General features: G+C 69.4%; 57 protein-coding genes (1 of these 57 running past the window's edge). 38 read left to right on the top strand and 19 right to left on the bottom strand.

Features of this window, described 5'->3' with window-relative positions; translation table 11 throughout:
* Positions 1-340 carry the 5' portion of a TIGR03086 family metal-binding protein gene (locus tag OO71_RS30345; protein WP_033293376.1) on the bottom strand. It extends 233 nt beyond the left edge of the window, so the window shows 340 of its 573 coding nt (coding positions 1-340); its start codon is at positions 338-340; the stop codon falls past the left edge of the window.
* An 82-nt stretch (positions 341-422) separates the two neighbouring features.
* Here OO71_RS30345 and pdxR point away from each other — a divergent pair, with 82 nt between their 5' ends.
* Positions 423-1,841, top strand: a complete 1,419-nt coding sequence (pdxR, locus tag OO71_RS30340) for a MocR-like pyridoxine biosynthesis transcription factor PdxR (RefSeq protein WP_033293375.1) — start codon at positions 423-425, stop codon at positions 1,839-1,841.
* A 107-nt stretch (positions 1,842-1,948) separates the two neighbouring features.
* Entirely contained in the window at positions 1,949-2,380 is a 432-nt protein-coding gene (locus tag OO71_RS30335; RefSeq protein ID WP_033293374.1) for a CBS domain-containing protein, read from the top strand.
* Between the two features lie 3 nt (positions 2,381-2,383).
* Here OO71_RS30335 and OO71_RS30330 read toward each other — a convergent pair whose 3' ends face one another.
* The gene (locus OO71_RS30330) at positions 2,384-3,892 is read right to left on the bottom strand and encodes a DUF4139 domain-containing protein (RefSeq protein WP_033293373.1); all 1,509 of its coding nucleotides are present in this window, start codon (positions 3,890-3,892) and stop codon (positions 2,384-2,386) included.
* A 113-nt stretch (positions 3,893-4,005) separates the two neighbouring features.
* Here OO71_RS30330 and OO71_RS30325 point away from each other — a divergent pair, with 113 nt between their 5' ends.
* Positions 4,006-5,748 carry a Xaa-Pro dipeptidyl-peptidase gene (locus OO71_RS30325; RefSeq protein ID WP_245633826.1) on the top strand — a complete coding sequence of 581 codons (1,743 nt, stop codon included), beginning with the start codon at positions 4,006-4,008 and terminating at the stop codon, positions 5,746-5,748.
* On the opposite strand, the gene OO71_RS30320 is transcribed toward OO71_RS30325, so the two are convergent.
* Positions 5,724-6,365: a response regulator gene (locus OO71_RS30320; RefSeq protein ID WP_033293372.1), complete on the bottom strand. Its 642-nt coding sequence runs from the start codon at positions 6,363-6,365 to the stop codon at positions 5,724-5,726. The genes OO71_RS30325 and OO71_RS30320 overlap by 25 nt on opposite strands.
* A complete protein-coding gene (locus OO71_RS30315) occupies positions 6,362-7,480 on the bottom strand; it encodes a sensor histidine kinase (protein WP_051792464.1) in 1,119 nt (372 codons plus the stop codon). The genes OO71_RS30320 and OO71_RS30315 overlap by 4 nt, the downstream gene beginning before the upstream one ends.
* Before the next feature lie 88 nt (positions 7,481-7,568).
* Here OO71_RS30315 and OO71_RS30310 point away from each other — a divergent pair, with 88 nt between their 5' ends.
* A complete protein-coding gene (locus OO71_RS30310) occupies positions 7,569-8,417 on the top strand; it encodes a M23 family metallopeptidase (protein ID WP_033293371.1) in 849 nt (282 codons plus the stop codon).
* Positions 8,418-9,190: 773 nt separating this feature from the next.
* Positions 9,191-10,495 (top strand): DUF4192 domain-containing protein, encoded by a 1,305-nt coding sequence (locus OO71_RS30305; RefSeq protein WP_084145393.1) that lies wholly within the window; start codon positions 9,191-9,193, stop codon positions 10,493-10,495.
* Here OO71_RS30305 and galE read toward each other — a convergent pair.
* From galE to OO71_RS30290, 3 genes are all read right to left on the bottom strand, one after another.
* The gene (gene galE / locus OO71_RS30300; protein WP_033293370.1) at positions 10,481-11,461 is read right to left on the bottom strand and encodes a UDP-glucose 4-epimerase GalE; all 981 of its coding nucleotides are present in this window, start codon (positions 11,459-11,461) and stop codon (positions 10,481-10,483) included. The two genes, OO71_RS30305 and galE, sit on opposite strands and share 15 nt — an antisense overlap.
* Positions 11,462-11,551: 90 nt before the next feature.
* Positions 11,552-12,736 (bottom strand): galactokinase, encoded by a 1,185-nt coding sequence (gene galK, locus OO71_RS30295; protein ID WP_033293369.1) that lies wholly within the window; start codon positions 12,734-12,736, stop codon positions 11,552-11,554.
* Complete coding sequence (locus OO71_RS30290) at positions 12,733-13,455, bottom strand: iron-dependent transcriptional repressor DtxR (RefSeq protein WP_084145392.1); 723 nt, start codon at positions 13,453-13,455, stop codon at positions 12,733-12,735. Before OO71_RS30290 ends, galK begins: the two co-directional genes overlap by 4 nt.
* 110 nt (positions 13,456-13,565) lie before the next feature.
* On the opposite strand from OO71_RS30290, the gene OO71_RS30285 reads away from it, so the two are divergent.
* From OO71_RS30285 to OO71_RS30265, 5 genes are all read left to right on the top strand, one after another.
* Entirely contained in the window at positions 13,566-14,405 is an 840-nt protein-coding gene (locus OO71_RS30285) for a sulfurtransferase (RefSeq protein WP_033293368.1), read from the top strand.
* A 75-nt stretch (positions 14,406-14,480) separates the two neighbouring features.
* Complete coding sequence (locus tag OO71_RS30280) at positions 14,481-15,095, top strand: DJ-1/PfpI family protein (protein WP_084145391.1); 615 nt, start codon at positions 14,481-14,483, stop codon at positions 15,093-15,095.
* A 57-nt stretch (positions 15,096-15,152) separates the two neighbouring features.
* The gene (locus OO71_RS30275; protein WP_033293454.1) at positions 15,153-16,325 is read left to right on the top strand and encodes an acetoin utilization protein AcuC; all 1,173 of its coding nucleotides are present in this window, start codon (positions 15,153-15,155) and stop codon (positions 16,323-16,325) included.
* Between the two features lie 148 nt (positions 16,326-16,473).
* Positions 16,474-16,914 (top strand): hypothetical protein, encoded by a 441-nt coding sequence (locus tag OO71_RS51750; protein ID WP_051792463.1) that lies wholly within the window; start codon positions 16,474-16,476, stop codon positions 16,912-16,914.
* 38 nt (positions 16,915-16,952) lie between these two features.
* Entirely contained in the window at positions 16,953-19,541 is a 2,589-nt protein-coding gene (locus OO71_RS30265; RefSeq protein ID WP_033293452.1) for a bifunctional acetate--CoA ligase family protein/GNAT family N-acetyltransferase, read from the top strand.
* A 388-nt stretch (positions 19,542-19,929) separates the two neighbouring features.
* Here the strand turns inward: OO71_RS30265 and OO71_RS30260 are convergent, their stop codons facing one another.
* Entirely contained in the window at positions 19,930-20,949 is a 1,020-nt protein-coding gene (locus tag OO71_RS30260; RefSeq protein ID WP_033293367.1) for an acyl-CoA dehydrogenase family protein, read from the bottom strand.
* 10 nt (positions 20,950-20,959) lie between these two features.
* Positions 20,960-22,117: an acyl-CoA dehydrogenase family protein gene (locus OO71_RS30255; RefSeq protein WP_033293366.1), complete on the bottom strand. Its 1,158-nt coding sequence runs from the start codon at positions 22,115-22,117 to the stop codon at positions 20,960-20,962.
* Positions 22,118-22,210: 93 nt separating this feature from the next.
* On the opposite strand from OO71_RS30255, the gene OO71_RS30250 reads away from it, so the two are divergent.
* The 13 genes from OO71_RS30250 to OO71_RS30190 all read left to right on the top strand — a co-directional run bounded on the left by OO71_RS30250 (position 22,211) and on the right by OO71_RS30190 (position 33,749).
* A complete protein-coding gene (locus OO71_RS30250) occupies positions 22,211-22,396 on the top strand; it encodes a ferredoxin (RefSeq protein ID WP_033293365.1) in 186 nt (61 codons plus the stop codon).
* Between the two features lie 71 nt (positions 22,397-22,467).
* The gene (locus OO71_RS30245) at positions 22,468-23,337 is read left to right on the top strand and encodes a 3-oxoacyl-ACP reductase (RefSeq protein ID WP_033293364.1); all 870 of its coding nucleotides are present in this window, start codon (positions 22,468-22,470) and stop codon (positions 23,335-23,337) included.
* Positions 23,338-23,349: 12 nt separating this feature from the next.
* Positions 23,350-24,114 (top strand): glucose 1-dehydrogenase, encoded by a 765-nt coding sequence (locus OO71_RS30240; RefSeq protein ID WP_033293363.1) that lies wholly within the window; start codon positions 23,350-23,352, stop codon positions 24,112-24,114.
* Between the two features lie 69 nt (positions 24,115-24,183).
* Positions 24,184-24,978 (top strand): MlaE family ABC transporter permease, encoded by a 795-nt coding sequence (locus OO71_RS30235; protein WP_033293362.1) that lies wholly within the window; start codon positions 24,184-24,186, stop codon positions 24,976-24,978.
* 1 nt (position 24,979) lies between these two features.
* Entirely contained in the window at positions 24,980-25,828 is an 849-nt protein-coding gene (locus OO71_RS30230) for an MlaE family ABC transporter permease (protein WP_033293361.1), read from the top strand.
* Entirely contained in the window at positions 25,825-27,144 is a 1,320-nt protein-coding gene (locus OO71_RS30225; protein WP_033293360.1) for an MCE family protein, read from the top strand. Before OO71_RS30230 ends, OO71_RS30225 begins: the two co-directional genes overlap by 4 nt.
* Complete coding sequence (locus OO71_RS30220; protein WP_033293359.1) at positions 27,141-28,178, top strand: MCE family protein; 1,038 nt, start codon at positions 27,141-27,143, stop codon at positions 28,176-28,178. The genes OO71_RS30225 and OO71_RS30220 overlap by 4 nt, the downstream gene beginning before the upstream one ends.
* Positions 28,175-29,206, top strand: a complete 1,032-nt coding sequence (locus OO71_RS30215; RefSeq protein WP_033293358.1) for an MCE family protein — start codon at positions 28,175-28,177, stop codon at positions 29,204-29,206. The genes OO71_RS30220 and OO71_RS30215 overlap by 4 nt, the downstream gene beginning before the upstream one ends.
* The gene (locus OO71_RS30210; RefSeq protein WP_033293357.1) at positions 29,203-30,399 is read left to right on the top strand and encodes an MCE family protein; all 1,197 of its coding nucleotides are present in this window, start codon (positions 29,203-29,205) and stop codon (positions 30,397-30,399) included. The genes OO71_RS30215 and OO71_RS30210 overlap by 4 nt, the downstream gene beginning before the upstream one ends.
* Positions 30,396-31,550, top strand: a complete 1,155-nt coding sequence (locus OO71_RS30205) for an MCE family protein (RefSeq protein WP_033293356.1) — start codon at positions 30,396-30,398, stop codon at positions 31,548-31,550. The genes OO71_RS30210 and OO71_RS30205 overlap by 4 nt, the downstream gene beginning before the upstream one ends.
* A complete protein-coding gene (locus OO71_RS30200; protein WP_033293355.1) occupies positions 31,547-32,788 on the top strand; it encodes an MlaD family protein in 1,242 nt (413 codons plus the stop codon). The genes OO71_RS30205 and OO71_RS30200 overlap by 4 nt, the downstream gene beginning before the upstream one ends.
* Positions 32,785-33,270: a hypothetical protein gene (locus OO71_RS30195; RefSeq protein WP_033293354.1), complete on the top strand. Its 486-nt coding sequence runs from the start codon at positions 32,785-32,787 to the stop codon at positions 33,268-33,270. Before OO71_RS30200 ends, OO71_RS30195 begins: the two co-directional genes overlap by 4 nt.
* Positions 33,267-33,749 (top strand): hypothetical protein, encoded by a 483-nt coding sequence (locus tag OO71_RS30190; RefSeq protein WP_033293353.1) that lies wholly within the window; start codon positions 33,267-33,269, stop codon positions 33,747-33,749. The genes OO71_RS30195 and OO71_RS30190 overlap by 4 nt, the downstream gene beginning before the upstream one ends.
* A 74-nt stretch (positions 33,750-33,823) precedes the next feature.
* On the opposite strand, the gene OO71_RS30185 is transcribed toward OO71_RS30190, so the two are convergent.
* Together OO71_RS30185 and OO71_RS30180 are read right to left on the bottom strand one after the other, a co-directional pair.
* Positions 33,824-34,966, bottom strand: a complete 1,143-nt coding sequence (locus tag OO71_RS30185) for a GDSL-type esterase/lipase family protein (protein ID WP_033293352.1) — start codon at positions 34,964-34,966, stop codon at positions 33,824-33,826.
* A 43-nt stretch (positions 34,967-35,009) separates the two neighbouring features.
* Positions 35,010-35,486: a hypothetical protein gene (locus tag OO71_RS30180; protein ID WP_033293351.1), complete on the bottom strand. Its 477-nt coding sequence runs from the start codon at positions 35,484-35,486 to the stop codon at positions 35,010-35,012.
* 62 nt (positions 35,487-35,548) lie between these two features.
* Here OO71_RS30180 and OO71_RS30175 point away from each other — a divergent pair, with 62 nt between their 5' ends.
* The 3 genes from OO71_RS30175 (at position 35,549) to OO71_RS30165 (ending at position 38,417) form a co-directional block, all read left to right on the top strand.
* Positions 35,549-36,787 (top strand): aspartate aminotransferase type Ic, encoded by a 1,239-nt coding sequence (locus OO71_RS30175; RefSeq protein ID WP_033293350.1) that lies wholly within the window; start codon positions 35,549-35,551, stop codon positions 36,785-36,787.
* A gap of 67 nt (positions 36,788-36,854) precedes the next feature.
* A complete protein-coding gene (locus OO71_RS30170) occupies positions 36,855-37,955 on the top strand; it encodes an FAD-dependent oxidoreductase (protein ID WP_033293349.1) in 1,101 nt (366 codons plus the stop codon).
* Between the two features lie 27 nt (positions 37,956-37,982).
* Entirely contained in the window at positions 37,983-38,417 is a 435-nt protein-coding gene (locus OO71_RS30165) for a YbjQ family protein (protein ID WP_033293348.1), read from the top strand.
* Between the two features lie 92 nt (positions 38,418-38,509).
* Here the strand turns inward: OO71_RS30165 and OO71_RS30160 are convergent, their stop codons facing one another.
* Positions 38,510-40,306: an AMP-dependent synthetase/ligase gene (locus tag OO71_RS30160; RefSeq protein ID WP_033293347.1), complete on the bottom strand. Its 1,797-nt coding sequence runs from the start codon at positions 40,304-40,306 to the stop codon at positions 38,510-38,512.
* A 67-nt stretch (positions 40,307-40,373) separates the two neighbouring features.
* Between OO71_RS30160 and OO71_RS30155 the strand changes: the two genes are divergently transcribed.
* The 7 genes from OO71_RS30155 to OO71_RS30125 are packed head-to-tail and all read left to right on the top strand — an operon-like array spanning position 40,374 to position 45,499.
* Positions 40,374-40,829 (top strand): polyketide cyclase / dehydrase and lipid transport, encoded by a 456-nt coding sequence (locus OO71_RS30155; protein WP_425388710.1) that lies wholly within the window; start codon positions 40,374-40,376, stop codon positions 40,827-40,829.
* Between the two features lie 9 nt (positions 40,830-40,838).
* Complete coding sequence (locus OO71_RS30150) at positions 40,839-41,633, top strand: metallophosphoesterase family protein (RefSeq protein WP_033293346.1); 795 nt, start codon at positions 40,839-40,841, stop codon at positions 41,631-41,633.
* A 27-nt stretch (positions 41,634-41,660) separates the two neighbouring features.
* Positions 41,661-42,098, top strand: a complete 438-nt coding sequence (locus OO71_RS30145; RefSeq protein WP_033293345.1) for an SRPBCC family protein — start codon at positions 41,661-41,663, stop codon at positions 42,096-42,098.
* The gene (locus tag OO71_RS30140) at positions 42,099-43,235 is read left to right on the top strand and encodes an ArsA family ATPase (protein ID WP_033293344.1); all 1,137 of its coding nucleotides are present in this window, start codon (positions 42,099-42,101) and stop codon (positions 43,233-43,235) included.
* Positions 43,232-43,657: a hypothetical protein gene (locus OO71_RS30135; RefSeq protein WP_033293343.1), complete on the top strand. Its 426-nt coding sequence runs from the start codon at positions 43,232-43,234 to the stop codon at positions 43,655-43,657. The genes OO71_RS30140 and OO71_RS30135 overlap by 4 nt, the downstream gene beginning before the upstream one ends.
* A gap of 15 nt (positions 43,658-43,672) precedes the next feature.
* The gene (locus OO71_RS30130; RefSeq protein WP_033293342.1) at positions 43,673-44,605 is read left to right on the top strand and encodes an ROK family glucokinase; all 933 of its coding nucleotides are present in this window, start codon (positions 43,673-43,675) and stop codon (positions 44,603-44,605) included.
* A 33-nt stretch (positions 44,606-44,638) separates the two neighbouring features.
* Positions 44,639-45,499 (top strand): NUDIX hydrolase, encoded by an 861-nt coding sequence (locus OO71_RS30125; protein ID WP_033293341.1) that lies wholly within the window; start codon positions 44,639-44,641, stop codon positions 45,497-45,499.
* Positions 45,500-45,520: 21 nt separating this feature from the next.
* Here OO71_RS30125 and OO71_RS30120 read toward each other — a convergent pair whose 3' ends face one another.
* From OO71_RS30120 to OO71_RS30105, 4 genes are read right to left on the bottom strand one after another with little or no spacing between them, the layout of a single operon-like run.
* Entirely contained in the window at positions 45,521-45,964 is a 444-nt protein-coding gene (locus OO71_RS30120) for a YdeI/OmpD-associated family protein (RefSeq protein ID WP_033293340.1), read from the bottom strand.
* A 20-nt stretch (positions 45,965-45,984) separates the two neighbouring features.
* On the bottom strand, positions 45,985-47,124 hold the full coding sequence (locus OO71_RS30115) for a glutamate--cysteine ligase (protein ID WP_033293339.1): 1,140 nt from the start codon (positions 47,122-47,124) through the stop codon (positions 45,985-45,987).
* A 10-nt stretch (positions 47,125-47,134) separates the two neighbouring features.
* The gene (locus OO71_RS30110; RefSeq protein WP_033293338.1) at positions 47,135-47,698 is read right to left on the bottom strand and encodes a hypothetical protein; all 564 of its coding nucleotides are present in this window, start codon (positions 47,696-47,698) and stop codon (positions 47,135-47,137) included.
* Positions 47,695-48,462, bottom strand: coding sequence for an alpha/beta hydrolase (locus OO71_RS30105; RefSeq protein ID WP_033293450.1), 768 nt, complete (start codon positions 48,460-48,462; stop codon positions 47,695-47,697). Before OO71_RS30105 ends, OO71_RS30110 begins: the two co-directional genes overlap by 4 nt.
* Before the next feature lie 215 nt (positions 48,463-48,677).
* On the opposite strand from OO71_RS30105, the gene OO71_RS30100 reads away from it, so the two are divergent.
* Together OO71_RS30100 and OO71_RS30095 are read left to right on the top strand one after the other, a co-directional pair.
* Positions 48,678-49,439, top strand: a complete 762-nt coding sequence (locus OO71_RS30100) for a lysophospholipid acyltransferase family protein (protein ID WP_033293337.1) — start codon at positions 48,678-48,680, stop codon at positions 49,437-49,439.
* Between the two features lie 20 nt (positions 49,440-49,459).
* Positions 49,460-49,948, top strand: coding sequence for a polyadenylate-specific 3'-exoribonuclease AS (locus tag OO71_RS30095; RefSeq protein ID WP_033293336.1), 489 nt, complete (start codon positions 49,460-49,462; stop codon positions 49,946-49,948).
* A gap of 76 nt (positions 49,949-50,024) precedes the next feature.
* Here OO71_RS30095 and OO71_RS30090 read toward each other — a convergent pair whose 3' ends face one another.
* Complete coding sequence (locus tag OO71_RS30090) at positions 50,025-51,125, bottom strand: 3-deoxy-7-phosphoheptulonate synthase (protein WP_033293335.1); 1,101 nt, start codon at positions 51,123-51,125, stop codon at positions 50,025-50,027.
* A gap of 299 nt (positions 51,126-51,424) precedes the next feature.
* Here OO71_RS30090 and OO71_RS30085 point away from each other — a divergent pair, with 299 nt between their 5' ends.
* Positions 51,425-52,450, top strand: a complete 1,026-nt coding sequence (locus OO71_RS30085) for a 6-phosphofructokinase (RefSeq protein WP_033293334.1) — start codon at positions 51,425-51,427, stop codon at positions 52,448-52,450.
* A 51-nt stretch (positions 52,451-52,501) separates the two neighbouring features.
* On the opposite strand, the gene OO71_RS30080 is transcribed toward OO71_RS30085, so the two are convergent.
* Positions 52,502-53,941, bottom strand: a complete 1,440-nt coding sequence (locus OO71_RS30080; protein ID WP_033293333.1) for an aromatic amino acid ammonia-lyase — start codon at positions 53,939-53,941, stop codon at positions 52,502-52,504.
* A gap of 28 nt (positions 53,942-53,969) precedes the next feature.
* Positions 53,970-54,272 carry an ArsR/SmtB family transcription factor gene (locus OO71_RS30075; protein WP_211260645.1) on the bottom strand — a complete coding sequence of 101 codons (303 nt, stop codon included), beginning with the start codon at positions 54,270-54,272 and terminating at the stop codon, positions 53,970-53,972.
* A gap of 171 nt (positions 54,273-54,443) precedes the next feature.
* Between OO71_RS30075 and OO71_RS30070 the strand changes: the two genes are divergently transcribed.
* Positions 54,444-55,664 (top strand): glycoside hydrolase family 18 protein, encoded by a 1,221-nt coding sequence (locus OO71_RS30070; protein WP_033293331.1) that lies wholly within the window; start codon positions 54,444-54,446, stop codon positions 55,662-55,664.
* Positions 55,665-55,714: 50 nt separating this feature from the next.
* On the top strand, positions 55,715-56,380 hold the full coding sequence (locus tag OO71_RS30065; RefSeq protein ID WP_033293449.1) for a DUF2461 domain-containing protein: 666 nt from the start codon (positions 55,715-55,717) through the stop codon (positions 56,378-56,380).
* The last annotated feature ends 340 nt before the right edge of the window (positions 56,381-56,720 follow it).

Here is a 56,720-nt window from a genome sequence, read left to right as displayed (position 1 = left end):
GCATGGCTGTCGCCACTTCGCCGGAGAAGGTGCCGAAGGTGTTGATGGCGATCGAGCGTTCCGCGACGCCTGCTTCGCCGAACGCTGCGAGGTAGTCGTCAACGGAAGCCGCGTACGCGCTGTACGCGTCGTCGCCGAGCTGGCCGCCTTCCCAGTCGCGCGCGGAGCCTTTACGCGCTGCTTCGGCGAAGGCGTGGTTCTCGCTGACTTGGTGGCGAAGCAGGTCGCGGAGGGTCCAGCCGGCACACGGCGTGGGTCGATCCAGGTCCGCCGCGGTGGTCCCGGCGACGATCCGGTCGAGGACGAGCAGCGACTGACGGTCGAGGTCGAACGTGGTCATGACGTCACGCTAACCGCCGGATCGGTCCAGGAAGAGAGCCAAAACCAGCCCATCTGAAGTGGACCAATCTACCCTGGAACCCGTGGACCTGCACCTCGACCTGTCCGGCCCGCGCGGCCATCGCGACGAGATCTACCGCCAGATCCGCGAGGCTGTCCTGGACGGCCGCCTCCGCGACGGCGACCTGCTGCCACCCACCCGGGAACTGGCGCAGCAGCTGGCTGTATCGCGCACGACGGTCACCGCGGCGTACGAACGCCTTGCTGCCGAAGGATTTCTAGCCGGTCGCGTCGGCGCCGGGACCTACGTGCAGGCTGGCCGCGTCCCGCGTCCTGCCGCACCTATGGGGCCCGCGCGAGGTGTCGAGCCGCGTCCGGAATGGACAGACGTCCCCGCGCCGCCGAAAGCATTCACCGACCCACCGGAGTTCGACTTCCGCCCCGGCGTCCCGGACGTTCGCCTCTTCCCCTTCGACACCTGGCGTCGCCTGACCACGCAAGCGCTCCGCAGCTCCCGCGCCGAGCTGCTGACGTACGGCGAACCGCAGGGTGACCCGCGGTTGCGCGGCGAACTGGCCCGGCACCTTGCGCTGTCACGGAACGTCCGCGTTCACCCCGACCACCTCGTGATCACCTCCGGCGCCCAGCAGACGATCGACCTTGTCGCGCGGGTGCTGCTGCGCCCCGGTGACCTCGCTGCGGTCGAAGATCCCGGGTACCCGCCGCCGCGGCTGCTGTTGGGAACGCTCGGCGTACGCGTCGCACCTGTACCGGTGGATGCCGAGGGCATTGTGGTGGATGCGATTCCGCCCGGCACGCGTTTGGTGCACGTGACGCCGTCGCACCAGTACCCGCTCGGCGTCGCGATGTCGCCGTCGCGTCGCAGTGCCTTGCTCGACTGGGCCGAACGGAGCGGGGGAGTGATCGTGGAGGACGACTACGACACCGAGTTCCGCTACTCCGGGCGACCGCTGGAACCGTTGCACAGCTTGGATTCCCACGGACGGGTGGTCTACGTCGGCTCGTTCTCGAAGGTGCTCTCGCCCGCGCTGCGGCTGGGTTTCCTCGCTGCCCCACCGGGTCTGGCCGAGGCGATCGTGAAGGCGAAGTACCTCGCCGACTGGCATTCGCCGGGGATCGAGCAGGCGGTCGTCGCGGCGTTCGTGGCCGAGGGCGGGTTCGCCCGGCACGTCCGGCGCATGCGCGGGATCTACCGCGCCCGGCACGACCTGCTGGTCGACGGTCTGCGTGCCGAGTTCGGCGAGGTACTGGAGCCGGTTCCCGCGGCTGCCGGGCTGCATTTGAGCGCGTCAGCCGACCGGGATTTGCGCGGCCTCGCACGGACGGCGGTCGCCGCAGGGGTACGGCTTTACTCGCTCGGCGATTTCTCCGTGGCGTCCCGGCGGCATGGCCTGCTCTTCGGCTACGGCGCGATCCCCGCCGGGCAGATCGGGCCGGGACTCGCCCGGCTCCGGCGGCTGTTCGATGACGCTCTGCGATGATCGGCGGAGCCGCAATACCACGAACGGATGCGTCCCGCCGGACTTTCGCACTCGGCGGCCGAGCCCTAACCTGGGGTGACCCGGCTCACCGAGGAGAGGGCATCGCCATGCGGATCGCTGATTTGCTCCAGCGGAAGGGCGCCACTGTCGCCACTGTGTCCCCTGGGACCACGGTCACCGAGCTGCTGGCGGGACTCGCCCGGCACAACGTCGGTGCCATGGTCGTGGTCACCGCCGACGGCACGATCGCGGGGATCGTGTCCGAACGCGACGTCGTGCGCAGGCTCAACGACCACGGGCCCACGGTGCTCGACGGCCCGGTCGCCGACATCATGACGAAGCTCGTCGCGAGCTGTGCGCCGGAGGATTCGGTGGACCAGCTCAGCGTGCTGATGACCGAACGGCGGATCCGGCACGTGCCGGTGCTGTCCGGCGGGCGGCTGGCCGGGATCGTGAGCATCGGCGACGTCGTCAAGGTCCGGATGGAGCAGCTCGAGCAGAGCCAGGAGCAGCTCGAGGCCTATATCGCCCAAGGGTGACCGTCATTCGCGCCAGCCACTGAGCTCCACGCCCTTCGCGACGTCCACGCGGTAGCCGAGTTCCGCGGTCGCGGAGGCGCCCGGTGCCGTTGTGAACCGCCAAGTGAACTCGCCGAGCTCGGTGCGCTCGGCGGGTTCCGGCGTGGCGTGTACGTCTCGTACGGTGATCGCTTCGTCGCGCGAGACTGGCGCCTGGTCGAGCACGGTCACCACGGCCTCGCGCGGGCTGTGGTTGGTCACTGTGGTGCGGTACGCCACTTCGCGGCGACGCTGTCCCGACAGCGTCGCTTTGCTCGCGCTACGCCGTACGAGCTTGCGCTCCACACGGATCCGGTCGTCGACACCGAGCGCGAGTTCGCGTTCTTCGCCCGGCGCCCACAGTTCTAGGTAAGTGCTGCCCACGAACTCGGCGTCGTGGAACACGGCGGCACGGCCGGCGCGAAGCGGGTGTTCGGCGTTGTTGACCACCTTCGCGCGTAGGTACGCCTCTTCGCCCTGCGCGGGTGCGGTGACGTAATCCAGCTCCGCGGTGAGGTCTAGCTGCGCGAGCGTGGTTCGGTGTCCCTGTGCGCCGGACGGGATCGCGACGGGGCGCGCGGGCTTGAAGGTGACTGCGGTCGTGCCTTGCTCCACTTGGGCGACAGCGGCTTCGAGCTGGTCTCCCGCGAGGCCTGCCCCTGCCGCGGGGCTTGCCGGGGCTGCTGCGGCGAAGGCCATTGCGCGCACCGGTTGTCGCCGATCCAGATACCACGGCTGGGGTTCCGGGATCACGACGGTGTTCGCTGGACGAGCAGTGGACAGCGTCAGCTCGCATTCCGGCCAGTCCTCGCCGGTGTGCTGGCTGACCAGGCCGTACGAGGTGACGGTGACGTCGGTTCCGCGTACGCGGACGTCGTACCCTGGTTCCCAGCTCGCGCCTGGGACCACGTAGGAGAGTTCGATTTCGGCGGTGGCCGCCGTGTCGAGTTTGACGGTGATCGTGGCACTGTCCTGTTGGGACTGTGCACTGTGGCCTTCGATCCGCCGATCGAGCGCGGCGAGGTCTTCGCGCAGCTGTTGCAGCCGTGTGCTGAGCGTACGACGTTCCTTGAGCGCTGCGGCCAGTTGCGTGCCGAGCGCTTCGCTCACCTCTTCGACACGCCCCGGTTCTGTGGTCGCGTCGGCCAACGCCTTCGCGAAGCTTGCTCCGCTGCGACGCGCGACTCCGGTGAGCAGGTCAACGCGTGCCGTCGCTGCGGTCTCTTCGTCGGCGACGGCGTCGACTGTCGCCTGATCTGTCCGCCGTTGCTCGACAAGCGCGCGAAGCGTGGCGTCCGCGGGCGCGGCATGCTGCGCGTACCCCACGTCAACGCCGGTGACGAGAGCATCGCCTGTGCCGCCGACACGCACTGAAGCGGCGTCGAGCGCGAAGGGGAGACTGGTGATCTCCACGCGCGCCGATGTGACACTGCAGCGGCGGGTGACGCGCGCGTGCTGTGGGTAAACCGTGATCGCGACGATCGGAGCGTCCATGACCCCGACGTTAGTCGGTTGACGCGGCCAGCGGTTGCCGGAAGTGTCGGACGTGCTCGCCTGCTACGTCCGGCTTGGGGGTTCTGGTGGGAGTTGCTGCTCGGGTTGCTGCCGTGTTCGCCGCAGTGGTCACCTTGTCGGTACCTGCGGTCGCCGAAGCTGCTTCGCCGCCTTCGCCGGTCTTCACTGACGGCCAGGCGCAACCAGCGTTCGACCCAGCCGACATTGTGCGCGAAGACGTGTGGGTCACGGCGCCGGTCGACAGTGATCACGACGGTCGCGAAGACGTCGTACACGCGCAGGTCGTCCGTCCGCGCGCGACGGAGCAAGGCATGAAGGTACCGGTCGTGTACGAGGCGAGTCCGTACTTCGCCGGGGGTAACGACGTTGCGAATCACGGCGTCGACACCGAGCTCTACGTACCTGGTCCGCATGCCGCGTCGCCGATCAGGTGGGGTTACCAGGACTACTTCACCGCGCGCGGATTTGCCGTGGTGTATGGGGAATCGCTCGGGACCGGGTTGTCAACCGGCTGTCCGACGACCGGCGATGTGAACGAGACGATCGGCGCGCGTTCCGTTGTCGACTGGCTGAACGGCCGCGCGTCCGCGCACAACGCGGCCGGAGCGCCGGTCGCCGCGAACTGGAGCACGGGCAAGACCGGCATGATGGGAGTCTCGTACAACGGGACGCTGCCCAATGCCGTCGCGAGCACCGGGGTCGAGGGGCTGGAGACGATCGTGCCGATCGCGGCCATCTCCAGTTGGTATGAGTACTACCGCAACGACGGCGCGGTCGTGGCGGCCGGCGGATTCCAGGGCGAGGACGCCGACGTGCTCGCCTCGTACGTCTACACGCGCGCGGACCGGCAGATCTGCCGTCCCGTGATCGACGGGCTCACCGCCGCGCAGGACCGCGTGACCGGGGATTACAGCCCGTTCTGGGACGTCCGGAACTATCGCAATGACGTCGGCAAGGTGCGGGCGTCGGTGCTCGCGGTCCATGGGCTGAACGACTGGAACGTGAAGACCGACCAGGTCGCCGCATGGTACGAGGCGTTGAAGGCGCACGGGGTCGAGCACAAGATCTGGCTGCACCAATCCGGTCACACCGACCCGATTTCGCTGCGCCGGGACGTCTGGCTCACCACGCTGAACAAGTGGATGTCGCACTACCTCTACGGCGTCGACAACGGCATCGAGCACGAGCCCAAGGCGACGATCCAGCGTGAGGACAAGTCGTGGACGGACGAGGCCGACTGGCCCGCGCCGGGCACCGCGGACGTCAAACTGCACCCCTGGCCGGGCGGCGGCGCGAAGGGGACCCTCGCGCGGCAGCCAGTGCCCGGGCGGCCGAACGTCGAGTCGCTGGCCGACGATGCGTCGAAGACGATCGAGCAGCTCGCGGACGCACCGTCGTCCGGAAACCGCTTGCGCTACACCACTTCGGCCGCTGCCGGGCCGGTGCGGCTTTCCGGCACTGCACGGGCCGACCTGCGGCTGTCGTTCGATCGGCCCGCCGCGAACGTGACCGCGGTGCTGCTCGACCGTGCCCCGGACGGCAGTTCGCACGTGATCAGCCGCGGCTGGACCGATCCGCAGAACCGGGTGTCGCCGTCGGTCACCACGCCGATCCGGCCGGGGATTCCGCTCCGCATCGAGGTTTCGCTGATGCCGAAGGACTACGTGCTCGCGGCCGGGCACCGGCTGGAATTCCTGCTGGCGTCCAGCGACCACGACTACACGCTGCGGCCGCGGCCGGGCGCCGGACTGTCCCTCGATCTCACCGGGACCACCGTGACGCTGCCGATCGTGGGCGGGAAGGAGGCGTTCTACTCCGCAATCCCGGCACGATAGGCGAGCGCGACTGCCTGCGCGCGATCCCGTAGCCCGGCCTTGGAAAACAAGTGATTGACGTGCGTCTTCACAGTCGCTTCGCTGACCACCAGCGTACGCGCGATTTCCGTGTTCGACAGCCCGGCCGCGATCAGCCGTAGCACGTCGACCTCGCGTGCGGTGAGGCTGTCGAGTTCCTTGGTGCGTACGGGCGCACGGCTCGTTGCGGCGGCGACCAGCCGTTGTTGCAACGAACCGTCCACTGTGGACTGGCCAGCGGCGGCGGAACGAAGCGCGCGGACGATGGCCTCGGCATCCGCGTCCTTGGTGAGAAATCCGCGGGCGCCGGCCTTGAGCGCGGCGAGCAGGGAATCGTCGTCGGCATATGTGGTGAGCACGACGACTTCGGTACCCGGATGCTGCGCACGGACGATTTTCGTGGTCTCGACGCCGTCTCGGTTCGGCATCCGCAGGTCGACGAGGAGCACGTCCGGCCGGTGCCGGGCGACGAGGTCGACCGCTTCGACGCCATCCGCAGCGGCGCCGACCACCTCGACGCCCGGGAGCAGCCCAAGCAGCGTGACCAGCCCTTCGCGGACGACGGCTTGGTCGTCGGCCAGCACCACGCGCAACGTCACGTCGGCACTGTCAGGTGAATCCGCCATCCGTCCTCCCCGGGGCCGCTTTCGAGCTTCCCGTCCAGCAGCGCGACCCGCTCGCCCATGCCCCGCAAACCGTATCCCGGCGACGGCGGTTGCGGCGGACGGCGGCCCTGCCGGTCGATGATGCCGAGGTCGACCTGGCTGTCGGCGAAAGTGAGCTCGACGTCGACTGCGGCGCCTGCGCCGTGCTTGCGTGAGTTGGCGAGCGCCTCCTGCACGGCGCGGACCAGCGTGGTGGCCACTGCTGCGTCGAGTTCACGCGGTTCGCCTTCGATCACCAGGTCGGCGCGAGAGCCGGTGTCGAGCCGGTACGCCGCGAGGAGGTCCGAAACGGCGCGCGCGAGGGGAACGGCGTCTTCGCGCAGCGCGGCGACGGCCTTGCGTGCTTCGGCGAGACCGTCTGACGCCAGCCTCTGCGCGCGTTCGATCTGGGCGACAGCGTCGGCGCTTGCCCCATCTCGGACCAGCATGAGACGCGTGCTCTGCAGATTGAGCGACAGCCCGGCGAGGGAGTGCGCGAGGACGTCGTGCAGCTCGCGGGCGATGCGCGCGCGTTCGGCGAGGGCTGCCGCGCGGGCGTGCTCCTCGTTGGCGGTCTGGGCCCGGGCGAGCGCGAGCTCGGTCTGCTCCAGCCGCTCCGCGCGGGCGCGCCGGTTGGCGGCCAGCAGGATCATCACGGCGAGGATCGCGAAGAGGCTGAGCGCGTTCAGCCAGTCGACCTCGTGGGTGAACGACCAGGTCAGGATAGCCGCCGACGCCGTCACCACGGCGATCGCGGACGGGATCAGACGGGCGAAGCGCAGGGTGTAGAACGTGGCGCCGAACATCGAGGTCGACGTCAAGGCGCCTGGCTGCAGCACCCAGAGCGCGCCCGCGGCGGCGACCACCGTGAGCAAGGTCGTGGGCATCAGCCAGCGCGGCTGCGACTCGCGGGTGAGCCACAACGCCGGTACGGAGGCCACGAGGATCAGCGCGATGAGCGGCCACGTCCAGGGGCGCGCCTGCGGAATCGTGAACAGGACCGGGACGGCAATCACGCCCCAGCGCACGACGTCGGCGCCGTCGACCCGCCGTTGTGCTGCAGTGGTCATGGCTTCCTCCCGCTTGTACGGAAAATGTACTGGCTCGGGCTTGGCTGGGTCGTGTCGTTCCCGGTTCTTCCTCCGGAGGTGCGCCCTCATGCCCAGGTTGAGACGACTCGCCGTGGCCGTTGCCACGCTGGCCCTACCTGCCCTGCCTGCCCTGCCGTTCGCCGCCCCGGCGTCCGCGGCGCCGAACTTCCAGGTCCCGTTCAAGTGCGGGGTCACGGTGACCGCGGCGACCTTCAGCGGCCACAACCCGGCCAACTCGGTCGATTTCCAGAAATCCGGCCTCACGGGCATGCCGGTGACCGCGTCCGCGCCGGGCACCGTCACGCGCGTCGCGAACGAGGGCAGCACCAGCTACGGCCGCTGGATCGAACTCGACCACGGCGGCGGCTGGCGGACGCGGTACGCGCACCTGTCCGAGCAGGAGGTGTCCGTGGGCCAGAGCGTGGGACAGGGCAAGGAAATCGGCAAGGCAGGCGCAACCGGCGGCGTGACCGGCCCGCACCTGCACTTCGAGCAGAGGCTGAACGGCACGGTGCAGAAGGCGGTGCTGAACGGCGTGGCGGTGCCGTATTATGGCAAGAAGGACTTCACGAGCAAGAACAACTGCGGCGGCAATCCCTATTCTGCCACAGAAATCTGCGGCGCGGGGTTCTCGGTGATCGACCAGCAGTCCCTTGGCACGGCGGGTACGGCGTATCTGCTGTACAACGCCTCGTCGAAGGCCAACTGCGCAGCGACACTGAAGGCGACGTCCCTTGGCACGGCCAGCGCGACGTCGGCGTTCCTGGAGGTGCAAGGCGCTTCCCGCACCACGGACCAGGGGAACTACACGTACTACGCGGGTCCGGTGACGAAAACCGCAGGCTCGACGTGCGTGAAATGGGGTGGCTCGGTGGGATCGGCGTCTTACGAAAGCCCGTTCGAACACTGCGGTTGAGGTGGTCGGCTGCCTTGGCCGGTCGTGGTCGCTCTGCCGGGCCGGTTGCTTGCCCGTGGTCTTTGGGCAGTGCCGCCGGGGTTGGCGTCCCTTGACGCCGGCGGTGCTGCTCTGCTCACGCCATCTGCTGCTGTGCTTTCGCCTCGTCTGTCCTTTGTGGATGATTGTGATTTTCGTGCTCGGGAGCTCGGTTCCTGCTCCCTTGATGCCCCGGGTCGCCCAGTCGGCCATCATCTTTCGACGCTTTGGGTTGCCTGGTTGACCTCCATGCTTTGGTGCTCTGGCTGCCTGGTTCCGTCCCTTGGCGCTTTGGGTTGCCTGGTTGGCCACCATGCTTTGGTGCCCTGGTCGCTTGGTTCCGTCCCTTGACGCTTTGGGTCGCGTGGTTGGCCACCATGCTTTGGCGCTCTGGCTGCCTGGTTCCGTCCCTTGGCGCTTTGGGTCGCGTGGTTGGCCACCATGCTTTGGCGCTCTGGCCGCCTGATTCCATCTCTTAACGCTCTAGGTCACGTAGCAGTCGCCATCTGCTGGCTCCGTCGAATCAACCGCACCCGAGCCCGGATCCGTCTGTCCTTTGTGGATAAATCTGCCTTCGCCGTCGGCATTTCCCCTTGCCTGTCATGCATAATCCTCCCCTCGGCGCCGATGCACACACCCCCGACAATTTCCGAGCCTGTCGCTCCTCGAACCCGGGACTGTCCACAACCCACCGCCCTGTCCACAAATTTGCGCCGCCCACCCCATTCCCCGGAATTCAGGCGCACAGTGGAGGCGTGACCACCTCGACCCAGCCCGGCACCCGGGCCACCCTCCGCAATCCGGCCGACCTCATCGCCTCACTCCCGTACCTGCTCGGGTTCCGGCCCGCCGAGTCCGTCGTCCTCCTCGGGCACCGCTCGCCCGGCACCACGGTGGGCATGATCCTGCGTGCCGACCTGCCGCCGCGTGAAATTTGTGCCGCGCAAGCAGATTCACTCGTCCCGCGCTTCACCGCGCCGGAGTACGTCGGCGTCACCGTGGTGGTCGTCGGCGGCGCGGCCGGTTCGGATGGCCTGCCGTATGCCGAATTCGTCGGCGAACTGGGCCGCGCACTGGCCGAGAACGGCCTCCGGCTCTTCCATCCACTGTGGACGTCCGAGGTGACGGCAGGGTCGCCCTGGGCGTGCTACCGCGAACCGGACTGCATCGGCGTCCTGCCCGATCCGAAGGAGACCGTCCTCGCGGCCGCGACCACGGAGGCCGGGTTCATCGTCTTCCCCAGCCGCGAACACCTCGCCGAGCTGCTCGAACCCCGCTCACCGGACGCGATCGTCCGCCGCGCTGCGCTGCTCACATCCTCGCCGGAACCGTTGTGGCGCAGCGCCAAAACGCAGGGCGAAGTACTCCGCGCTGCGGCAAGAGAGGTCCGCGATGCCTTCGTCCGGCAACGCAGGGGAGCGGGCCCGCCTGACGACGAGCAGGCCGTCCGGCTCGCGCATGCGTTGTCGTTCGACCCGATCCGGGATGCCTGCCTGGCCACCGCCGTTCCCGCGGACGCCCCGCTCGCCCGCGAGGCCGAGGAACTGTGGCTCACCCTTGTCCGTGAACTGCCGCCGCCGCACCGGTCCGTCGCAGCCTGCCTGCTGGGCTACGTCGCCCTCATGCGCGGCGAGGGAGCGTTCGCGGGCATGGCACTGGCCAACGCACTCGAAGCCGATCCCGACCTGATGGTGGCCCAGTTGCTCCACGCCGCCTGGAACGCCGGAATGGACCCGGCCAGGCTGACCGGCCTCGCCGACGCCGCCACGCAAGCCGACCTCGGCCTTACGCCGCCACCGCACGGCGGCACCGTCGCCAACCCGCGTCGAGTGAAAGCCGGACCGGTGCCGAACCACCCCGAAACCAACGGAGGTTCTGCAGCGGGGGAACCGACCAGCGAGGCCCGGGCTGCTGCGAAGACCGGCAACGAGGGCGCCCCGGAGCCTCCCCCGAGCCGATCGAGACCCGGCGGCACCTCGAAGAGAAACCCAGCCGCCGGTACCCACCCGAAGACGACAACCCCCGAACGGACCCCGCCTCGAACGTCAGGCGTGACGTGACCGCGTGAACTGCCAAGCATCCGAGACGATGCCGTCGAGGTCGGTCCGCTCGGGCTTCCACCCGAGGTCCTCGCCTGCCTTCTGGCTCGACGCCACGAGCACCGACGGGTCACCCGCGCGCCGTGGAGCCACCACAGCGGGAATGGGGTGCCCGGTCACCCGGCGGCACGACTCCACCACCTCCAGCACCGAGAACCCGGTGCCACTGCCGAGGTTGTAGATGCGGTGCTCGCCCGCGGTGGCGTGGCGCAGGGCGAGCAGGTGGGCGTCGGCGAGGTCGACCACGTGGATGTAGTCGCGGATCGCGGTCTTGTCGGGCGTCGGGTAGTCGTCGCCGTAGATGGAGATGTGCTCGCGGTCGCCGGTGGCGACCTGGAGAACGAGAGGAATGAGATGAGTTTCGGTGGTGTGCCGTTCGCCGTACGCGTCGTACGCACCGGCCACGTTGAAGTAGCGCAGGCTGACCGCGGCCAGGCCGTGAGCACGCGCGAAGCTGGTGATGGCGTGGTCGATGGCGAGTTTCGTGGCACCGTAGGTGTTGGTGGGCTGCGTTGGCGCGGTCTCCGGGATCGGCGACTCGTCAGGCTCGCCGTACGTCGCGGCGGTCGACGAGAAGACCAGGCGCGGGGTGCCGTTGGCCTTCATGGCCTCCAGCAGCCGCAGGGAAGTCACCACGTTGCCTTCCCAGTACTTCGCCGGATCGGCCATCGACTCGCCCACCAGCGACTTCGCCGCAAAGTGCAGCACTCCGTCGAAACCCTCGCCGAGAATACGGTCAGCCACGTCAGCGGCGTCGCCTTCGATGAAGCGCGCCTGCGGGTGCACGGCGTCCGCGTGCCCGGTGGAGAGGTCGTCCACGACCGTGACCTCGTGACCCGCTTCGATGAGCCGCGCGGCGCACACGCTGCCCACGTACCCCGCGCCGCCCGTCACGATCAGTTTCAGGGGGCTCTGCTGGTCCGTCACGTCGTGGCCTTTCTCCTGAGGGGTGGTGACTGTGCGGCACAGTCTCCCCTCAGTGCGACGCGACGGACCCTCCGGGGGTTGCTCCGGAGGTCAGACCGCGTCGCGTCCGGCGCCGCGCGACGGCACCGCGGTGAACATCCGCGGACGGCGGAACCCGGCCCGCTCGCAAGCGGTTTCGACCCCGGCCCGGACGGCGTCCAGGTCGCCGTCGCGCACCAGCGCGATCGCCGAGCCGCCGAACCCGCCGCCGGTCATCCGCGCACCCAGCGCGCCGGCCGAGCGGGCGGACTCGACCGCGAGATCGAGCTCCGGCGTGGAAATGCGGTAGTCGTCGCGCATGCTCACGTGCGACCCGTCGAGGTACGGCCCGATGTCGGCGAGTTTCCGCTCGCGCAGCAACGCGACCACGTCGAGCACCCGCTGGTTCTCGGTGACCACGTGCCGCACCAGCGGCGCCAGATCGCCGGGCAGCTGCGAGAGGGCTTCGCCGAGGCCGTCCGGCGTCACATCACGCAGCGCCTTCACGCCGAGCAATTCGGCAGCGCGCTCGGTGCCACGCCGCCGTTCGCCGTAGCCGCCGTCGGCGTGGGAATGCCTGGTGCGGGTGTCCATGATCAACACCCGGAGCCCGGCGTCGGCGAGCGGGAACGGCACCTGCTCCATCTCGCCCGAGCGCACGTCGAGGAACAGCACCCGGGAGTCTTCGCAGCACAGCGAGGCCGTCTGGTCGAGCAACCCGGTGGGGGCGCCGACGAAGTCGTTTTCCGAACGCTGCACCCAGCGTGCGATCTGCGGACGTCCCGGGGTGGTCGCGGCGCCGTCGTCGAGCTCCACCCCGGCCACTCCGAGCAAAGCCAGCGACACCGCGCATTCGAGCGCATGAGAGGAGGACAGCCCGGCCCCGGACGGCACGTCGCCGGCGATGACCACGTCGGCGCCATCCGCGAAACCCTGGTCGCGCAGCACCCACGCCACCCCGGCGGGATACGCGGCCCAGCCCTCGACCGAACCGGGCTCGAGCGCGGCGATGTCGAGGAGACCGGAGTGCTGCAGCCGTCCGTCGTCGCCGAGGGTGGCGACCCGGAGCTTGCCGTCCCTGCGCGGCGACGCGGCTGCGGCGAGCCGGTGCGGCAGTGCGAAGGGCAGCACGAAACCGTCGTTGTAGTCCGTGTGCTCGCCGATCAGATTCACCCGGCCCGGCGCGGACCACACGCCTGCCGGGGCCCGCCCGTGGACGTCCCGGAACGCGCCGGCCGCGGCGGTCGCCGGGGTCACTTGGCGAGGGCCAGCACGGCGTGCAGGGCCGCGGTGGACACCTGCGCCGAACCTTCGGTGCCCTTCACCTCGACGGTGGCGCTGCCGCCGACCGCCTTGCCGACCGTGACGATCCCGCCGGGCACGATCCCGACCGACTTGAGCTCGGTGAGCAGCGACTCGTCGAGCTGCACGTGCTCGGCGATCCGGCGGATCTCCACGTCGCCGCCGCCCGTGCGGGCGAACTCGTCGAGCCGGATCAGGTCGGCCTCGGCACGCGGCGCGGGGTCTCCGTCGCCGAGCTTGTCGAGGCCGGGGATCGGGTTGCCGTACGGCGACGTGGTGGGGTGGTCGAGCAGCTTCACGAGCTTGCGCTCGACGGCCTCGCTCATCACGTGTTCCCAGCGGCACGCCTCGTTGTGGACGTGCTCCCACTCCAGGCCGATCACGTCGACGAGGAGGCGCTCGGCCAGGCGGTGCTTGCGCATGACCGCGATGGCGAGCTCGTGGCCGTGGTCGGTCAGCTGCAGGTGCCGGTCGTCCGCGACGACGACCAGGCCGTCGCGTTCCATCCGGGCCACGGTCTGGCTCACGGTGGGCCCGCTCTGCTGCAGGCGCTCCGCGATCCGGGCCCGCAGCGGGACGACACCTTCCTCTTCGAGCTCGTAGATCGTACGCAAGTACATCTCGGTGGTGTCGATGAGATCGTTCACGCTGTCCCCTTCGTCCGCGTAGCTCATCGTAGTCGCTGGCCCCGACAGCGACGGCTCGCCTCGGCGTAACGACCCGGCCGCGGCGAAAAGTCCGGGCCGGGTGTGTGAACCGCCACCGGACCTGCAGGATGGAGGCCATGCGACCGTTGATCTCGCCTGCTGGGCTCGCCGCGTTCCCCGACCGTGAGCGTCCCGTCGTGCTGGACGTCCGCTGGCGGCTCGGCGGACCGCCCGGATGGGAGTCCTACCGGGACGGGCACCTGCCCGGCGCGGTGTTCGTCGACCTCGACACGGCGCTGGCCGCGCCACCCGGCGAGGGTGGCCGCCATCCGCTGCCCGAGCCTGCGGTTCTTCAGCGTGAGCTGCGGAAAGCCGGGGTGCGGGCGGACCGTCCGGCGGTCGTGTACGACGACGCGGACGGCTCCGTCGCGGCCCGCGCCTGGTGGCTGGTGCGCTGGGCGGGGCACGCGGAGGTGGCGGTGCTCGACGGCGGTTACGCAGCGTGGCTGGCCGAAGGCCGGGACGTGAGCACCGAGGTGCCTTCGCCGGAGCCGGGTGACATCGAGGTCCGGCCGGGCGGCATGCCGGTGCTGTCCGCGGACGACGCGGCCGCGCTCGCGCGCGAAGGGGTGCTGTTCGACGCGCGGGCGCACGTCCGCTACACCGGCGACACCGAGCCGGTCGACCCGCGGGCGGGGCACATCCCGGGAGCGGTCAGCGCGCCGTCGTCCGAGCACGCCGGTGCAGACGGACGCTGGCGGTTGCCGTCCGAGCTTGCGGAGCGGTTCACGTCGCTGGGGCTGGCCGAGGGCACCCCGGTGGGGGCGTACTGCGGGTCGGGCGTCACGGCGTCGTCGGTCGTGCTTGCGCTCGAAGTGGCGGGGCATCCGGAGCCGGCCGCGTTGTACGCGGGGTCGTGGTCGCACTGGTCGCGTGACCCGGAGCGGCCCGCGGCCACGGGTCCGGAGCGCGGCTGAGGCCGTCCCGGAACTTTCGGCCGTCGAACGCCGACTTCTCCGGTGGAAGATCTTTTGCATAGAGAAGAGGTATTCATGGGCGAGGCGCTGCGGGTGCAGGTCGTGCTGTTCGACGGTGTGGAGGAGCAGGACTTCACGGGTCCGTATGAGGTGTTCTCGGCCGCGGGCATGCACTCGGAGCGGGGCACCGAGGTGTCGTACGTCCGCGTCGACGGGCCGGGCGTCGTGCGAGCGTCGTACGGGACGAAGGTGGAGGTCGAGCACGGCTGGTCGCCGGACGAGGCCGACATCCTCGTCGTCCCGGGCGGCGGTTACGGGCGTCGGCAGGGGCCGGGGATCTGGGCGGAGATCGACCGTCGCGTGCTGCCGGATGCGCTGGCCGCGTCTGCGCGCGAAGGCCTGACCTTGGCCTCGGTCTGTACGGGCAGCATCGTGCTCGGCGCTGCCGGTTTGGTGCGCGGACGTCCTTGTACGACGCACCACCGCGCCATCGACACGCTCGTCGAGCAAGGCGGGGTGCTGAAGAACGCGCGGGTCGTCGACGACGGTTCCCTGGTCACGGCCGGGGGCATCACGAGTGGTCTCGACCTGGGCCTGTGGCTGGTGAACCGCGAACTCGGCTCCGACGCGGCCGCGGGTGTCGAAAGCATGCTCGAGTATCAGGCGCGCGGTTCGGTCTGGACCCGCTGACCGAGGCCCTCGCGCAGAACCCGGCTCGGGCCGTGGTGGGACAGTACAGTGCGGTACATGTCCTCGCCTGCAGTTGTCTGGGATGCCTCGCTGCTGAAGTACGACCTGGGCGGCGACCATCCGTTCAACCCCGTCCGCCTCGATCTCACCGTGCGGCTCGCGACGGAGCTCGGCGTGCTCGACGGGGTCGACTTGCTGGTGCCCACAGCGGCCGGGGACGAGGAGCTGCTGCGCGTGCACGCGCCCGAGTACCTGGCCGCGGTTCGGGAGGCGCCGATGGTCGGCTGGGATGTCGGGCATGGGCTCGGGACCGACGACAATCCGATTTTCTCCGGAATGCACGACGCGACCGCGCTGGTCGTCGGGTCCACCTTGCTCGCCGCGCGCAAGATCGCCGACGGCGAGGCGCAGCGCGCGGTCAACATCGCGGGCGGACTGCACCACGCGATGCGCGATCACGCGTCCGGTTTCTGCATCTACAACGACTGTGCCGTCGCCATCTCCTGGCTGCTCGACCACGGTTTCGACCGCATCGCCTACCTCGACACCGACGTCCACCACGGCGACGGCGTCCAGACCGCCTTCTACGACGACCCTCGCGTGCTCACCGTCTCGATGCACCAGCACCCGTTCACGCTTTGGCCCGGCACCGGCTACTCCGCGGAAATCGGCACGGGCGACGCCGCCGGTACCGCGATCAACGTCCCGTTGCCGCCGCACACGCGGGATCCGGGGTGGCTGCGGGCGTTTCACGCGGTGGTGCCGTCGGTGCTGGAGCAGTTCCGGCCGCAGCTGCTGGTCACTCAATGCGGGGTGGACTCGCACGAGGAAGACCCGATGGCGGACATGTCCCTGTCGGTCGACGGGCATCGCACGATCTACGCGACCCTCCGCGACCTCGCCGAGCGCTACGCCGAGGGCCGCTGGCTCGCGGTGGGCGGCGGGGGATACCAGCTGATCCGGGTGGTGCCGCGCTCGTGGACGCACCTGATCGCGACGGTCCTGGACCGCGACGTCCCGCCGGAAACGCCACTCCCGCCCGGCTGGGTCTCCACGGTCACCCGCGCCGCCCCGGCCGCCGACCTGCCGCGGGCGATGACCGACGAGAAGGACACGACGTTCAAACCCTGGGGCGACGACGCGGACGACCCGGTGGACATCGCGATCCGCGACACCCGCCGGGCGATCTTCCCCCTGCACGGCCTCGACCCGGACGATCCGAGGGACTGACCCATGCCCGACGAACCCCGCACGCCCGGCGAAGAGTCTGCACCCGGCGAAGCTGCTCGCACCGGGGAAGCTTGGCGGGCAAGGGAAACTGGCTCCGCGGGGGAAGCTGCGTCTCCGGGGGAAGCAGCTGGACCTGCTGCGGCTGGACTTGCTGGACGCGCTGGCCCCGCTGGGGAAGCTGGACCTGCTGCGGCTGGACTTGCTGGACGCGCTGGACCCGTTGGGGAAGCTGGACCCGCCGCGCCTGGACGCGCTGGCCCCGCTGGGGAAGCTGGACCCGCCGCGCCTGGACTTGCTGGACGCGCTGGCCCCGCTGGGGAAACTGCGCCCGCCGGGGAAGCTGGACCCGCTGCGGCTGGACCCGCTGGGGGAGCTGCGTCCGCTGGGGAGGCCGGGGCAGCCTCGGCTGCGAATGCGGCGTCCGCTGGGGAGGCCGGGCCCGCCGACGGGTCACCCCCCGGGGAAATCGCGGCTACCGGCGGGCCCACGCCTGGCGATCCCGCGGATGAGGGACACACAGCAGCAGGGAATTCCGCTGCAGAAGGGCGTGATCCCTACGATTACCCCCGTGATTGGGAAGCCGACGTAGTCCTTTCCGATGGCGGCACCGTCCACATCCGACCCGTGGTGCCCAGTGACGCCGACGGTCTGGTCGCCTTGCACAGCCGTCTTTCCGAGCGCACTCGGTACTTCCGGTACTTCGGCGCGTACCCCCGGATACCACCGCGGGATCTCGAGCGGTTTTCCACCGTGGATCACCACGATCGGGTCGCGTTTGTCGCTCTGCTCGGGGACGATGTCGTTGCCGTGGGGCGGTACGAGCGGCTGGAGCACGGGCCGTCGGCGGAGGTGGCGTTCGTCGTCGATGACAAGCATCAGGGGCGGGGGCTCGGGTCGATCTTGCTCGAGCATCTCGCCGCGGCGGCGTCCGAGAGCGGGTTGCGGCGGTTCGTCGCCGAGGTGCTCAGTGAGAACGCCACCATGGTGCGCGTTTTCCGCGACGCCGGTTACCAGGTCAGCCGCGCGATCGAGGAAGGCGTGCTGCACCTCGAGTTCGACATCGACCCGACCGAGGAGTCGCTGGCCGTCGCGCGGTCGCGGGAGCAGGCGGCCGAGGCGCGGAGCGTGCACAACCTGTTGCATCCGCAGGCGGTCGCCGTGATCGGGGCGTCCGTGGATCCGACCAAGGTCGGGCACGTCGCGTTCGCCAACCTGCTCGCCGCCGACTTCGCGGGGGCCGTGTATCCGGTGAATCCCGAGCATCGTTCGGTGCGCGGGGTGCGGGCTTATCCGTCCGTGCTCGACATTCCCGACCCCGTCGACCTCGCGCTGGTCGCAGTGCCCGCCGAGAAGGTCGAGTCGGTGCTGGACGCTTGTCTTGCGAAGGGCGTCAAGACGCTGGTCATCGTGTCCGGCGGGTTTGCCGAATCCGGGCCGCTGGGGCTGCACGCGGAGTTGCGGCTGGTGGGGGAAGCCCGCGCGCACGGGATGCGTGTGGTCGGGCCGAATGCGCTCGGGGTGCTCAACACCGCGCCCGGGGTGCGGCTGAACGCGACGCTCGCGCCGCGCCTGCCCAAACGCGGCCGGACCGGGTTCTTCTGTCAGTCCGGGGCGCTCGGCACCGCGATTCTCGCCGACGCCGGGTCGCGCGGGCTCGGGTTGTCCACGTTCGTCTCCGCGGGCAACCGCGCCGACGTGTCCGGCAACGACCTTCTCCAGTACTGGGAAACCGACCCCGACACCGATCTCGTGCTGCTGTATCTCGAATCGTTCGGCAACCCGCGCAAGTTCGCGCGGCTCGCGCGGCGACTGGCGCGGTCGAAGCCGATCGTCGCGGTGAAGTCCGGGCGGCATGCGGTGCGGCCGCAGCTGGCGGCGACGTCGGCGGAGGTCGACGAGGCCAGCGTGCAGGCGCTGTTCGAACAGGCCGGTGTCGTGCGGGTGGAATCGCTGGCGCAGCTCTTCGACACCGCGCTCGTGTTCGCGCATCAGCCGCTGCCTGCCGGACCGCGGATCGGTATCGTCGGCAACTCCAGTGCGATCGGGCTGCTTGCCGCGGACACTGCCCGGTCCGAGGGGTTGCGGCTCGCGTTCGACCCGGTCGACATCGGACCGCAGGCTGGGCCCGACGAGTTCGCCACCGCGGTCCGCGAAGCGCTGGATTCGCCGGAAACCGACGCGTTGATCGCCGTTTTTGCGCCGCCTGTTGCGATTCCCGGTACCGCGTACGCGCGAGCGTTGCGCGAAGCGGTGTCAGAGATGAAGCAGTCGAAGCCGATCGTCTCGACGTTCCTCGCGGCTGAAGGCGTCCCCGACGAGCTTGCTGTGCTCTCCGACGACGGCGTACCTACGCGCGGGTCGATTCCGTCGTACTCGAGCCCGGAGCGAGCCGTGAACGCGTTGGCGCGCGTCGTGCGTTACGCCGCGTGGCGGCAGCGTCCACAAGGCACGCTCGTACGGCCCAGCGGTCTGCATGTTGAACAGGCGCAGGAGATCGTGCGCGAGCTGCTGCCTGACGACGGCACTGCCACGCTGCTGTCCGACGACGACGTAGTGCGCCTTCTGAGCTGCTACGGCGTCGACGTCGTGCCGTTCCGTGTTGTGTCCAGCGAAGACGACGCTGTCGCAGCAGCGGCGGAGATGGCCTACCCGGTCACGCTCAAAGCAGTGGACGAACGGTTGCGCGGACGGCCCGACCTTGCTGGCGTACGGCTCGACCTTACGTCCGAAGACTCCGTACGCACCGCCTATCGCGACCTGTACGCAGTCTCGGGCGACGAAGACGTGTACGTGCAACAGATGGCGCCGAAGGGCCTGTCGTGCGTGATCGGGCTGCAGGACGACCCGTCGTTCGGCACGCTCGTTTCGTTCGGACTGTCGGGTTTGGTCAGCACCCTGCTCGGCGATCGGGCTTACCGCGCCGTGCCGCTGACGGACGTCGACGCAGCGACGCTCATCCGAGAGCCGCGTACGTCACCACTGCTGACCGGATACCGTGGCGACGAACCGGCGGACCTCGCAGCGTTGCAGGACATGGTGCTGCGCGTCGCGGCGCTGGCCGAGGACAACCCGGAAGTGCGATCACTCGCGCTGGACCCGATCCTCGCATCGCCGGACGGCGCATTCGTCGCCAACGCGCGCCTCGTACTCGGCGCGCCGCCGACCCGCCCCGACACCGGACCCCGGCGGCTGCGGCACATCACGCCCGCGGAGTGAACGGCAACGGCGGTTCGCAGGGAGAAGCCACGGTGGCGGACTGTTGAGCGCGCACGCGGGGTGAGCGGAACTGCTAAGCGAGACGATCAAGGGCGAGCGGTGACGAGGCGATTCAGGGCGCGGGTGAGCGCTCACGAGGTGCCATCGGAGAGGGGAAGAGCGCGCGCGGCGCACCTGGGCGAGGAGAAGCGCTCACGAGGCGGTGCGGGGCGGGAAGAATCGCTAAGCGAAGCCACTGAGGCGGCTGGAAGCCGTTAACGACGGAGGGCGAAAGGACGCCGCTAACGACGGATGCCGAGCGAAAGCCGTTACGGACGGGTGCCGAGAGAAGGCCGCTTAGGACGGAGGGCGAGAAGAATCCGCTAACGACCAACTGCAAGAAAATCCGCTAACCGCAAACAAAACCTCCCAAATTGAGCAACTGTGCCGTAGCTCCACCACCCGCGAACTCAAGCCGCTTCGCCGCCGCAAAATATCGGTGCACTGGATGCTCCACATCGATCCCCACGCCGCCGTGGAGGTGTACGGCGGTGTGCGCCACCCGGTGTCCGGCTTCGGCGGCCCAGAAGGCGGCCGTAGCGACCTCAGTAGTCGCGGGTAGGCCCTCGGACAGTTTCCACGCTGCCTGCCACAGTGTGAGGCGTACGGCTTCCACGTCGAGGTACGCGTCCGCGAGGCGGTGGCGTACGGCTTGAAAGCTGCCCAGCACCTTGTCGAACTGTTTACGCTCACGCGTGTACGCAGCCGTCAGCTCCAAAGCGCGCGACACAACCCCCAACTGCTGCGCACAGACACCGAGAGCGCCGCGAAGGCGTAGCTGCTCGCTGACATCGCCGAGAGCGACACCGGGTGTGTCCGACAGTGAGACAAGACCGGCATCAGCGTGGTCGACGGTTGCCTGCCTGGAGATAGAGACACCGGGCGCGTCCCTCTCGACGATGTACACCCCGTCGTCGGCTGAGATGAGCAATGCGTCTGCGAAGGCGCCGAAGGGGACTGTGGTCTGGGCACCGGTGAGCAGTCCGTCTGAAGCGGCGAAGGAACCGTCTAGGGCGACGGCGATTACGGCGTCCCCGCGGGACACTGGGAGTAGCCATTGTTCGGCCAAAGCAGGAGACGTGAGTACGGAACCGGCTTGGACCACCGAGGACAAGTACGGCACCGGAGCGACTGCGCGGCCGATTTCGATGAGCACGGAACACTGCTCCAGCAAGCCGAAACCACCGCCGCCGACGGAGGACGGCAAAGCGGCGTCCAGCACTCCGGCGCGGGCCAGGGAAGTCCACAGTGGAGCGTCGAAGCCGCCGGAGCCGTGCGGGCCCAGCGTTTCCGGGGTGACCTGGTCAGCAAGGATACGCCGGGTGAGGGAGGCGAGGGCCTGTTGTGCTTCGGTGAGCGAGAAATCCACCGGAGAGCTCCTAACGCGTCACGGGCTGGCCGAGGGCGGTGGCGGCGACGATGTCCCGCTGCACCTCGTTGGTACCGCCGCCGAAAGTGAGGATCAGCGCGGAGCGGTGCAGGCGTTCGAGCCGTCCCGCGAGCACTGCGCCAGGGGACCCCTCGCGCACCACCGCGCCCGCGCCGACTACCTCCATCAGCAGCCGGTATGCCTCGATCGCCATTTCGGTGCCGTACACCTTGGTCGCCGACGCCTCCGCCGGACTGAGGTCGCTGGCTGCCGAGGCAATCCGCCAGTTGCGCAGCTTCAGGTACTCCGCGTACGCATGCACGCGCGCGAGATGCAGCCGTACCCATTCGTGGTCGGTCAGCGACTCCGCGCGCGCCCATTCCACCACCGAGCGCAGGGCGTTGCGGACCGGCGCGGCCGAGGTCAGAGCGACGCGTTCGTGGTTGAGCTGGTTCGTGATCAGCGGCCAGCCTGCGTTCTCGTCGGCGATTCGCGACGAGACCGGCACGCGTACGTCGTCGTAGTACGTCGCGCTCGTGCCCGGGCCGGCGACGGTGTGTACCTTCGTCCACGAAAAACCCGGCGCGGACGTCGGCACGATGAGGATCGAGAGGCCTTTGTGCTTGCGCGCTTCCGGATCCGTACGCGCAGCCAGCCAGACGTAATCGGCGTACTCGATCAGGCTCGTCCACATCTTCTGCCCGCTGACCACGTACTCGTCACCGTCGCGCGTGGCCCGCGTGCGCAGGGACGCGAGGTCGGTACCCGCGCCCGGTTCGGAGTAGCCGATGGAGAAGTGCAGCTCGCCCGCGGCGATCTTCGGCAGGTAGAACGCCTTCTGATCCGGGGTGCCGAAACGCATGATCGTGGGCCCGATCGTGTTCACCGTCAGGAACGGCACCGGTACCCCGGCGGCGGCCGCTTCGTCGGTGAAAATCAGCTGGTCGAGCATGCCTCGGCCCTGGCCGCCGTACTCGCGTGGCCAGCCGAGCGCGAGCCAGCCGTCCTTGCCCAGCTGCCGCACGATCTCCTTGTACGCCAGGCCGTCGCCGTACTCGCCGCCGGCCGCGGCGAGGCTCTCCCGCCGCGCCGGGGTCATCAGTTCGGCGAAGTACTCCCGCAGCTCGGCGGCCAGTGCCTGCTGCGCGGGCGGGTAGTCGATGTGCACCCGTCACCTCCGTTCGCCAGGCTCGTTGTGAAGACATCGGCGGTAAGATAGAACCTGTTCTAGTTGTACCAGGAGTGGCGGACGGGAGGAAGCATGGAGGTCGGCGTCGACCGCGAGCTGTGCGAGGCGAACGCGGTCTGTGTGGGCTTCGCGCCGGAGGTCTTCGACCTCGACGACGACGAGAACCTGGTGATCGGGCCAATACCAGCAACGCAGGTAGAACGTGTTTCGCAAGCGGTGGCCAGCTGTCCGAAGAATGCCCTGTTCGCGACCCGTTGACGAGGGCTTGCTCAAAAAGAGAACAGATTCTAGTCTGTGACCGATCAACCAGGCGAGCACAGGATGGTCCGATGACTCTCGAAGGCAAGGTCGCCGTGGTCACCGGGGCGGGCGCTGGGCTCGGCCGGGCCGAGGCGCTCGCGCTGGCGGACGAGGGCGCATCGGTGGTGGTCAACGACCTCACCGAAGCCGCCGACGTCGTCGCCGAGATCGAACGCAAAGGCGGTAAAGCACTCGCGCTCGCCGGAGACATCGCCCGATCGGACACAGCGAACGCCCTGCTCACCGCCGCCGTCGACCACTTCGGCAGCCTCGACATCGTGGTCAACAACGCGGGTGTGCTGCGGGACCGGATGCTGTTCTCGATGTCCGACGACGAGTGGGACCAGGTCATCGCCGTCCACCTGCGCGGGCACTTCCTGTTGTCCCGCAACGCCGCGAAGTACTGGCGGGACCGCTCCAAAATGGAGGGACAGCCGGTTTACGGACGCTTGGTGAACACCGCGTCCGAAGCGTTCCTGATCGGTTCACCCGGTCAGCCCAATTACTCCGCCGCCAAAGCGGGTATCGCGGCGCTCACCGTGTCCGCGGCGCGCGGCCTGGCGAAGTACGGCGTGCGCGCCAACGCCATCTGCCCCCGCGCCCGCACCGCGATGACTGCCGACATCTTCGGCGACGCCCCCACGAACGCCGAAGACCCGCTGTCGGTCGACCACGTCGCCCCGTTCGTCGCCTTCCTCGCTTCACCGGCCGCGGACGCCATCAACGGCCAGGTTTTCGTCGTCCACGGCGGCATGGTCGCGCTGCTGCGCCCGCCGTCGGTCGAAGAGCGCTTCGACACCGCACACGGCTCCTGGACCACCGGCGAGCTCGCCGAGACCGTCGGCGCGCACTTCACCTGCCGTGACCCGAAGCGCATGTTCGCCGCCGAACTGCCCTGAGCGGAGGAGCCCATGACCGAACCCCGGCTGGCCGGCAAGGTCGCCCTGATCACCGGCGCTGCCCGCGGACAGGGCGCGGCCGCCGCGCGAGCGTTCGTCACCCACGGTGCCCAGGTCATGATCGCCGACATCCTCGACGCCGAGGGCAAGGCACTCGCCGCCGAACTCGGCGAGGCAGCCGCCTTCTGCCACCTCGACGTGAGCGACGAGGACGACTGGACGGCCGCGGTCGACCGCACCGTGACCGAGTTCGGGCCGCCGACGGTACTGGTCAACAACGCCGGGGTGCTGTACTTTTCGGAGCTCGCGAAGACCCCGCTCGCGGACTACGAGCGGGTCGTGCGGGTGAACCAGATCGGGGCGTTTCTCGGCATGCGGTCGGTCGTTGAACCCATGGCCGGAGCCGGTGGCGGCTCCATCGTCAACGTGTCCTCTGTGGAGGGTCTGGCCGGGATGCCGTTCCTCGTCGCCTACACCGCGACCAAGTTCGCGATCCGCGGGATGACCAAGGTCGCCGCGCTGGAACTGGGCGCGCGCGGCATCCGGGTCAATTCGGTGCATCCGGGCATGATCGACACGAAAATGGTGGCCGAGGCGGCGGGTGCGGACGTCGACGTGTCCTGGGTCGGGAAGAAGGTGGCGCTCGGGCGCGTCGGGCGGGCCGACGAGATCGCGCCGCTGCTGGTGTTCCTCGGCAGCGACGAAAGCTCGTACTGCACCGGCGGCGAGTTCGTCGCCGACGGCGGGGCGACGGCGACGCATGCGCTGAAACTGTAGGGAGTGAACACCGCTAACCGAAAGCGGCGGGCGGGGATGGGCAAGACTCGGGGGTGACTACTGGGAGGTGTGGTGGGCGAGACCGGCTCGATCACCCTCCCGGGCACCGCGGCGCTGACCCAGGTCGGCCGGCTCGCCACGCTGTCCTGGGAGGTGCTGCGGGCGATCTTCAAACGCCCGTTCCAGTTCCGTGAATGGATCCAGCAATGCTGGTTTTTCGCGAGTGTCACGATCCTGCCGACCGCGCTCGTCGCGATCCCGTTCGGCGCGGTCATCGCGTTGCAGCTCGGGTCGCTGACCACACAGATCGGCGCGCAGTCGTTCACCGGCGCGGCCAGCGCGCTCGCCATCGTGCAGCAGGCGAGCCCGCTGATCACCGCGCTGCTCGTGGCGGGCGCGGGCGGAAGCGCGGTCTGTGCAGACATCGGCGCGCGCAAGATCCGTGAGGAAATCGACGCCATGGAGGTGCTCGGCGTCAATCCGGTACAGCGCATCGTGGTACCGCGGGTGCTCGCCGCGATCGTGGTGTCGGTGCTGCTCAACGGCCTGGTCAGCGTGGTCGGTGTGCTCGGCGGCTACTTCTTCAACGTGGTCCTGCAAGGCGGTACGCCGGGCGCGTATCTGGCGAGCTTCAACGCGCTCGCGCAGGTGCCGGACCTCTGGATCAGCGAGATCAAGGCGTTCCTGTACGGGTTCGTGGCGGGCGTGGTCGCCGCGTTCCGCGGGCTGAATCCGGCGGGCGGGCCGAAGGGCGTGGGCGACGCGGTGAACCAGGCCGTGGTCATCACGTTCCTGCTGTTGTTCCTGATCAACGTGGTGCTGACGGCGATCTACCTCAAGATCGTGCCCCCGAAGGCGCTCTGACATGACGGCCGAACCGATCGAACGGGACCGGACGCTGGAGATCATCGCGCGTCCGGGCGCGAGCCTCGAAGGGCTCGGCAGGCAGCTGTCGTTCTACGGCCGCGCGCTCGCCTGGACCCCGCGCACGATCCGCCGCTACGGCCGCGAAACCACCCGCCTGCTCACCGAAGTCTGCTTCGGTACCGGCGGGCTCGCGGTGATCGGCGGGACACTGGGCGTGATGATCGGGATGACGTTGTTCACCGGTCTCATCGTGGGCCTGCAAGGGTATTCGGCGTTGAACCAGCTCGGCACCGCCGCGCTCACCGGGTTCATTTCGGCGTACTTCAACACGCGCGAGGTAGCGCCGCTTTCCGCCGGGCTCGCGTTGTCGGCCACCGTCGGCTGCGGCTTCACGGCGCAACTCGGCGCCATGCGGATCTCGGAGGAGATCGACGCGCTCGAAGTGATGGCCGTCCCGAGCATGCCGTACCTGGTCACCACGCGCGTGCTCGCCGGGGTCACGGCAGTGATCCCGCTGTACGCCGTTGGCTTGCTGTCGTCGTACCTCGCGTCGCGGCAGATCACCATCTGGCTTTACGGCCAGTCCGCCGGTACGTACGACCATTACTTCACGCTCTTCCTCCCACCCGAGGACGTGCTGTGGTCGTTCGCCAAGGTGATCGTGTTCAGCGTGCTCGTGATCCTTTCCCATTGCTACTACGGGTACACGGCGTCCGGCGGCCCGGCCGGAGTCGGCGTGGCGGTCGGGCGCGCGGTGCGGACGTCGATCGTGCTCATCTCGATTCTCGACTTCTTCCTCAGCCTGGCCATCTGGGGCGCGAACACGACAGTGCGGATTTCGGGATGAGCACCCGTCGAGAACTCCGGCAACGGCTCCGGTACCAGCTGCTGGGCCTGATCTTCCTCGTCGTGGCCGCCGTGTTCTTCACGACCACGATTGCCGTGTACCGCAAGGTGTTCACACCGGTCACGCTCGTGAAGCTGGAGACCGATCACGTCGGTAGCCAGCTGCGCGTGGGCGGCGACGTGAAGGTGCGCGGCATGCTCGTCGGCGAGATCCGTGCGGTGCGTGCCGTGGGCGATCACGCGGAGCTGGACCTGGCGTTGCAGCCGGACAAGACCGGCGTGATCCCGGCGAACGTGTCCGCGCGGTTGCTGCCCAAGACGCTGTTCGGTGAGCGGTACGTCGCGCTCCAGCTGCCCGAGCAGCCGCAGCGGCACATCGAAGCCGGGGACGTGATCCCGCAGGACCGCAGCAGCAGTGCGATCGAGCTGGAGCAGGTGCTCGACCACGTGATGCCGCTGCTGCAGGCGGTGCAGCCGGAGAAGCTCGCCAGCACGCTCAGCGCGGTGTCCACGGCGCTCGACGGACGGGGCAAACAGCTCGGCCAGACACTCGTGCAGCTGTCGGACTACCTCGGCAAGCTCAACCCGTCGCTGCCCGATCTGAAGGCCGACATCACCGGCCTGGCCAACGTTTCCGCCACTTACGACAAGGCCGCGCCGGACATCCTGCAGGCGCTGTCCGATCTCACGACCACGAGCCGCACCATCGTCGAGAAGCGGCAGGGACTGTCCGATGTGTACGCCACGGTCACCACTGCCTCGGTCGACCTCACGCGCTTCCTGGAAGTGAACAAGGACAACCTGATCCGCCTCACCACCGCCGTGCAGCCCACCCTCGACGTGCTCGCGAAGTACGCGCCGGAGTACCCGTGCCTGCTCAAGCAGCTCGCGGGTTCGGTGCCGAACGCCGAGCTGGCGTTCGGCAAGGGCACCGCGCATCCCGAGGTCAGCCGCGTGACGATCGAGTTCACCGCGAGCCGCGGCAAGTACCTGCCCGGGGTCGACGAGCCGAAGTACGACGACAAACGCGGCCCGCGCTGCTACCCGCAGGTGCCGAAACCCGGGCACTGGCCGCAATATCCGCCCGACGGCGCGGTCAAGGACGGCGCGAGCGAACCTGCCCCACCGCATCAGCCGGACGGGACGCTGCCCGGCGGGTCCGGGACCACCGGCAGCATGATCGGGTCGGCCGACGAACAGAAACTCATCGACCTGCTGGTGTCCCCGGCGATGAACACCTCGCCGGACCAGGTGCCGGACTGGGCGGGCTTGCTCGTCGGGCCGCTGTACCGCGGGGCGGAGGTGGAGCTCAAGTGAGGTCGTTCGTGCCTGCGCTGGTGAAGATCCTGATCTTCGCCGCGGTCACCGTGCTGCTCACCGGCGTGCTCGCGGCCACGATCGCGAACACGAACTTCGGCAGCACGGCGGGGTACGTCGCGAAGTTCACCGACGCGTCCGGGCTGCAGCCGGGCGACGACGTGCGGATCTCCGGGGTCAAGGTCGGCCAGGTCGAGGAGATCGGGATCGACCAGGGGGAGCGGAATTTCGCCGAGGTGCGGTTCGTCGTGGAGTCCGCGTACCGGCTGCCGTCGCTCGCCACCGCCACGATCAAGTACCGCAACCTCGTCGGCCAGCGGTACCTCGCGCTGGGCACCAATGTCACCGGCGACGGCCCTCTGAAGCCAGGCAGCACCATTCCGCCCGAGCGGACCAAGCCCGCGTTGAACCTCACCGTGCTGTTCAACGGGTTCAAGCCGCTGTTCAAAGCCTTGGACCCCAAGGAGGTCAACCAGCTTTCGGCCGAGATCGTGCAAGTGTTCCAGGGCGAGGGCGGCACGATCACGAGCCTGCTCGCGCACACGGCGTCGATCACGTCGTCGATCGCGGGCAAGGACAAGGTGATCGGGCAGGTGATCGACAACCTCAACCAGGTACTCGGCACGGTCAACGCGCGCGGGCCGCAGCTCGGCGACCTCATCGACCAGACGCAGCGGCTGGTGAGCGGGCTGGCCGAGCAGCGCAAACCGATCGGCGACGCGGTCGGTGCGCTCGGGGATCTCACGAACGCCACTGCCGGGCTGCTCGCCGACGCCCGGCCCGCGGTGCAGCAGGACGTCGTCGAGCTCGGGAAGCTGTCGAACAATCTCAACGATTCGCAGCAGCTCATCGAGCATCTGCTGCAGGTGCTGCCGGGCAACCTGGAGAAGTTCACCCGGACGTTGAGCTACGGCAGCTGGTTCAACTACTACCTGTGCGGAATCGAAGGCACCGTCGGCATTTCGTCACTCGACATCACGCTGCCGATCGTGCCGCTCCCGGGTACCCAACGCGCGCCGAGGTGTGGCCCGTGAAGACGCTCAAGGAACGGAACCAGGCGGCGGTCGGCGCGGTGACGCTCGTGCTCATCGGGCTGGTCACTGCGGTGACGTACTTCTCCGACAGCATTCCGCTGTTCGGCAATGGCACCACGTACACCGCCGCGTTCGCCGAGGCTGCCGGGCTTGCGCCGGACAACGAGGTCGAGGTCGCCGGGGTCAAGGTCGGCCAGGTGACGTCGGTGGAGCTGGGGCACAAGCAGGTGCTCGTGAAGTTCCGGGTGAAGGGCGTGCGGGTCGGGGATGCGTCGACGGCGTCGATCGAGATCAAGACGCTGCTCGGGGAGAAATACCTTGCACTGGAACCGAAAGGTGGCGGAACGCAGACGCCGGGCGACCTGATTCCGGTGCAGCGAACGCGGACGCCGTTCCAGCTTCAGGACGCGTTCAACCAGCTGTCCACCACCGTCGGGGACATCGACACGAAGCAGCTGGCCGAGAGCTTCACGGCGCTTTCGGATTCATTGAAGGACAGTCCGCAGTATTTGAAGGATACGCTGTCCGGGCTGTCGGCGTTGTCGAAAACCGTGTCCTCGCGGGACGCCGACTTGCATTCGCTGCTGGCCAACACGAGTCAGATCTCGAAGACCTTGTCGGATCGCAATGCTCAGCTGCAGCGGGTGATCAGCGACGGCAATCTGCTGCTTTCCGAGCTACAGCAACGCCGGGAGCAGATCAGTACTTTGCTGAAGGGGACACAGCAGATTTCGCAGCAGTTGTCGGGTCTGGTTGCGGATAACCGCACGCAGTTCGGGCCGACGCTCGCCGCGCTGGGCAAGGTCACCGATGTGTTGCAGCGCAACCAAGGCAACCTCGACCGGAGCCTGCAGCTGATGGCGCCGTTCGCGCGGGTCGGCGCGAACGCCACGGGCAACGGGCGCTGGTTCGAAGGGTACCTGTGCGGTCTGCTGCCGCCGACGATCACCGCGGCCGGGCTGTCGATCAACCCGGAGGGCTGCACGCCGCCGATCGCCGCGCCGAACCAGGGGGTGGGCGGCCGATGACGATCGAGACGAAAGCCGGGCGCAACCTCGTCACGTGGCTCGGGTTTGCTTGTGTGGCAGTGCTTTTGCTCACCGCTGGGGTATGGCTGGTGGTGCGCGACACGGGTGGGACGAAGCTGTCGGCGTACTTCGGGAAAACTGTGGGGTTGTACGCCGGGTCGTCGGTTCGGGTGCTCGGGGTGCCGGTCGGGGAGGTCACTGCCGTCGCGCCGCAGGGCCAGGCGGTGCGGGTGGACATGCGGGTGAACGCCGAGGTGCCGATCCCGGCTGGGGTTGGTGCCGTGGTCGTGGCGCCGAGCCTGGTCAGTGACCGGTATGTGCAGCTGACCCCGGCGTACGACAACGGTCCCACGCTCGCGAGCGGAACCGTGCTGGCGCGCGACAAAACGGCGACTCCGGTGGAGCTGGACGACCTCTACGCGAGCCTCGACAAGCTGTCCACTGCGCTCGGACCCAATGGGGCCAACAAAAACGGCGCGTTGTCGGACGTGCTGGACACGGCGGCGGCCAACCTGAAGGGAAACGGGAAGACTCTCAACTCTACCGTCGGACGGCTGGCCGAGCTGGCCGGTACGCTCGACGATTCGAAGGACGACCTGTTCTCCACCGTGCAGAACCTGAACTCCTTCACGGCCGCGCTCGCGCAGAGTGACGGCCAGCTCAACCAGTTCTACGAACGGGTCGCCGATGTGAGTGGTTTCCTCGCCGACGACTCGCACGACGTCGGGGCCGCGCTCGATTCGCTCGCGAAATCGCTCGGCGACGTGAAACAGTTCGTGGCGGACAACAAGGCCGGGCTTTCGTCCAATGTGGCCAAACTGGCGTCGCTCACGAAGGTGCTCGTGGACCAGCGGGCCGCACTCGCCGAAGTCCTCGACATCGCGCCGACCGGGGCCACGAACTTCATCAATACGTATGACGCGGCTTCGGGTACCATTGCCGTACGCGACAATCTCAATGAAATCACCAATCCACCCATCCTCACCGTCTGCCGCCTGATCAGTGCGGGTACGCCGAAGCAGGTCCCGAACACGCTCGGGGACATCTGCCAGAAGCTCGCGCCGGTGCTCGACGGCACGCTGAAGCTGCCCAGCGTGCCCCAGGCACTGAACGCGCTGCAGAACGGCCAGCTGCCTCCGTTGCCGCTGCCGCTCACCGACGTGCTCACGCAGCTTTCGGGAGGTGGCAAGTGAACCGCGCCCGGAAACGGCTGGCCGGTGTGCTCGCCGGGGTACTGGTGCTCGCCGGATGCAGTGACGGCGGGTTCAACGGGCTGTACTCCACGCCGCTGCCCGGCGGCCCGGACGTCGGCGATCACCCGTACCACGTCACGGCGTTGTTCACCGACGTGCTCGACCTGGTGCCGCAGGCGAACGTGAAGGTGAACGACGTCGCGGTCGGCCGCATCGACCGGATCACGCTCACGCCGGACACTCGCGCGGCGCTCGTCGCGATGACGGTGAACGGCGAGATCACGCTGCCCGCCAACGCTCGCGCCGAGCTGCGCCAGTCGAGCCTGCTGGGGGAGAAGTTCGTCGAGCTGAGTGCGCCGACGGCGGAGAAACCCGCGGGCACACTCGTCGACGGCGCGCAGATTCCGCTCGGGCGCACGAACCGCAATCCGGAAATCGAAGAGGTACTCGGCGCATTGTCGTTGCTGCTCAACGGCGGCGGCGTCGACCAGCTGCAGAACATCAGTCACGAACTCAACGACGCATTGTCCGGCAACGAACCGCAAATGCGCGCGCTGCTGTCCAGAGTGGACGAACTGGCCACCCAGCTCGACGGGCACAAAGGCGAGATCCTGCGGGCCATCGACGGGCTCGGCAAGCTGTCACAGACGCTGACCGGGCAGCAGCAGAACCTCACCACGGCACTGGACAATCTCGCGCCGGGGCTGAAGATCGTGGCCGACCAGCGCGACCAGCTGGTGGGGATGCTGAACGCGCTGAACAAGCTGTCCGGCGTCGCGGTGGACACGGTCAACCGCAGCCGTGACCAGCTCGTCGCGAACCTCAAGGCACTTGAGCCGACGTTGCGGCAGCTCAGCGCGGCGGGCAAGGACCTGCCGAACGCGTTGCAAATCCTGCTCACGTATCCGTTCCCGGATTACGCGGGCAATGTCATCAAGGGCGACTACGCGAACGTCGACGCGCGGATCGACCTCGACCTGGACAAGCTCGTGCAGAACTTCACGAACTCGTCGCAGCCGCCGGTCCAGTTGCCTTCACTGCCTTCTGGCCAGGGAGCGCTGCCATTGCCGCTCCCGACGACTGCGCCGCCCGCGAACAACCAGCCCGGCCTCGGCGGACTCCTGGGCGGATTGCTCGGAGGTGGCCGATGACCACGCGCAAGACGCGGATCCAGTTGCTGGCGTTCTTCGTGATCGCCGTGGTTTCGGTCGTGTACGCGGGTGGCCATTACGCCGGCCTCGACCGGCTCTTCGGCAACCGCGGCTACCACGTCACGCTGCGGCTGCCCGATTCCGGCGGGATTTTCGTGAACTCCGAGGTGGCGTACCGCGGCGTGACCGTCGGCCGAGTCGGCGAGATGACGCTCACCGGACACGGCATCGACGTCCGGCTCGACATCGATTCCGGCAGCCCCGACATCCCGGACGCGCTGCACGCACAGGTGGCGAACCGGTCGGCGGTCGGGGAGCAGTTCGTCGACCTGCTGCCCGACCGCGACACCGGCCCGTACCTGCAGGACGGCTCGGTGATCACGCAGGACCGCGCGGCGCTGCCCGCAACGCCGGACGCCGTGCTGGCGCATCTCGACGGCCTGGTGGCGAGCGTGCGCCCGGAATCGCTGAAAACTGTCGTGGACGAGACGTACGATGCGTTCGCCGGTTCCGGTCCGCAACTGCAGAAACTGCTCGACAGCACAAGTTCGCTCACCGCGGTGGCCACCCAGTACATCCCGCAGACACAAGGGCTTCTGGCGAACTCGCGCACGGTGTTCGCCACCCAGGAACGGCAGGCGCAGAACATCACGTCGTTCGCGTCCGGGCTCAAGACGATCGCCGCGCAGCTCAAGGCGTCCGATCCGGCGGTGCGCACGGTGATCGACCAGGCGCCGCAGCTGAGCAGGCAGATCAGCGACGTGCTCGCGACGTCCGGCACCGACCTCGGCGTGCTGTTCGCGAACTCGCTGACCACCGCGCAGGTCACGTCGATGCGCAAGGACGCCATCGAGGAACTGCTGGTCGCGTACCCGGTGATCTCGGCCTTCTCGCCGACCACGTCGCCGGACGGCACCGGGCACCTCGGCGTGGTGTTCAACTTCTTCGACCCGGCGTCGTGCACGAAGGGGTACGAAGGCACGAAGCAACGTCCGGCCAACGACACGAGCGAAGCGCCGGTCAACATGAACGCCTACTGCGCGGAACCGCCGGGCAGCCCCACTGAGGTACGGGGTGCACAGAACGCGCCGTACGCCGGAAAGCCGCCCGCGATCCCCGCGGCGCCCAAGGCTGCGCCGCCCGAAGGTCAGGCCTCGGACCAGCAGCTACCCGGCTTGCTGGGCCAGCTGACCGCCCCGGCCCACGGCGGGCTCGGCGCGCTGCTGGGCGGGTCATGAAAAGGGGACTGGGCGCGCTGGCCGTGGTCGCGGTGCTGGCCGCAGCGTGGTTCGGCTGGTCGTGGTGGAGCGCCGCGCACGACGACAGCCTGGACCGCGGCCGCGTCCGAGACGCCGTACTGGCTGCAGCGAGCACCGACCTGGTAGCGCTCAACACGATCGACTACCGCACCAGCGCCGCCGACCTGGACCGTTGGATCGCCGCGACGACCGGGCAGTACGGCAAAGACCTGTCCGGCGACCGGCAGCTGCAGATCGACCGGGCGAAACGCACCAAGACGGTGTCGACGGCGTCGTTGGTGCAGGCCGCGGTCACCGAGCTGAACCCGTCGGCCGGGACGGCGCGCTTGATCGCGGTACTGGACGTGCGCGTGAGCACCAATGGCAGTGCTCCGGCGGCGAAACAGGCGCGGTTGATGGTGGACTTCGCGCGGACCGGGGATGCGTGGAAGGTCGGCGGCGTACAGGCGGTGGGCTCGTGAAGCTGCTTGCGGTGGTGGCGGGGGTGGGGTTGGCGTGCGCGGTCTGGTTCGCGGTGCAGGCGTCGCTCCTGAAGCCGGAGGACGACGAAGCGTTGGTCGATCAGGCTGCCACGGCCCAGGTAGCCGAGCAGGTGAGTTCGGCGGTGAAGGCGTTGTTTTCCTACGACTACTACGCCAACCTGGACCGCACGACCCGCGCCGCAGCGGACGTGCTGACCGGCCCCGCCGTGACGCAGTACCAAACGCAGTTCGCCACGGCCCGCCAGCGCGCGACCGGCGAAAAGCTCATCCGCACGTCGACGGTGCGTGCCATCGGAGTCCGCTCCCTGCACGGTGATGACGCTCAGCTGCTGGTATTTCTGGACCAGCAGACAATCCTGCCGACCGGCAACGCGCCGCAGTCGTCGGTGGGCCAGCTGTCGGTGACGGCCCACCGCACCGACGGCCGCTGGAAGATCACCGGGCTGGATCCCCTTTGACCCGGGTCCGTGAAGGCCACCTTCACGGAATCAGATTCCCTCATGGTTCCCTTCACAGCCTGCCAAGACCGGAGCTAGGCCGCGAAGAAGCCGCCAGCGGCGAAGGCTTGCTTCGCGAAGCGTTCGCCTACGAAGCGGTGCGTAGCGGCGTCCGGGTGGAGGGCATCAGGCAGCGGATGTACGGCGAAATCCGCTTCGCCGTAGAGCGAAAGCCCGTCCACGTAGTGCAACGCCGGGTCGGCCCGCGCCGCGACAATCCGCGCGAGTTCCTCCCGGATCACCGTCAGCGTCAATTTCCCCTCTGCGACCGCGGAAGGGTCGCCGGTGGCGCGGAACCGCAGTGAGTCGCCGCTGAAGTCCGGTGCACCCGGACCTGGAGTGTCCTCGTGGATCGGGCACAGCAGCGGCGAAATCACCACCAGCGGGGTATCCGGATGTCCTTCCCGGATGGTGTCCAGGAAGCCGTGCACCGCGGGGCCGAACGCGCGCAGCCGCATCAAATCGGCGTTCACCACGTTGATCCCCAGCTTCACGCTCAGCAGATCCGCCGGGGTGTCCCGCAGCGCGCGCGCCGTGAACGGGTCCAGCAGCGCGTTCCCGCTGAGCCCCAGGTTGATCAGGTCCACCCCGCCCTGGGCAGCAGCCAGCGCGGGCCACGTCGCGGACGGGCCGGTGGCACCCGTGCCGTGGCTGATGGAGCTGCCGTGATGCACCCAAACCCGCCCAACCGGCGGCAACGGCTCCACCGGAGCTGTGGTGCGGAGCGCAAGCAGACGCGTGGTCTCGTTGTACGGCAACCAGATCTCGACGTCTTTCATGCCAACTGGCAAGTCCGCGAACCGGACCGTGCCCGGCGGACCAGGCCGCGTCGAACCGGTACCGGTCATCATGTCCAGCACCAGCTCGTCACCCCCGGACACCGTCGCGCAACCGGCCGCCCGACCGTCCAGCACCAGGTCGTAGACGCCATCCGGCAGCGCAGGCACGCCGACGTACGACACCTTCGTGCGATGCGTGTCCAGCTCCACTGCGGTCGCTTCGGTGCGAAAAGCCAGCCGTACCCCGGACGGCTGACTCTCCGCCATCGCCAGCCGTCCATCGGTGTTCTGCGCACGGGCCCGGGCGGGCAGCCGGTGCGGCAGGAGGCCCTGATCAGTGCGCTCCAGCTCCAGGGCGCCACGCACCAAAGAGCCGACCGGTGTGGTGATCCACTGCATGATCCCGAGTCTGCCGTCCCGCCGCCGATCTTGCCAACCGTTTTCAGCCGTCCCATTCGCCGAGGCGGACCACCTCGACCGGCGCCGCGTGCGACGCCGGCCACAGCTCCAGCACGTAGCGGTAATGCGGACCGAACTCGTGCTCGTGCCACTCGGCATCCGGCGGTCCGCTCTCCACATAGGACACTCGGACCCGGTACCGCCCGGGGGACACCGCGATCCGGTGTTCCTGCCCCGGGTAGTCGGCGGGACCGGCGAGCGTCACCTCGCCGCCCGGCACCGCGAGGTCGGCCTCCACGACGTGCTCGGCGCCGGTGAGCAGCGGCGACGCGGCACCGGAGACCGACACGTCGACCTCCACCAGGTCCGACCGCGCGGTGGCCACGGACAGCGACGACGGTTCCACCGCAAGGCGATGCACGGCGACCGCCTCCTCGGTCCAGCCGCCGTCGCCCGGACGCCAGGCGCCCTTGTCCCGCAAGGAGAACTGCCGCTGATCGGCATGCACAATGAATCGCACGCGCCCCACGCTAGCCGGGGGTCGCCCGAACCGGGTTGCGCAGGCGGTTTAGCGTGATAGGCATGACCACAGCTCCTGTCGACGTCGACACCGCCCGTCGCGACTACGCGGCGCTGGTCGACCGCGGCCTCTCCCTGGACATCACCCGCGGCAAGCCGTCGCCCCGGCAGCTCGACCTTTCCGCGGACCTCCTCACGCTGCCGAACGGCCGGTTCAAGGCCGAGGACGGCACCGACACCCGCAACTACGGCGGGCTCAAGGGGCTGCCCGAGCTGCGCCGGATCTTCGCCGGCGCGCTGCAGGTACCGGTGGAGCAGCTGCTCGCGGCCGGGAACTCGAGCCTGGAGCTGATGCACGACACCGTCTCGCAGGCGATGCTCAGCACCCTGCCGGGCGCGCCGCGCCGCTGGGCCGACGAGCCGCGCGTCGCGATGCTGTGCCCGGTGCCCGGGTACGACCGGCACTTCGCGCTCGCCGAGCGCTTCGGCATCGAGCTGATCCCGGTGCCGATGACCGAGACCGGCCCGGACATGGACGTGGTCGAGCGGCTCGCCGCCGAGGACGCCGCGGTCAAGGGCATCTGGTGCGTGCCGAAGTACTCGAACCCGACCGGCGTCACGTTCAGCGACGAGGTCGCCCGGCGGCTCGCCTCGATGCCCACCGCCGCGCCGGACTTCCGCATCATCTGGGACAACGCCTACGCGGTGCACCACCTCACCGACGCCGAGCCGGAGCTCGCCGACATCCTCGCGCTGTGCGCCGAGGCCGGTAACCCGGACCGGGTGTTCGTGTACGGGTCCACCTCGAAGATCACCTTTGCCGGGTCGGGGGTCGGGTTCTTCGGTGCGTCGGAGGCCAACCTGACCTGGTGGCTCGGCCTGCTCGCCAAGCGGACGATCGGCCCGGACAAGGTCAACCAGCTGCGGCACGCGATGTTCCTCAAGGACGCCGACGGGGTCCGCGCGCACATGCGCAAGCACGCCGAGCTGATCGCGCCGAAGTTCGCCGCCGTCGAGCGCATCCTCAGCGAGGAGCTCAGCGACCTGGCGAGCTGGACCAAGCCCATCGGCGGGTACTTCATCTCGCTGACCGTGCCCGAGGGCACCGCGAAGGAGGTCGTCCGGCTGGCAAAGGAGGCGGGCATCGCGCTCACCCCGGCCGGAGCGACGCACCCGCACGGTGCCGACCCGGCGGACGCGGTCATCCGGATCGCGCCCACCTTCCCCGAGTTGGCCGAGGTGGAGGAGGCCGTACGCGGTCTCGCCGTCTGCGTGCGGCTCGCGGTCGCGCAGCGCGCCTGACGCCTGGTTCCGTGCCGCCGCCACCCGCTACGGTTGGCGGCGGCACGGTCGTATCCAGGGGGGCGCGATGCGGGTTTTGATCATCGGCGGGGGAGTCGCGGGCACGGTCACGGCGATGGCGTTACAGCGCGCCGGGCACGAGCCGGTGGTGTTCGAAGCCCACCGCAGCGGCGGCGAGGACGCGGGCGCATTCCTCACCGTGATGCACAACGGCATGGACGCCCTCCGCGCCATCGACGCCGATGCGCCGGTGATCGACGCGTCCTTCGCCGCACTGGGCGTCGAACTCATCGGCCCGGACGGGACAGTCTTCGGCACCCGCGAATTCGACCGCGGCCTCGACGGCCCTCGCACCCTGACCCGCGCCGCCTTCTACCGCGTGCTCCAGCAGGAAACCGAACGCCGCGGAATCCCCCTGGTCCACGGCCGGCGCCTGGTCACGGCTACCGTCGGCAAGCAGGTCACCGCAACGTTCGAGGACGGCACCACCGCGAGCGGCGACCTGCTGATCGGCGCCGACGGCCTCCACTCGGTGGTCCGCACGCTCATCGACCCACAGGCCGAGCCACCCCGGTACACCGGGCTCACGGTGGTCTACGGCTACACCCGCGCCGAAGGATTGCCGGCCGCACCGGGCATCTACCGGATGATCCGCGGCAGCCGCGCCGCCTTCGGCTACACGACGGCCCCCGACGGCGCGACCTTCTGGTTCGCCCGCATCCCGGACGCCGAACGCCCGCGCGCCGAAATCGCCGAGGTCACCCCGGCCGGCTGGCGGGAGTTCACCCACACGGCGTTCGTCGAAGACCCGCTCCCGTGCGCCGAGATCGTGGCCGCAACGGGTGACGAGGTCTTCGGCGGCCACTCCTACGACCTCCCCACGACCCGGGTGTGGTCCACCCCGTCGATGGTCCTGGCCGGAGACGCGGCCCACGCAGCGTCCCCAGCGGCCGGACAGGGCGCGTCGATGGCGCTGGAAGACGCCGTGGTGCTGGGCCAATGCCTGCGCGATCTCCCCGACGCACCCACGGCTTTCGCGGTGTACGACCGGCTGCGCCGCGCCCGGGTGGAAAAGCTGGTGGCCGCGAGCGCAGGCAACGACGTGGCCGAAGACCGCGGCTGGGCGTACCGGCATCACCTGGACTGGAATGCGCGAATCACGGCGTGATCCGCCCGCCGACGCTACGATCCGCGCATGACTCAAGCCGCACCACCGCAACAGCAGTACCAGCAGCAGTTCCCGATCCTGTTGTCCACGATGAACGATCTGCCCGGTTACCGCGTGGTCCGCGTGTTCGGCGAGGTGTTCGGGCTCACTGTGCGCAGCCGCAACATGTTCTCCAACATCGGCGCCGGCTTCAAGGCCATGGCAGGCGGCGAGCTGAAGGGCCTGTCGAAACTACTGGCCGACTCCCGCAACGAGGCCCTGTACCGCCTCTGCCAGGAAGCCATGGCCCACGGCGCGAACGCAGTGCTGGCCCTCCGCTTCGACTGCAACGAAATCGCCGGTACCGCAAGCGAAATCGCCGCCTACGGCACCGCGGTGTACGTGGTCCCGGACGGCGCCCCGCAGCAGCCACACCAGCCCCCGCAACAACAGCAGCAGTTCCAGCAACCCCCGCAGTCCTGACGCCTGCATTCCGTGAAGGGAACCATGAGGGAATCAGATTCCGTGATGGTTCCCTTCACAGCCCTTCCCCCCACCACTCAGGCCGCACCGGCTCACTTACGGTACAGAGCCTCGATATCGGCAGCGTAATTCTTCCCCACCACACCCCGCTTCAACTTCAAACTAGGCGTGATCTCCCCACTGGCCTCAGTGAAATCCGCCCCCAGTACCGTGAACTTCTTGATCGCCTCCGCATGCGAAACATGCCGGTTCGCCTCGTCGACAGCCACCTGGATCTCCGCCCGCAAATCGGCGTCCTCGGCCAATTCGGCGACCGTGGCCCCGGCAGGCTTGCCGTGCTGGGTCTTCCACGACGGGAAGTACTCCTCGTCGACCGTGACCAGCGCGGCGATGAACGGCCGCTGGTCGCCGACCACCATCACCTGGCTCACCAGCGGCGCGGCCTTGATCGTGTCCTCGAGCCCGGACGGGGCGACGTTCTTGCCGCCCGCGGTCACGATGATCTCCTTCTTGCGGCCGGTGATCTTGAGGAAACCGTCCGCGTCCAGCTCGCCGAGGTCGCCGGTGTGGAACCAGCCGTCGGTGAGCGCTTCCGCGGTCGCCTCCGGGTTGTTGTAGTACCGGCCGAACACCACGTCGCCCTTGAGCAGCACCTCGCCGTCCTCGGCAATGCGCACCGAGGTGCCCGCGACCGGGCGGCCGACCGTCCCGACCCGGAATGCCCCGTTGGTGTTCACGTTCGCCGCCGCGGACGTCTCGGTGAGGCCGTAGCCCTCGAACACCGGGACGCCGATGCCGCGGAAGAAGTGCGCCAGGCGCGCGCCCAGCGGAGCCCCGCCGGACACCGCGGCGATACAACGGCCGCCGAGCGCGGCGCGGAGCTTGCCGTACACCAGCTTGTCGAACAGCAGGTGCTTCGCCCGCAGGCCCAGCCCGGCGCCGCCGCGGTCCTGCGCCTCGCTGTACGCGACCGCGACCGCTTCGGCGGCGTCGAAGATCTTTCCCTTGCCTTCGCTGTGCGCGCGCTGCTTCGCGGTGTTGTACACCTTCTCGAACACGCGCGGCACGGCGACCACGAACGTCGGGCGGAAGGTGCCGAGGTCGGGGACCAGGTTCTTCACGTCCGGCGTGTGCCCGAGGGTGACCCGGGCGGTGAGCGCGGTGACGGCGATCGCGCGGGCCAGGATGTGCGCCAGCGGCAGGAAGCACAGCAAGGAGTTGCCCTGCTCCATCAGCTCCGGGAACGCCTCGATGTCCGCGCGGATCTCGGCCAGCAGGTTCCGGTGGGTCAGCTCGACGCCCTTGGGCCGCCCGGTGGTGCCCGAGGTGTAGACGAGGGTGGCGATCTCGTTCGCCGTCACACTGCGGCGGCGCGTGTGCAGGTCCTCGTCGGACACCTCGGCGCCGCGGGCGGTGAGCTCGTCGACCGCCGGGGACTCGCCCTCGATCTGCCAGGTGTGCTCGAGCGCGGACAGCCTGCTGCGGATCTCGTCGACCGCGGCGAGGTGCGTCCCGGTCTCCACCACGAGCGCCTTGGCCGCCGAATCGGACAGGATCCAATGCACCTGTTCAGGCGACGACGTCTCATAGATCGGGACGGTGACCGCGCCCGCGGCCCAGATCGCGAAGTCGAGCAGAGTCCACTCGTAGCGGGTCTTCGACATCAGCGCGACCCGGTCGCCGTGCCCGACGCCTGCCGCGATCAGGCCCTTGGCGACGGCCGCGACCTGGTCGGCGAAGTCCTTCGCGGTCACGTCCAGCCAGGTGCCCTCGACCTGCCTGCGGAAGCTGACCACGTCGGAGAACCGTTCCGCGTTCGCCCAGACGACGTCGGCCAGGTTCTCGTCGTCGGTCACCGGCTTGCCGGCGGGGGCGCTGTATTCGCGCACGTGGACCTCCGTGTTCGACAGTGCGGTTACCCGCCAGTCAACTTAACCTGCCGTAGACCTTAAGACCATGGTGGCGCCCGGCGCGTGGCGAGGTCGTGACATCGTGGGCGGGGTGCAGGCACCACCGGCGCTCGACCTCGTCGACGAGACTTTCATCGTCGTCCCCCCGGCCACTCTCGCCGCGGCGTTCGCCGACCCGCGGGCGTGGCGGAGGTACTGGCCCGACCTGGAGTTGCAGGTCTACACCGACCGCGGGGACAAGGGCCTGCGCTGGACCGTCACCGGTGCCTTGATCGGTACCATGGAGGTCTGGCTGGAACCCGTCCTCGACGGCACCGTGCTGCACTACTTCCTGCGCGCCACCCCGGCCGGCCCCGGCGGTGCCCCGCGCGAGCTCGGCCCGCGCGACCTGCGCCGCGAGGCCGACCGGCGGGCGCGCGCGGCGAAGGACGTGGCGCTGGAGCTGAAGACGATCCTCGAGGACGGGCGCGAGCCGGGGGTGCCACCCCGGCCCGTCGAGTAGGAGGCTCTTGTGCGGGTTCACGTCGTCTCCGACGTGCACGGCAACGCCGACGCGCTGAAGCGGGCAGGCGACGGGGCAGACGCGCTGGTCGTGCTGGGCGACCTGCTTGATTTCGTCGACTACCACGACCACGACAAGGGCATCATGGGCGTGCTGTTCGGCGCCGAGAAGGTCGCCGAGTTCGCCCGCCTGCGCCGCGAAGGCACCAGGGACGACACAGTGGCGTACTCGCGCACGCTGTGGGCCACGCTCGACAACCCCGTCGAAGCGGTCGACGAAGCCATCCGTGAGCAGTACGCCACGCTGTTCGCTTCGATGACCGCGCCCACGTACGCGATCCCCGGGAACGTCGACGCGCCCGCGTTGTGGCCGGAGTTCACCGGGTCCGGCGTACAGCTTGTCGACGGCGAGGTGGTCACCATCGGTGGCCTGCGGTTCGGCTTCGCGGGTGGCGCGGTGCTGCCCGAGGGCGTGGTCCTGCGGCCGCGTAAGGGCGCGGCTTGGCGGCCGTACCTGCGGCTGCGCGAGGAGTTCGACCAAGCCGTGGCGGGTCTGAAGCAGGTCGACGTGCTCTGTACGCACATCCCGCCCGCCGTGCCGGAGCTGACGTACGACGTGATCGCGCGACGCGCCGAGCTGGGCTCGCGGGCCATGGTCGACCTGATCCGCGAACAGCGTCCGCGCTGGTCGCTGTTCGGGCACGTGCACCAGCCGCTGGCGGTGCGCCGGCGGGTCGGGCGCACCGAATGCCGTAACGTGGGTCACTTCAAGGAGACCGGGCAGCCCTACGTGCTGCGCTGGTGACTGCGCTCTCCGGCTACGCTTCGTCCCATGGCCGAGCAGTCCACGCAGTCCATCGAGGTCGACGCCGAGCCCGCGCGGGTGATGTCGGTGATCTCCGATTTTCCCGCGTACCCGGAGTGGACCAAGGCGGTCCGGGAGACCGAGGTGCTCGCGACCGACGACGAGGGCAGGGCGAAACAGGTGAAGCTCACCCTCGACGCCGGGCCGATCAAGGACGTGTACACGCTCGAATACGACTGGGACGCCGACGGCCTCGGCGTCAGCTGGCATCTGATCAAAGGCCAGATGCAGAAGGCGCAGAACGGCCGGTACGCGCTGGAGCCGCTCGGCGAAGGGCACACCAAGGTCACGTACACGCTGTCGGTGGAGCTGGCGCTGCCGATGATCGGACTGCTGCGGCGCAAGGCGGAGAAGATGGTCATGGACACCGCGCTCAAGGAGCTCAAGCGGAGGGCCGAGGGCTAGATGCGGATCCTGCTGTTCACCGGCAAGGGGGGTGTCGGGAAGACCACGCTCGCCGCGGCCACCGGCACCGCGCTCGCCGGGCGTGGCAGGAAGACGCTCGTGGTGTCCACCGATCCGGCGCATTCGCTCGGTGACGCGTTCGGCACGCCGCTGGGCACCGAAGCCGCCGAGGTGGACAGCGGGCTCTGGGCGGCGCAGGTCGACTCGCGGGCCCTGGCTGACCGCACCTGGCACGAGCTGCGCGGTGAGCTGCGGAAAGTGCTCGCGGGAGCGGGTCTCGACGTTCTCGACGCCGAGGAACTCACCGTGCTGCCGGGCGTAGACGAGCTGCTCGCGCTGAGCGAAGTGCGGCGGCTGGCGTCGCGCGGGCCGTGGGACACCCTGGTCGTCGACTGCGGCCCGACTGCCGAGACCCTGCGGCTTCTCTCGTTGCCGGAAGCCGTTTCCGGTTACCTGAGCCGGGTTTACGGCAGCCGCCGGATTGCGGCGTCGGTCCGGCGGCTCGGCGCACACCTCGACGCGCTGCGCGAGCTGCTCACCGATCCGGACGTGACGACGGTGCGGCTCGTGCTCACGCCGGAGCGCGTCGTGGTGGCCGAGGCCCGGCGCACGCTCACGTCGCTGGCGCTGCGCGGGATCGCGGTGGACGGCCTGATCGCCAACCGGCTGATGCCCGCGCCCGGCTTCTGGCGCGGGTCCGCGGCGAGGTGGCTGCGCACCCGGCGTGACCAGCAGGACCAGGTACTCGACGAGCTCGCGGCAGCCGGGTTCGGGCCGGGCGAGCTGGCGCGCGTCGAGCACCGGGCCGCCGAACCGGTGGGTACCGCGGCGCTGGCCGAGCTGGCCCGTGAACTGTACGGCAGCCGGGATCCCTTGTCCGGCAACGGAAAACCGGTCACTCCGCTGCTCACGGTCACGACGGCAGGCGACGGGTTCCGGCTGCGGGTCGCACTCCCGCTGGACCGGGATTCCGTGCTCGACCTCGCCCGCGTGGACGACGACCTGGCGATCACCGTCGACGGGTTCCGCCGCCTCGTCGCGCTGCCCGAGACGCTGCGCCCGTGCCGGATCACCGGTGCGGAATCCGATGCCGACGGCCTGGTGGTCAGCCTGGCCGGGAACCGGGGACCCGCGTGAGCGAAGAGGACGAACCCGGGTATTCCGCCGACGGGCTGAAGCTGGCCGAAGAGATCCGGCTGCTGGTCGAGATGGTGATCGAACGGGCCGCGCCGTGGCTGGAAGGCGTCGTCGCGGCCGGGCACGGCTCGGCGGCGGAGCAGCACGAACCCGGCGAAACCCAGGGCTGCGGATGGTGCCCGCTGTGTGCGATCGTCGCCGTCGTGCGCGGAGAGCGGCCGGAGTTCGTGGCCCGGCTCCTGGAGCAGGCGGCGCAGCTCGTCGCGTTGCTGCGGGCGGTGCTCGCGGACCGCTGGGAGCCGGACGAGGGCGTGCACATGCCCGGGTTCCGTCCGCCCGCCCCGGAACCGGCCACGAGCGGGCCGTCGCGGGTGCAGCACATCGCGGTCCGCAAGAGCGATGATTGGCAGCGGGGGACCTGAGTGCGGGCCGTTGGGGTGGACGTCGGCGGGACGAGCGTGCGCGCCGGGGTGGTCGACGAGCGCGGTTCGGTGCTCGACACGGCGCGCGTCGGGACGCCGAGCGAGGAGAACGCGCTCGAGGACGCCATCGCGGGAGTCGTCGAGGATCTGCGCAACCGGCACGAGGTCGCCGCGGTCGGGCTGGCGGTGGCCGGATTCGTGGCGCGCGACCGGCGGTCGGTGATGTTCGCGCCGCACCTCGCCTGGCGGGACGCGCCGGTGGCGGACCGGATCGCCAAGCGGGTCGGCCTGCCGGTGACGCTGGAGCACGACGTGAACTCGGCGATCGTCGGCGAGCACCGGTTCGGCGCGGCCCGCGGCGCGCGGGTCGCGGCGCTGGTCGCGCTGGGTACCGGAATCGGCGCCGGATTGCTGCTGGACGGCGAGATCTACCGCGGCGCCTACGGCGTCGCCCCGGAACTGGGGCATCTGACCGTGGTGCCGGACGGACGTGCGTGCCCGTGCGGGAAATACGGCTGCTGGGAACGGTATTGCAGTGGCACGGCGCTGGCCGCCACCGCGGTCGAACTGCTGGCGCGTTACCCGGGCCGATCCACCGTGCTGTCGCGGGAAATCGCCGGTGACCCGGGGTCGGTCACCGGCCGCCGGGTGGCCCGCGCGGCGCGCGACGGGGACCCGATCGCCTTGCGTGCCATGGCGGAACTGGCCAAGTGGCTCGGCGAGGGGCTCGCGCTCGTCGCGGACGTCTTCGACCCGGAGATCATCGTGATCGGCGGCGGTGTTTCGGAATCCGCGCCGCTGTTCCTCGACGAGGCCCGCGAGCATTACGCAGGCGCCATCACCGGCGCGCGGCACCGCCCGCTGGCCCGCATCCGCACTGCGCACCTGGGCGACGACACTGCCATCGTCGGGGCAGCTGCGCTGGCCATGGACGCCCTGGTGCGTTAGGCATTCCACGGTTCGTGTGGAAGGCTGGGCAGGGTGACGCCGATGACCGCCAACCGCTTCGTGCGGTGCTCCTGCGGCCGGCAGCACTGGGGTGCGTACGGCGCGGCAGGGCTGCTGCTGTGCGATCCGAACCGCGGCGTGCTCCTGCAGCGGCGCGCATGGTGGGTACACAACGGCGGTACCTGGGCGTTACCCGGCGGTGCGATCGAAGCCGGCGAGACAGTGCGCGAAGCTGCTTCGCGAGAGGCGTGGGAAGAAGCCGACGTACCGTCGTCCGGGTTCCGGGCGATGTCGGCGTCGGTGCTGGATCACGGCGAATGGCAGTACACGACTGTCCTCGGCATCGCCGACAGTGCCCTCCAGGCGCGGGTCGCGAACCCGGAGAGCGCCGAAATGCGCTGGGTCCCGCCCGACGAGGTGGACGGGCTGAAGCTGCACAGCGATTTCGCGAGTGCGTGGCCGATCCTGCGCGCGCAGCTGGGCCGCGAACTCGTGCTGGTGGTCGACGCGGCGAACGTGATGGGCTCCCGTCCGGACGGCTGGTGGCGCGACCGGCACGGCGCCGCGGAACGGCTGCGCAACCAGCTCACCGGCCCGGCCGAACAGGGGATGCGGGACGACGTCGTCGGCATCGGCGCGGGTCCGGCGTGGTCGTGGTGGCCGCGCGTGGTGCTGGTGGTGGAAGGCAAAGCCAGGGGAGTGCCGTCGATCCCCGGCGTCGAGGTGGTGGCGGCGGAGACCGACGGCGACTCCAAGATCGTCGAGGTCACCGCGCAGCAACGCGAGGACGACCACGTGGTGGTGGTGACCGCCGACCGCGAGCTGCGCGGCCGGGTCGGCGCACTGGGTGCGCGGGTATTGGGCCCGGGAACCCTGCTGCGCGAACTCGGCTGACCACCCGGACTCAGCGGGTCGTTACTGGCTGAGCTCCGCGGCGATCTTCGCGATCCGCCGTTCCCGCGTTTCCGGCCGCTTGGCCGAGGTGACCGCGTCCGCCCGTTCGCGTTGTGCGGTGTAGGAAAGCTTCGCGAACGCCTCCCGCGCGCCCGGGTGCTGATCGAGCGCCGAGGCCAGCTCGGCGGGTATCTCGACGGTGCGTTCCTCGAGGTCTGCTTCCAGCGTGACCTCGACTGTCTCTCCGGCGTTGACCCCGGCTGCCTCCCGGTTGACCGCGCTGAGCGGCAGCATGAACTCGCCCCCGTAGACGGCGACCGTGGTGCGGTAGACGTGCGGCCCGATGGTTACCCGGACCTTGGGTTTCTTCCCCTGCCCGAGCGCGTCGACGACGTCCGCCGGGACCCGGAAACCGGTGGCGGTCTTGCCGTTGAGCTCGATCAGCGTGGTGAATGTGTGCGACATCCTGACCTCCCGCCCCGACCCTAAGCGTGCGGGACGCCGTCGCGCATCTCCATGACCAGCGCCGCGACCACGGCTTTCAAGGATCCGTTGTACTGCTTGGCCACCGCACGCTGGCGCTGGTAGCTCGCGCCCGCGCGGAGGATGTTCTCCACGTCGCGCAGTTCGCGGACGCAGTCCAGCCGGCGGGCCACCGGTTCGAGGCGGTCCAGCACGTCGAGGAGATCGTCGGTGACGAGGCGTTCGCGACCGGCGGCGTCGAGGATCACGATTGCGTCGAGGCCGTAGCGCGCGGCCCGCCATTTGTTCTCCTGCACGTGCCACGGCGGCAGCACCGGCAGCCGCTCGCCGCGGTCGAGGCGGGTGCTGAAGTCCTCCACCAGGCACTGCGTGAGCGCCGAGATCGCGCCCACCTCCTGCAGCGTCGGCAGGCCGTCGCACACCCGCATCTCGATCGTCCCGAAGTGCGGTGCCGGGCGGATGTCCCAGCGGATCTCGGAAAAATGGTCGATCACGCCGGTGGTGAACATGTCGTCGACATAGCGCTCCAGCTCCGCCCATTCGCGGAACTGGAACGGCAACCCGGCGGTGGGCAGCTGCTGGAACATCAGCGCGCGGTTCGAGGCGTACCCGGTGTCCTCGCCGGACCAGTACGGCGACGACGCGGACAGCGCCTGCAGATGCGGCGCGTAGTGCAGCAGCGCGTCGAGCACCGGCAGGACCTTGTCCCGGTGATCGAGACCGACGTGCACGTGGACGCCGTAGATCAGCATCTGCCTGCCCCACCACTGGGTGCGGTCGATCAGCTTGGCGTAGCGCGCCTTGTCGGTCACCTTTTGCCGGTACCACGAGGAAAACGGGTGCGATCCGGCGGAGAACAGCTCGACCCCGAGCGGGTCCGTGACGTGGTGCACCTCGTCGAGTGCGTCGGCGAGATCCGTTTTCGCCTCGGCGACCGTGGTGCACACGCCGCTCACCACCTCGATGGTGTTGAGCAGCAGTTCCTGCTTGATCCGCGGATGCTCGGCCGCGCCGTCCGGGCGGACCGCGGCGAGGATCTCCTCCGCGACCGACCTCAGCTCACCGCTGCGCCGGTCCACCAGCGCCAGCTCCCACTCCACCCCGACGGTGGACCGGCGGGAGGCCCGGAAGTCGATCCGCATGCCCGCCCGGTCAGACCTGCGCGCCGTTGGTGGGGTCTGCCCCCGGCGGCGGACCCTGGCGTACCCGCAGCAACAGCAACGCGATACCGGTGGCCAGCGACAGGATGCCGAGCGGCGTGGCCAGCGCCGGCCCGACGCCGATCAGGTTCGGCACGATCAGGAGCAGCAGCCCGACCACGAAGAAGAGCAGCACCACGAACGCACCCTTGCGCCACCGCGGCAATGGCGGCGGCTCCGGGGGTACGTAATGCTCGTCGTCCCCGGCCGGGTCGGCGGAGAACATCGTCTCGTCCCAGTCGGTGCCGCCGGTACGCCAGCCGTCCTCTGCCGGTGCCTTCGGCGGCTGCGGCCGTTGCGGTACCGGATCCGCGGCCGGACGGGCCGGGGTGCTGCCGGATCCGGAGACGTCGGGGTCGGCCGGGCGGGAATCCGGCGGAACGGTGTCGGTTCCGGCGCCGGGGAACGGGTCCTCGTCGACGAACACGCCCACGCCCTCGGCCCGGAGGTCGGCCACGATCTCGGCGAACGTGGCGTCGACGTCCTCGGGCCCGTCCGCGCCTTTCCCCCGGGTCATCCGGCACCCACCTGTCCCGCCCGCAGCGCACGGGCGAACTCGACACTCCGGCTGAAGATCACGTCCGCGTCGCTGTCCTGCGTCGCGACGTGGAAACTGTTCTCCAGCACCACTTCCGTGACGTCCGTGCTCGAGACGCCGGCCAGCACGATCTCCGAGTTCTCCGGTTCCACGACGTGGTCGACCCGCGAGTGCAGCAGCAGCACCGGCTGCGTCACCTTCGCAAGATCGGCCCGCACGAGCTTCCACAGCTTCGCGAGGCTCGCCGCCGCCCGCACCGGCGTGCGCGGGTAAGCCAGCTCGGTGACGCCGGGTTTCGCGATGTCGTTCGCGATCGCCGGGACCGACGGCACGACGTGCGCGAGCACCGGCAGCAGCTTGGTGTCCAGGCCGGTCCGCATGACCGACGGGTTGACCAGCACGATCCCGGTGAGGTCCGCGCCGAACTCCTCGGCGAGCCGGAGCGTGAGCGTGCCGCCCATCGACAACCCGCCGACGAACACCTGGTCGCATTCCGCACGCAGGGCCAGCAGCTCTTCGCGGACGACGCCGTACCAGTCCTGCCAGGTGGTCCGGTTGAGATCTTGCCACCGCGTGCCGTGTCCGGGCAGCAGCGGGCAGCGCACCGCGAACCCTTCCGCAGCGAGGTGCGCGCCCCACGCGCGCAAGCCGTCGGGGGTCCCGGTGAATCCGTGGCAGAGCAGGAAGCCGGCCCCGGAGGAACCCGGGTGGGAGAACGGTTCCGCGCCGGCGAGCACGCCCATCACGAACGCCTTCCGATCGAAGCGGTGGAGTCCGTCCATGCTCTCACGCCGACGCCGGGTTGTGGGGCCCCCTCTTGGCCGCCGTGGCAGTCCGGTTCCGCTGTGAGATCGGTCGCTGCCACGCGGTGACCGCCACTGCTCGCGTTGTGCGGGTGACCCCCTGTTCCGTAGGCTGACCTGCCGGGGCCCGCGCGGGCAGGAAGGACTGGAACCCGGTGCTGTACTGGCTGATGAAGTGGGTCGTCATCGGACCGCTGCTCAAGACGCTGTGGCCCACCAAGGTCGTGGGCGCCGAGAACATCCCCGAGACGGGGGGTGCCATCCTCGCGGGCAACCACCTCGCGGTCGCGGACTCGTTCTTCATGCCGCTGCGGGTCAAGCGCAAGGTCACCTTCCCGGCGAAGTCGGAGTACTTCACCGAACCCGGGTTCAAGGGCCTGCTCAAGAAGTGGTTCTTCACCGGGGTCGGCCAGTTCCCGATCGACCGGTCCGGCGGCAACGCCGCGCAGGCCGCGCTCGACACGGCCATCCGGCTGGTCGAGGACGGCCACCTGCTGGGGATCTATCCCGAGGGCACGCGCTCGCCGGACGGGCGGCTGTACAAGGGCAAGACCGGCGTCGCGCGGATCGCGCTCGAATCGCACGGCGTGGTGGTCCCGGTCGCGATGATCGGCACGGACAAGGTCAACCCGATCGGCTCGAAGATGTGGTGGCCGCGCCGGCTCGAGGTGCGCTTCGGCAAGCCGCTCGACTTCTCCCGCTACGACGGCCTTGCCGGTGACCGGTTCATCGAACGCTCGATCACCGACGAGATCATGTACGCGCTGATGGAGCTGTCCGGCCAGGAATACGTGGACATCTACGCGGCGAAGGCGAAGGAACTGCTGGCTGCGGAAGCCGCCGGGGTGAAGCCCAGGGTGCCCGAGCAGCCGTCCGGCCGCGCCGCGGACCGGGTGCCGGAGACCAAGGCAGGCTGAGGCCTGTCTACAGTTCACCGGTGCGTTTTTTCTACGACACCGAATTCATCGAGGACGGCGTGACGATCGACCTGGTGTCGATCGGTGTCGTTGACGAACGCGGCCGCGAGTTCTACGCCGTGTCCACCGATTTCGACCCGGCCCGCGCAGGCGCGTGGGTGCGCGACAACGTGCTGCCGAAGCTGCCGTCCCCGGCGGACCCGGCGTGGCGAAGCCGCGAGCAGATCCGGGCCGGCCTGCTGGAGTTCTTCGGCAAGCCGCCGGGTGGCATCGAGCTGTGGGCCTGGTTCGCGGCGTACGACCACGTCGCGCTGGCCCAGCTGTGGGGCCCGATGCCCGCCCTGCCCCGCCAGCTGCCCCGCTTCACCCGGGACCTGCGCCAACGCTGGGAAGACGCTGGAAAACCGAAACTCCCCGCCGCCCCCACCGACCAGCACGACGCCCTCGCCGACGCCCGCCACAACCGCCAGCGCTGGGACGTGATCGAGTCCGCCTTCCGCCGCCGCTGAGGCCCTGGGGGAAGTCCGTGAAGGGAACCATCACGGAATCTGATTCCCTGATGGTTCCCTTCACGGACTTGCCGGATCAGCCGCGGCGGGTGCGGACGGCGGCGGCCAGGGTGTCCAGCAGGTCGCCGGTGGTGTCCCAGTCCAGGCACGCGTCGGTGATCGACTGCCCGTAAGTGAGCTCCTCCGCCCGTCCGAGCACGAGCTCCTGCCGGCCGGCGACCAGGTTGCTCTCCAGCATCAGCCCGGCGATTCCGCGTTCTCCGGCGGCGATCCGGGTGGCCAGTTCTCGCACCACTTCGCCCTGCCGGACGTGGTCCTTGCCGCTGTTGCCGTGGCTCGCGTCCACCACCAGCCGCTCGGGCAACCCGGCCTTCGCCAGCCGTCCCAGGGTTTCCGTCACCGAAGCCGGGTCATGGTTAGGCCCCGATGAACTCCCGCGCAAGATCACGTGACAATCCGGGTTTCCCGAGGTCGTCACCAAGGCAGCCAGCCCGTCGACATTGATCCCCGGGAACACGTGCGACGCCGCCGCCGCGCGGGTCGCGTCCACCGCGACCTGGACGTCCCCCTCAGTGGAGTTCTTGATCCCCACCGGCATCGACAGCGCACTGCACAGCTGCCGGTGTACCTGGCTTGCCGCGGTACGCGCCCCGATCGAACCCCAGGTCACGATGTCCGCGATGAACTGCGGCGTGATCGGGTCGAGGAATTCGCACCCCACCGGCAGCCCGAGCGCGGACACGTCCAGCAGCAGCTTCCGCGCCATCCGCAGGCCCTTGTTGACCGCGAAGGTGCCGTCCAGATCGGGGTCGTTGATCAGGCCCTTCCACCCCAGTGTGGTGCGCGGCTTCTCGAAGTACACCCGCATCACGATGTGCAGATCCTCGCGCAGTTCCTCGGCTTTGGCCGCGAGCTGCTGTGCGTAGTCGAGGGCCGCGGCAGGATCGTGCACCGAGCACGGCCCGACGATCACGGCGAGCCGGTCGTCACGGCCGTCGAGGATGTCGACGGTTTCTGCGCGACCGGTCTGGACCACCTTGGCGACGGCGGCGTCCACCGGATGGTCTTCGCGGAGCAGGGCGGGGGAGATGAGCGGGCTGACCGACGTGGTGCGGCGATGGTCGAGCGAACTCGCGTCGGCAGGTGCTGCTGGGGCAACGACGAGCGGGGTGTTCATGAGCGGGTGGTCCTTCCTGGTGGACACCGACCCGCGGAGGAAGCGCCGAGCCGGTTCGAAATCCGGCTCGGGTGGAGGTCAGCGCAGGTTCACGCGGCCGTGCCCACCCGGGGCCGGCTTCGTAAACCAGAAATAGCGCTGCACGCGGCCACCGTAACACAGCCCGCCGCCGCCCCGTCGCGCCGCGGTCCGGACCGATTCGGCAGGTGGTCCGCCCTGCACCGATCCAGATGAAAACCGCTACGCTTGGCGGTGGAACTGTGACTGCACTCTCCCTGTGACGAAGACGGAGGAAACAGATGCGTGTCGGTGTGCTGACCGGTGGCGGTGACTGCCCCGGCCTGAACGCGGTCATCCGCGCGGTGGTCCGCAAGGGCATCGAGGTGCACGGCTGGGAGTTCACCGGCTTCCGGAACGGGTGGCAGGGTCCGATCACCGGCGAGAGCAAGCCGCTCGGGCTCGCCGACGTCGAGGACATCCTCACCCGCGGTGGCACCATCCTGCGCTCGTCGCGGACGAACCCGTACCAGGTCGACGGCGGCGTCGAGAAGATCCGCACCGTGCTGGAAGACCAGGGCGTGGACGCGCTGATCGCCATCGGCGGCGAGGACACCCTCGGCGTGGCGAAGCGGCTCACCGACGACGGCATCGGCGTGGTCGGCGTACCCAAGACGATCGACAACGACCTCAACGCCACCGACTACACCTTCGGCTTCGACACCGCGGTCTCCATTGCCACCGAAGCGATCGACCGGCTGCACACCACCGCCGAATCGCACCACCGCGCGCTGGTCATCGAGGTCATGGGGCGGCACGCGGGCTGGATCGCGCTGCACTCCGGTCTGGCCGGTGGCGCGAGCGTGATCCTGATGCCGGAGCGGCACTTCTCGGTCGACCAGGTCGTGCAGTGGGTTGAGCGCCGCTTCGAGAAGGAGTACGCGCCGATCATCGTCGTGGCCGAGGGCGCGCTGCCCGAGGGCGGCGAGGAGAAGCTGCTCACCGGCGAGAAGGACGCGTTCGGGCACGTGCGGCTCGGCGGCATCGGCAACTGGCTGGCCGACGAGATCTCCGCGCGCACCGGCAAGGAGTCGCGCGCGGTCGTGCTCGGGCACGTGCAGCGCGGTGGTACGCCGACGGCGTACGACCGGGTGCTCGCCACGCGCTTCGGCCTGCACGCGGTGGACGCGGTGGCCGACGGCGACTTCGGCGTGATGGTCGCGCTCAAGGGCACGGACATCGTCCGCGTGAAGCTGTCCGAGGCGACCGCCGAGCTGAAGACCGTGCCGCTGGAGCGGTACGAGGAAGCGGAAGTCTTCTTCGGCTGAGGCCTCGTGCCTCGTGAGTGGCGGTGGTGCTGCCGGTGCCGCTGGTGCCGCTCACGAGGCGAGGCGGTCGAGAATCCCTGCTGCGCGGGCGATGTCGTCGGTGAGCGGACGGTCGTCGAGCCGGTCGTCGAGGACGTCGCTGGCCGCGGTGAACGCGGCGCGCACCGGCAGGTCCACGAGTTCCGCCTTGCGGATTCGCAACGCCCGCACGGCCGCGACCAGCTCACACGCGAGTACTTGCCGGTACGCCGCAGCTGCCGCCGTGGCCGCCCGCGCAGCCTGGGTCGAGAAGCTTGCGTGATCCTCGATCCCGTGTGACACGACGGCGGTGCCCAGCGTCGCGGGTAGCGCGGCTTGCCGCAGTTCGGTGAGCGCGTCGTGCGCCACGTACTCCAGGATCATCACGCCGGAACTGCCCGGCGGACCCACCGCGAGGAACGGCCGTAACCCGGTGAACTCGGGTTCCACGAGGTCACCGAGCCGGGCTACGGACAACTCCGCGACCTGGTGGACCGTCGCGCGGGCTTGGTCGAGCGCTGTCGACACGTACGCGGTGTGGAAGTGCGCGTGGTGGTACGCGTCGCGGTGCTCAGTGGAGATCATCGGATTTTCCGTGCTGGCATTGATTTCTACGGCCAGTACGTCACGTAGGTACTGAATCGCGTCCAACGCCGGACCTTGTACCTGAGGAAAAGCGCGCAGCCCGAAGGGATCCTGAAGACGGCGTCCGGGCTTCGGTGTCCCGTGCATGCCGAGCAACCTTCGCATCTCCGCCGCGCACGCCACCTGTCCGGCGTGCGGACGCGCTTCGTGCACAGGCGTTGCGTACGCCTCGGGGTTGCCGTCGAGAGCGACGTACGTGAGCGCGGCGACGGCGTGACTCGCGCGCGTGAGCTTGTCCAGCGTCATCGCTGCGAGAGTCGCTTCGGCGAGCGTCGCGGCGTTGCTGCTCATGAACGCGAGCGCGTCGCCCGTGTGCACCGGAACCGGCGATACGGAGCCGACCGCCCACGCGCGTTCCCCGGCGAGCGCGAGGGCGGTCTCGGCGAGCGGAGCCAGGTCGCCGGTACCGATGGCGCCCAGCCGGTGTACGACCGGAAGCGCGCCAGTGCGTACCGCTTCGGCGAGCGCGCCGACCAGGTCCGGGCTGATCCCGGACCGTCCGGCTAGCAGCTGGTTCAGCCGGATCAACAGCATCGCGCGGATGTGCCCGGCCGGTAGGACGTCACCGCTTCCACCGGCATGGCTTCGCAGCAGGCGCAGCCCGTGTTCCGCGCTGTCGCCGCCGCCCACTGTGTCGTCCTTGTTCGCGCCGACGCCGGTAGTGCGCCCGTACACGACTCGTCGCGTGCTCAGCTCCTCGGCGAGCTTCCACGAGTGCTCGGCGGCGCGCAGGGCGGCTTTCGACACGTCGATTGCGAGCGGGCCTTCGGTGTGCGCTGCCGTGACGACGTCCGCGCAGCGCAGGGTCCGGCCGTCCACGCGGATCACGTGGTCCTCCTCATTCGGGTCATTCGGTTCATTCGGTTTGGTCGAGGCGTTGTTCCAGCGCGTCGAGCCGGCCGGACCAGAACTGCCGGTAGGGCGCGAGCCAGGCGTCCACCTCCGCCAGCGGTTCCGGGCGCAGCCGGTAGCAGCGGCGCTGGGCGGCGACGCGTACCGTCACCAGCCCGGCCTCGCGCAGCACGCGCAGGTGTTTGGACACGGCGGGCTGGCTGAGCCGCAGCTCGGCCACCAGTTCGCCGACCGAGCGCTCGCCCTGGAGCAGCAGGTCGAGGATCGACCGGCGGCGGGGCTCGGCCAGCACGTCGAAGGTCTGCATCACCCCGGAAATCTGCCTCGCCCGGCATATGCCTGTCAAGGAATGCGCATACCGACGAAGGTCCGATATTTGGTCTGAACCATTGACCGATTGGTCCAGTCCTTTTTACGGTGCGCTGGTCCCCACGTTACCGATTCATTACCCAGGGTCATCTCCCCGAAGGAGCCGGACATGCTTCGTCTGCGCAGAAAGCGCCTGGCCGCACTGGCCGGGCTGGCGCTCGCGGCCCTCGCCGCCGTGGTCGTCGCCACCCCTGCGGCCTCGACGGCGGCGCCCGCGAGAGCGTCGGCCGGGAAAGTGGTCGGGTACTTCACCGACTGGGGTGTCTACGACCGTAACTACCACGTGAAGAACATCAAGACGTCCGGGTCCGCGGACAAGCTGACGCACATCAACTACGCCTTCGGCAATGTGACCGGCGGCGGCTGCGCGATCGGCGACGCCTGGGCCGACTACCAGAAGACCTACGACGCGGCAGGCAGCGTCGACGGCGTCGCCGACACCTGGGACCAGCCGCTCGCCGGGAGCTTCAACCAGCTCAAGAAGCTGAAGGCCGAGCACCCCGGGCTGAAGGTGCTGTGGTCGTTCGGCGGCTGGACCTGGTCCGGCGGGTTCGGGCAGGCCGCGCAGAACCCGGCGGCGTTCGCGGAGTCCTGCTTCAACCTCGTCAACGACCCGCGATGGGCCGGGCTGTTCGACGGCATCGACATCGACTGGGAGTACCCGAACGCGTGCGGCCTGAGCTGCGACACAAGCGGTCCCGACGCGCTGAAGAACCTGCTTTCGGCAGTGCGGGCGAAGTTCGGCTCGTCGAAGCTCGTCACCGCCGCGATCACCGCGGACGGCAGCGAAGGCGGCAAGATCGACGCCGCCGACTACGCGGGCGCGGCACAGTACGTCGACTGGTACAACGTGATGACGTACGACTTCTTCGGCGCCTGGGCCGCGCAAGGCCCGACCGCCCCGCACTCGCCGCTCACCTCGTACGACGGCATTCCGGCGCAGGGCTTCAACTCGGACGCGGCGATCCAGAAGCTCAAAGCGAAGGGCATCGCGGCGGAGAAACTGTTGCTGGGCATCGGGTTCTACGGCCGCGGCTGGACCGGCGTCACCCAGGACGCACCGGGCGGCACCGCCACCGGACCGGCGCCGGGCAAGTACGAGCAGGGCATCGAGGACTACAAGATCCTCAAGTCGAGCTGCCCGGCCACCGGCACCGTCGCGGGCACGGCGTACGCCAAGTGCGGTTCGCAGTGGTGGAGCTACGACACCCCGTCGACGATCGCGGGGAAGGTGTCGTACGCGAAGTCGCAGGGCCTCGGCGGCACGATGTTCTGGGAGCTCTCCGGGGACACCCCCGACGGCGAGCTGATCAGCGCACTCACCCGATAGGCAGGACCGGGGCACCGGTTTTGTCGGTGCCCCGGTTTATCGTGCTGGGGGTGAAGTTCAGCGGATTCGGAGAGCATGCCGTCGAGTTCTACGACGGGCTGCTCGCGGACAACACCAAGGCGTACTGGGACGACCACGTCGCGATCTACAAGGAGCACGTCCGAGCGCCGATGGAGGCGCTGCTGGCCGAGCTGGAACCGGAGTTCGGCGCAGGCTTCGGCGGGGCGAAGGTGTTCCGGCCGTACCGGGACGTCCGGTTCGCCCACGACAAAACGCCGTACAAGACCCATTGCGGCGGGGTGATCGAAGCCGGCCGCGGGGGAGGCGCGTACTACGTCGAGGTAGGCCCCGAAGGCCTCCGCGTCGGCGGCGGTTGCTTCCACCTGGCGTCGGACCAGCTGTCGCGCTTCCGCACGGCAGTCGACACCGACCTGCACGGCCCTGTTCTGGAGAAAACCCTGGCCGCGCTGCGCCGCAACGGCTGGTCCATCCTGGGCGACCGCCTGAAATCCCGCCCAAGAGGCTTCGCGGAAGACCACCCCCGCCTGGACCTCCTGCGGCACCGCTCGGTGTACGCGGTCCGAGCGTGGGAGCCGGGTGACTTCCTGCATGAACGCGAGGCGCTGGACCGGGTCCGCAAGTCCTGGCGGCAACTCCGGAAGTTCAACGAGTGGGCCCGCGACCATGTCGGACCGAGCGACCAACCTCGGCGGTGATTCGCGGCCGGGTCTTATTCGAGGGGGGCGGGGCCGGGTTGGGCTGTCGGGTCCGGGCAGTGCCGAGCCGCGTTGGGCCGGGGTGCCGATCGAGGGTGTGGTGCCGGGCTGGTGCGTTCTTCCTGCCTGGCGACTGTCCGAATCCGACATAACTGCCCGACCCGCCCGACCCGACTCGACCAGCCCGGCATGACCCGGTCTGCCCGGCCGACCCGACCTGCCCGACCCGCCCGGCCGATCCGACCCGACCTGCCCGGCCGACCCGACCTGCCCGACTCGACTCGACCTGCCCGATCCGACCTGCCTCGACCCGCCCCGACCCGCCCCGACCGACCTGCCT

Source organism: Amycolatopsis jejuensis, from assembly GCF_000717335.1.
GTDB lineage: Bacteria > Actinomycetota > Actinomycetes > Mycobacteriales > Pseudonocardiaceae > Amycolatopsis > Amycolatopsis jejuensis.
Note: the sequence above shows the minus strand (reverse complement) of the source record. Positions and strands in the feature narration are given on the sequence as shown.

What these genes read in the sequence shown, in the direction of transcription:
- OO71_RS30310 (WP_033293371.1), top strand. Translation starts at nt 7,569, where the DNA reads ATGCCCAGGTTGAGACGACTCGCCGTGGCCGTTGCCACGCTGGCCCTA.
- OO71_RS30120 (WP_033293340.1), bottom strand. Translation starts at nt 45,964, where the DNA reads ATGTCGCACACATTCACCACGCTGATCGAGCTCAACGGCAAGACCGCC.
- OO71_RS30275 (WP_033293454.1), top strand. Translation starts at nt 15,153, where the DNA reads ATGTCCTCGCCTGCAGTTGTCTGGGATGCCTCGCTGCTGAAGTACGAC.
- OO71_RS30240 (WP_033293363.1), top strand. Translation starts at nt 23,350, where the DNA reads ATGACCGAACCCCGGCTGGCCGGCAAGGTCGCCCTGATCACCGGCGCT.
- OO71_RS30330 (WP_033293373.1), bottom strand. Translation starts at nt 3,892, where the DNA reads ATGGACGCTCCGATCGTCGCGATCACGGTTTACCCACAGCACGCGCGC.
- OO71_RS30210 (WP_033293357.1), top strand. Translation starts at nt 29,203, where the DNA reads ATGACGATCGAGACGAAAGCCGGGCGCAACCTCGTCACGTGGCTCGGG.
- OO71_RS30085 (WP_033293334.1), top strand. Translation starts at nt 51,425, where the DNA reads ATGCGTGTCGGTGTGCTGACCGGTGGCGGTGACTGCCCCGGCCTGAAC.
- OO71_RS30090 (WP_033293335.1), bottom strand. Translation starts at nt 51,125, where the DNA reads ATGAACACCCCGCTCGTCGTTGCCCCAGCAGCACCTGCCGACGCGAGT.
- OO71_RS30075 (WP_211260645.1), bottom strand. Translation starts at nt 54,272, where the DNA reads ATGCAGACCTTCGACGTGCTGGCCGAGCCCCGCCGCCGGTCGATCCTC.
- OO71_RS30155 (WP_425388710.1), top strand. Translation starts at nt 40,374, where the DNA reads ATGGTGGCGCCCGGCGCGTGGCGAGGTCGTGACATCGTGGGCGGGGTG.
- OO71_RS30175 (WP_033293350.1), top strand. Translation starts at nt 35,549, where the DNA reads ATGACCACAGCTCCTGTCGACGTCGACACCGCCCGTCGCGACTACGCG.
- OO71_RS30200 (WP_033293355.1), top strand. Translation starts at nt 31,547, where the DNA reads ATGACCACGCGCAAGACGCGGATCCAGTTGCTGGCGTTCTTCGTGATC.
- OO71_RS30115 (WP_033293339.1), bottom strand. Translation starts at nt 47,124, where the DNA reads ATGCGGATCGACTTCCGGGCCTCCCGCCGGTCCACCGTCGGGGTGGAG.
- OO71_RS30170 (WP_033293349.1), top strand. Translation starts at nt 36,855, where the DNA reads ATGCGGGTTTTGATCATCGGCGGGGGAGTCGCGGGCACGGTCACGGCG.
- OO71_RS30185 (WP_033293352.1), bottom strand. Translation starts at nt 34,966, where the DNA reads ATGCAGTGGATCACCACACCGGTCGGCTCTTTGGTGCGTGGCGCCCTG.
- OO71_RS30290 (WP_084145392.1), bottom strand. Translation starts at nt 13,455, where the DNA reads ATGAGCTACGCGGACGAAGGGGACAGCGTGAACGATCTCATCGACACC.
- OO71_RS30140 (WP_033293344.1), top strand. Translation starts at nt 42,099, where the DNA reads ATGCGGATCCTGCTGTTCACCGGCAAGGGGGGTGTCGGGAAGACCACG.
- OO71_RS30315 (WP_051792464.1), bottom strand. Translation starts at nt 7,480, where the DNA reads ATGACCACTGCAGCACAACGGCGGGTCGACGGCGCCGACGTCGTGCGC.
- OO71_RS30070 (WP_033293331.1), top strand. Translation starts at nt 54,444, where the DNA reads ATGCTTCGTCTGCGCAGAAAGCGCCTGGCCGCACTGGCCGGGCTGGCG.
- OO71_RS30285 (WP_033293368.1), top strand. Translation starts at nt 13,566, where the DNA reads ATGCGACCGTTGATCTCGCCTGCTGGGCTCGCCGCGTTCCCCGACCGT.
- OO71_RS30250 (WP_033293365.1), top strand. Translation starts at nt 22,211, where the DNA reads ATGGAGGTCGGCGTCGACCGCGAGCTGTGCGAGGCGAACGCGGTCTGT.
- OO71_RS30110 (WP_033293338.1), bottom strand. Translation starts at nt 47,698, where the DNA reads ATGACCCGGGGGAAAGGCGCGGACGGGCCCGAGGACGTCGACGCCACG.
- OO71_RS30165 (WP_033293348.1), top strand. Translation starts at nt 37,983, where the DNA reads ATGACTCAAGCCGCACCACCGCAACAGCAGTACCAGCAGCAGTTCCCG.
- OO71_RS30195 (WP_033293354.1), top strand. Translation starts at nt 32,785, where the DNA reads ATGAAAAGGGGACTGGGCGCGCTGGCCGTGGTCGCGGTGCTGGCCGCA.
- OO71_RS30245 (WP_033293364.1), top strand. Translation starts at nt 22,468, where the DNA reads ATGACTCTCGAAGGCAAGGTCGCCGTGGTCACCGGGGCGGGCGCTGGG.
- OO71_RS30335 (WP_033293374.1), top strand. Translation starts at nt 1,949, where the DNA reads ATGCGGATCGCTGATTTGCTCCAGCGGAAGGGCGCCACTGTCGCCACT.
- OO71_RS30105 (WP_033293450.1), bottom strand. Translation starts at nt 48,462, where the DNA reads ATGGGCGTGCTCGCCGGCGCGGAACCGTTCTCCCACCCGGGTTCCTCC.
- OO71_RS30230 (WP_033293361.1), top strand. Translation starts at nt 24,980, where the DNA reads ATGACGGCCGAACCGATCGAACGGGACCGGACGCTGGAGATCATCGCG.
- OO71_RS30280 (WP_084145391.1), top strand. Translation starts at nt 14,481, where the DNA reads ATGGGCGAGGCGCTGCGGGTGCAGGTCGTGCTGTTCGACGGTGTGGAG.
- OO71_RS30145 (WP_033293345.1), top strand. Translation starts at nt 41,661, where the DNA reads ATGGCCGAGCAGTCCACGCAGTCCATCGAGGTCGACGCCGAGCCCGCG.
- OO71_RS30225 (WP_033293360.1), top strand. Translation starts at nt 25,825, where the DNA reads ATGAGCACCCGTCGAGAACTCCGGCAACGGCTCCGGTACCAGCTGCTG.